This window comes from Dietzia sp. ANT_WB102 (assembly GCF_008369165.1).
GTDB lineage: Bacteria > Actinomycetota > Actinomycetes > Mycobacteriales > Mycobacteriaceae > Dietzia.
This window is the reverse complement of sequence record NZ_VOBA01000002.1, coordinates 400,283-457,953: the sequence shown is the minus strand read 5'-3', so window position 1 is coordinate 457,953 and position 57,671 is coordinate 400,283. Positions and strand designations below refer to the sequence as shown.

The 57,671-nt window shown below is 68.5% G+C and carries 49 protein-coding genes and 1 riboswitch (1 of these 50 cut by a window edge); of the genes, 19 read left to right on the top strand and 30 right to left on the bottom strand.

Features of this window, described 5'->3' with window-relative positions; translation table 11 throughout:
* The 14 genes from FQ137_RS13810 to FQ137_RS13745 form a co-directional block, all read right to left on the bottom strand.
* Positions 1-822: the 5' portion of a cell division protein FtsQ/DivIB gene (locus FQ137_RS13810; RefSeq protein WP_149293170.1), read on the bottom strand. Its footprint begins 18 nt before the window's first position; the window shows 822 of its 840 coding nt (coding positions 1-822); the start codon lies at positions 820-822; its stop codon lies beyond the left edge, outside the window.
* A gap of 13 nt (positions 823-835) precedes the next feature.
* Complete coding sequence (gene murC / locus FQ137_RS13805) at positions 836-2,257, bottom strand: UDP-N-acetylmuramate--L-alanine ligase (RefSeq protein ID WP_223146520.1); 1,422 nt, start codon at positions 2,255-2,257, stop codon at positions 836-838.
* 74 nt (positions 2,258-2,331) lie between these two features.
* Positions 2,332-3,477, bottom strand: a complete 1,146-nt coding sequence (murG, locus tag FQ137_RS13800; protein ID WP_149293168.1) for an undecaprenyldiphospho-muramoylpentapeptide beta-N-acetylglucosaminyltransferase — start codon at positions 3,475-3,477, stop codon at positions 2,332-2,334.
* Positions 3,474-5,240, bottom strand: a complete 1,767-nt coding sequence (ftsW, locus tag FQ137_RS13795; RefSeq protein ID WP_149293167.1) for a putative lipid II flippase FtsW — start codon at positions 5,238-5,240, stop codon at positions 3,474-3,476. Before ftsW ends, murG begins: the two co-directional genes overlap by 4 nt.
* A gap of 4 nt (positions 5,241-5,244) precedes the next feature.
* Complete coding sequence (gene murD / locus FQ137_RS13790; RefSeq protein WP_149293166.1) at positions 5,245-6,792, bottom strand: UDP-N-acetylmuramoyl-L-alanine--D-glutamate ligase; 1,548 nt, start codon at positions 6,790-6,792, stop codon at positions 5,245-5,247.
* A 5-nt stretch (positions 6,793-6,797) separates the two neighbouring features.
* On the bottom strand, positions 6,798-7,892 hold the full coding sequence (mraY, locus tag FQ137_RS13785; protein ID WP_149293165.1) for a phospho-N-acetylmuramoyl-pentapeptide-transferase: 1,095 nt from the start codon (positions 7,890-7,892) through the stop codon (positions 6,798-6,800).
* Between the two features lie 3 nt (positions 7,893-7,895).
* The gene (gene murF, locus FQ137_RS13780; protein ID WP_149293164.1) at positions 7,896-9,395 is read right to left on the bottom strand and encodes a UDP-N-acetylmuramoyl-tripeptide--D-alanyl-D-alanine ligase; all 1,500 of its coding nucleotides are present in this window, start codon (positions 9,393-9,395) and stop codon (positions 7,896-7,898) included.
* Complete coding sequence (locus tag FQ137_RS13775) at positions 9,392-10,951, bottom strand: UDP-N-acetylmuramoyl-L-alanyl-D-glutamate--2,6-diaminopimelate ligase (protein ID WP_149293163.1); 1,560 nt, start codon at positions 10,949-10,951, stop codon at positions 9,392-9,394. Before FQ137_RS13775 ends, murF begins: the two co-directional genes overlap by 4 nt.
* Positions 10,952-11,027: 76 nt before the next feature.
* On the bottom strand, positions 11,028-12,932 hold the full coding sequence (locus FQ137_RS13770; RefSeq protein WP_188065040.1) for a penicillin-binding protein 2: 1,905 nt from the start codon (positions 12,930-12,932) through the stop codon (positions 11,028-11,030).
* 29 nt (positions 12,933-12,961) lie between these two features.
* The gene (locus FQ137_RS13765) at positions 12,962-13,765 is read right to left on the bottom strand and encodes a hypothetical protein (RefSeq protein WP_149293162.1); all 804 of its coding nucleotides are present in this window, start codon (positions 13,763-13,765) and stop codon (positions 12,962-12,964) included.
* Complete coding sequence (rsmH, locus tag FQ137_RS13760) at positions 13,762-14,784, bottom strand: 16S rRNA (cytosine(1402)-N(4))-methyltransferase RsmH (RefSeq protein WP_149293161.1); 1,023 nt, start codon at positions 14,782-14,784, stop codon at positions 13,762-13,764. Before rsmH ends, FQ137_RS13765 begins: the two co-directional genes overlap by 4 nt.
* Positions 14,785-14,952: 168 nt before the next feature.
* Positions 14,953-15,429: a division/cell wall cluster transcriptional repressor MraZ gene (mraZ, locus tag FQ137_RS13755; RefSeq protein ID WP_149293160.1), complete on the bottom strand. Its 477-nt coding sequence runs from the start codon at positions 15,427-15,429 to the stop codon at positions 14,953-14,955.
* Positions 15,430-15,876: 447 nt separating this feature from the next.
* A complete protein-coding gene (locus FQ137_RS13750) occupies positions 15,877-16,293 on the bottom strand; it encodes a DUF3040 domain-containing protein (protein ID WP_149293159.1) in 417 nt (138 codons plus the stop codon).
* A 175-nt stretch (positions 16,294-16,468) separates the two neighbouring features.
* Complete coding sequence (locus FQ137_RS13745; protein WP_149293158.1) at positions 16,469-16,873, bottom strand: SAV_6107 family HEPN domain-containing protein; 405 nt, start codon at positions 16,871-16,873, stop codon at positions 16,469-16,471.
* 92 nt (positions 16,874-16,965) lie between these two features.
* On the opposite strand from FQ137_RS13745, the gene FQ137_RS13740 reads away from it, so the two are divergent.
* From FQ137_RS13740 to FQ137_RS13730, 3 genes are read left to right on the top strand one after another with little or no spacing between them, the layout of a single operon-like run.
* Positions 16,966-17,553 (top strand): N-acetyltransferase, encoded by a 588-nt coding sequence (locus FQ137_RS13740; RefSeq protein WP_149293157.1) that lies wholly within the window; start codon positions 16,966-16,968, stop codon positions 17,551-17,553.
* Positions 17,550-19,136 carry an NAD(P)/FAD-dependent oxidoreductase gene (locus FQ137_RS13735; protein ID WP_149293156.1) on the top strand — a complete coding sequence of 529 codons (1,587 nt, stop codon included), beginning with the start codon at positions 17,550-17,552 and terminating at the stop codon, positions 19,134-19,136. The genes FQ137_RS13740 and FQ137_RS13735 overlap by 4 nt, the downstream gene beginning before the upstream one ends.
* Positions 19,133-19,855, top strand: a complete 723-nt coding sequence (locus tag FQ137_RS13730; RefSeq protein WP_149293155.1) for a DUF3153 domain-containing protein — start codon at positions 19,133-19,135, stop codon at positions 19,853-19,855. The genes FQ137_RS13735 and FQ137_RS13730 overlap by 4 nt, the downstream gene beginning before the upstream one ends.
* A gap of 55 nt (positions 19,856-19,910) precedes the next feature.
* On the opposite strand, the gene metF is transcribed toward FQ137_RS13730, so the two are convergent.
* Positions 19,911-20,888: a methylenetetrahydrofolate reductase [NAD(P)H] gene (gene metF, locus FQ137_RS13725; protein ID WP_149293154.1), complete on the bottom strand. Its 978-nt coding sequence runs from the start codon at positions 20,886-20,888 to the stop codon at positions 19,911-19,913.
* A gap of 95 nt (positions 20,889-20,983) precedes the next feature.
* Here metF and FQ137_RS13720 point away from each other — a divergent pair, with 95 nt between their 5' ends.
* Together FQ137_RS13720 and mptB are read left to right on the top strand one after the other, a co-directional pair.
* Positions 20,984-22,063: a polyprenyl synthetase family protein gene (locus FQ137_RS13720; RefSeq protein ID WP_149293315.1), complete on the top strand. Its 1,080-nt coding sequence runs from the start codon at positions 20,984-20,986 to the stop codon at positions 22,061-22,063.
* 105 nt (positions 22,064-22,168) lie between these two features.
* Positions 22,169-23,653, top strand: coding sequence for a polyprenol phosphomannose-dependent alpha 1,6 mannosyltransferase MptB (gene mptB, locus FQ137_RS13715; RefSeq protein ID WP_149293153.1), 1,485 nt, complete (start codon positions 22,169-22,171; stop codon positions 23,651-23,653).
* Here mptB and FQ137_RS13710 read toward each other — a convergent pair.
* On the bottom strand, positions 23,622-23,990 hold the full coding sequence (locus tag FQ137_RS13710; protein ID WP_149293152.1) for an Rv2175c family DNA-binding protein: 369 nt from the start codon (positions 23,988-23,990) through the stop codon (positions 23,622-23,624). The two genes, mptB and FQ137_RS13710, sit on opposite strands and share 32 nt — an antisense overlap.
* Before the next feature lie 107 nt (positions 23,991-24,097).
* Between FQ137_RS13710 and pknB the strand changes: the two genes are divergently transcribed.
* Entirely contained in the window at positions 24,098-26,302 is a 2,205-nt protein-coding gene (gene pknB / locus FQ137_RS13705) for a Stk1 family PASTA domain-containing Ser/Thr kinase (RefSeq protein WP_255584364.1), read from the top strand.
* Between the two features lie 31 nt (positions 26,303-26,333).
* Here pknB and FQ137_RS13700 read toward each other — a convergent pair whose 3' ends face one another.
* From FQ137_RS13700 to FQ137_RS13680, 5 genes are read right to left on the bottom strand one after another with little or no spacing between them, the layout of a single operon-like run.
* Positions 26,334-27,740, bottom strand: a complete 1,407-nt coding sequence (locus FQ137_RS13700; RefSeq protein ID WP_149293150.1) for a class II 3-deoxy-7-phosphoheptulonate synthase — start codon at positions 27,738-27,740, stop codon at positions 26,334-26,336.
* A 36-nt stretch (positions 27,741-27,776) separates the two neighbouring features.
* Positions 27,777-28,274, bottom strand: coding sequence for a polyadenylate-specific 3'-exoribonuclease AS (locus tag FQ137_RS13695; RefSeq protein ID WP_149293149.1), 498 nt, complete (start codon positions 28,272-28,274; stop codon positions 27,777-27,779).
* 4 nt (positions 28,275-28,278) lie between these two features.
* Positions 28,279-29,028 (bottom strand): 1-acyl-sn-glycerol-3-phosphate acyltransferase, encoded by a 750-nt coding sequence (locus FQ137_RS13690; protein ID WP_149293148.1) that lies wholly within the window; start codon positions 29,026-29,028, stop codon positions 28,279-28,281.
* Positions 29,029-29,064: 36 nt separating this feature from the next.
* Positions 29,065-29,952 carry a hypothetical protein gene (locus tag FQ137_RS13685; RefSeq protein ID WP_149293147.1) on the bottom strand — a complete coding sequence of 296 codons (888 nt, stop codon included), beginning with the start codon at positions 29,950-29,952 and terminating at the stop codon, positions 29,065-29,067.
* Complete coding sequence (locus tag FQ137_RS13680; RefSeq protein ID WP_149293146.1) at positions 29,949-30,410, bottom strand: SRPBCC family protein; 462 nt, start codon at positions 30,408-30,410, stop codon at positions 29,949-29,951. Before FQ137_RS13680 ends, FQ137_RS13685 begins: the two co-directional genes overlap by 4 nt.
* A gap of 139 nt (positions 30,411-30,549) precedes the next feature.
* On the opposite strand from FQ137_RS13680, the gene FQ137_RS13675 reads away from it, so the two are divergent.
* Positions 30,550-32,349: a long-chain fatty acid--CoA ligase gene (locus FQ137_RS13675; RefSeq protein WP_149293145.1), complete on the top strand. Its 1,800-nt coding sequence runs from the start codon at positions 30,550-30,552 to the stop codon at positions 32,347-32,349.
* Positions 32,350-32,401: 52 nt separating this feature from the next.
* On the opposite strand, the gene FQ137_RS13670 is transcribed toward FQ137_RS13675, so the two are convergent.
* The 3 genes from FQ137_RS13670 to FQ137_RS13660 form a co-directional block, all read right to left on the bottom strand.
* Entirely contained in the window at positions 32,402-33,535 is a 1,134-nt protein-coding gene (locus tag FQ137_RS13670) for a glycosyltransferase family 4 protein (protein ID WP_149293144.1), read from the bottom strand.
* A gap of 529 nt (positions 33,536-34,064) precedes the next feature.
* Entirely contained in the window at positions 34,065-34,664 is a 600-nt protein-coding gene (locus FQ137_RS13665) for a C40 family peptidase (protein ID WP_149293143.1), read from the bottom strand.
* A 12-nt stretch (positions 34,665-34,676) separates the two neighbouring features.
* A riboswitch (cyclic di-AMP (ydaO/yuaA leader) is annotated at positions 34,677-34,827 on the bottom strand.
* A 79-nt stretch (positions 34,828-34,906) separates the two neighbouring features.
* Complete coding sequence (locus FQ137_RS13660) at positions 34,907-35,125, bottom strand: hypothetical protein (RefSeq protein WP_149293142.1); 219 nt, start codon at positions 35,123-35,125, stop codon at positions 34,907-34,909.
* A gap of 153 nt (positions 35,126-35,278) precedes the next feature.
* On the opposite strand from FQ137_RS13660, the gene FQ137_RS13655 reads away from it, so the two are divergent.
* A complete protein-coding gene (locus FQ137_RS13655) occupies positions 35,279-36,910 on the top strand; it encodes a DEDD exonuclease domain-containing protein (RefSeq protein ID WP_255584363.1) in 1,632 nt (543 codons plus the stop codon).
* Here the strand turns inward: FQ137_RS13655 and trpD are convergent.
* Positions 36,897-37,955, bottom strand: coding sequence for an anthranilate phosphoribosyltransferase (gene trpD / locus FQ137_RS13650; protein WP_149293140.1), 1,059 nt, complete (start codon positions 37,953-37,955; stop codon positions 36,897-36,899). The genes FQ137_RS13655 and trpD overlap by 14 nt on opposite strands.
* Positions 37,956-38,247: 292 nt before the next feature.
* Between trpD and FQ137_RS13645 the strand changes: the two genes are divergently transcribed.
* The 5 genes from FQ137_RS13645 to FQ137_RS13625 all read left to right on the top strand — a co-directional run bounded on the left by FQ137_RS13645 (position 38,248) and on the right by FQ137_RS13625 (position 45,150).
* A complete protein-coding gene (locus FQ137_RS13645; protein ID WP_149293139.1) occupies positions 38,248-38,859 on the top strand; it encodes a heme-copper oxidase subunit III in 612 nt (203 codons plus the stop codon).
* Positions 38,860-38,945: 86 nt separating this feature from the next.
* A complete protein-coding gene (locus FQ137_RS13640; protein WP_255584390.1) occupies positions 38,946-39,800 on the top strand; it encodes a c-type cytochrome in 855 nt (284 codons plus the stop codon).
* Positions 39,797-40,987, top strand: coding sequence for a ubiquinol-cytochrome c reductase iron-sulfur subunit (locus tag FQ137_RS13635; protein ID WP_149293137.1), 1,191 nt, complete (start codon positions 39,797-39,799; stop codon positions 40,985-40,987). The genes FQ137_RS13640 and FQ137_RS13635 overlap by 4 nt, the downstream gene beginning before the upstream one ends.
* Positions 40,984-42,606, top strand: coding sequence for a cytochrome bc complex cytochrome b subunit (locus tag FQ137_RS13630; protein ID WP_149293136.1), 1,623 nt, complete (start codon positions 40,984-40,986; stop codon positions 42,604-42,606). Before FQ137_RS13635 ends, FQ137_RS13630 begins: the two co-directional genes overlap by 4 nt.
* Positions 42,607-42,702: 96 nt before the next feature.
* Complete coding sequence (locus FQ137_RS13625; protein ID WP_188065036.1) at positions 42,703-45,150, top strand: AAA family ATPase; 2,448 nt, start codon at positions 42,703-42,705, stop codon at positions 45,148-45,150.
* Positions 45,151-45,177: 27 nt separating this feature from the next.
* On the opposite strand, the gene FQ137_RS13620 is transcribed toward FQ137_RS13625, so the two are convergent.
* Positions 45,178-46,746 carry an FAD-dependent oxidoreductase gene (locus FQ137_RS13620; RefSeq protein WP_149293135.1) on the bottom strand — a complete coding sequence of 523 codons (1,569 nt, stop codon included), beginning with the start codon at positions 46,744-46,746 and terminating at the stop codon, positions 45,178-45,180.
* Between the two features lie 137 nt (positions 46,747-46,883).
* On the opposite strand from FQ137_RS13620, the gene FQ137_RS13615 reads away from it, so the two are divergent.
* Positions 46,884-47,414: a DUF3253 domain-containing protein gene (locus FQ137_RS13615; RefSeq protein ID WP_149293134.1), complete on the top strand. Its 531-nt coding sequence runs from the start codon at positions 46,884-46,886 to the stop codon at positions 47,412-47,414.
* A 155-nt stretch (positions 47,415-47,569) separates the two neighbouring features.
* The gene (locus FQ137_RS13610) at positions 47,570-48,727 is read left to right on the top strand and encodes an acyl-CoA dehydrogenase family protein (protein ID WP_149293133.1); all 1,158 of its coding nucleotides are present in this window, start codon (positions 47,570-47,572) and stop codon (positions 48,725-48,727) included.
* Between the two features lie 335 nt (positions 48,728-49,062).
* On the opposite strand, the gene FQ137_RS13605 is transcribed toward FQ137_RS13610, so the two are convergent.
* Positions 49,063-49,479 carry a cytochrome c oxidase subunit 4 gene (locus tag FQ137_RS13605; RefSeq protein WP_149293132.1) on the bottom strand — a complete coding sequence of 139 codons (417 nt, stop codon included), beginning with the start codon at positions 49,477-49,479 and terminating at the stop codon, positions 49,063-49,065.
* 36 nt (positions 49,480-49,515) lie between these two features.
* Positions 49,516-50,634, bottom strand: a complete 1,119-nt coding sequence (locus FQ137_RS13600) for a cytochrome c oxidase subunit II (protein WP_188065079.1) — start codon at positions 50,632-50,634, stop codon at positions 49,516-49,518.
* Positions 50,635-50,862: 228 nt separating this feature from the next.
* Between FQ137_RS13600 and asnB the strand changes: the two genes are divergently transcribed.
* Positions 50,863-52,788, top strand: coding sequence for an asparagine synthase (glutamine-hydrolyzing) (asnB, locus tag FQ137_RS13595; protein WP_149293131.1), 1,926 nt, complete (start codon positions 50,863-50,865; stop codon positions 52,786-52,788).
* A gap of 31 nt (positions 52,789-52,819) precedes the next feature.
* Here asnB and FQ137_RS13590 read toward each other — a convergent pair whose 3' ends face one another.
* Together FQ137_RS13590 and FQ137_RS13585 are read right to left on the bottom strand one after the other, a co-directional pair.
* Complete coding sequence (locus FQ137_RS13590) at positions 52,820-53,797, bottom strand: carbohydrate kinase family protein (RefSeq protein ID WP_149293130.1); 978 nt, start codon at positions 53,795-53,797, stop codon at positions 52,820-52,822.
* A 73-nt stretch (positions 53,798-53,870) separates the two neighbouring features.
* A complete protein-coding gene (locus FQ137_RS13585; protein ID WP_149293129.1) occupies positions 53,871-54,218 on the bottom strand; it encodes an iron-sulfur cluster assembly accessory protein in 348 nt (115 codons plus the stop codon).
* A 165-nt stretch (positions 54,219-54,383) separates the two neighbouring features.
* On the opposite strand from FQ137_RS13585, the gene FQ137_RS13580 reads away from it, so the two are divergent.
* Genes FQ137_RS13580 through FQ137_RS13570 form a run of 3 tightly spaced genes read left to right on the top strand, consistent with a single transcriptional unit; the run spans position 54,384 to position 57,660 of the window.
* Positions 54,384-55,067 carry a DUF3043 domain-containing protein gene (locus FQ137_RS13580; RefSeq protein WP_149293128.1) on the top strand — a complete coding sequence of 228 codons (684 nt, stop codon included), beginning with the start codon at positions 54,384-54,386 and terminating at the stop codon, positions 55,065-55,067.
* A 37-nt stretch (positions 55,068-55,104) separates the two neighbouring features.
* Positions 55,105-56,877 (top strand): nicotinate-nucleotide--dimethylbenzimidazole phosphoribosyltransferase, encoded by a 1,773-nt coding sequence (gene cobT, locus FQ137_RS13575; protein ID WP_149293127.1) that lies wholly within the window; start codon positions 55,105-55,107, stop codon positions 56,875-56,877.
* Between the two features lie 6 nt (positions 56,878-56,883).
* Positions 56,884-57,660, top strand: coding sequence for an adenosylcobinamide-GDP ribazoletransferase (locus FQ137_RS13570; RefSeq protein ID WP_149293126.1), 777 nt, complete (start codon positions 56,884-56,886; stop codon positions 57,658-57,660).
* Positions 57,661-57,671: the final 11 nt, after the last annotated feature.

Genomic DNA, 57,671 nt, shown 5'->3' with positions numbered 1-57,671 from the left:
TGCAGGGTTGGACACGTTCCAGATCTGTCCGGGCTGCTCCAGCACCATCTGCAGGGTGACGGCCTTCTCGTGATCGCGCCCCGCGGAGCCCCATTCCACGACCCGGCCGTCGGCGAGCGTCAGCGTGATCGACGCGGGGGTCTCCACCTCGACCGCGCCGATCTCTTGACCCGCCGTCCCGCGGACCTCCGCGAACACCGTCGCCAGATCGCGAACGACCGACGGCAGGTCGGCTCCGGCCGCCTCGCCCACCGTGAGCAGGGGGGTGCCGGGCGGGGGTTCACCCGGACCGAAGTCGATGCCCTGGGCGTCCACGAGATGCTGGGCTCCGTCGACCTCCACCACCACCAGGGCGGTGCGCTCGATCATCTCGATCCGCAGCCCCGAGGGGTAGTCACGCTTGACCGTCACCCGGTCGGCCCGTGGGAGGCCGGCCACGCGCCGCGCGACAGCGTGGGTGTCCACCTGGAGCAGCGGCGTCCCGGGGGCGACGGCGGCGCGCTCGACCACGACCTCCGACGGGATCGTCCGGGTGCCCTCCACACTGACCTCACGGACAGCGAACACCGGCAGGAAATACAGGCCGATGTAGCCGATGAGCAGCACCACCAGCGCCACCCCGAGGCCGGCGTAGATGCGGTTGGTCCGACGGCGACGCCTCCGCAGGCGCGCACGCACTGCCGGGTCGGAGTGCCGGACGCGCTCATCGGAACTGCGGACGGTGGCGGCGGCGAGCCGGCGGTCGGGATCGTCAGTGAACGTGAGCTCCGGATCCTCGCCCGTCGCCGGGCCGTCCGGACGGTCGCCGCGGTCGTCGGTCACCGTACGGACCTCCTCACAGGCCCTCGGCCGCGACGATGCGAGGCCCGAGTGTGGTGATGTCCCCGGCTCCGAGCGTGAACACCACGTCGTGTGGCTCGAGGAGTTCACGCACTGCCGAGAGCGCGGCGTCCAGGTCTGCAACGTGCTGGACGGGGACCGTCACATGCTGCGCGACGGTTCCGCCGTCGATCCCTGGTTCGGGCTGTTCGCGGGCACCGTAGACGTCGATCACGACAACTCGGTCGGCGAGTGAGAGCGCCCGGCCGAACTCCTCGGCGAATATGCGGGTCCGCGAATACAGGTGGGGTTGGAAGACGGCCACGAGTCGGCCGCCGTCCGCTCGGACGATCTCTCGGGCCGCGCCGAGCACAGCTGCGACCTCGGTCGGGTGATGGGCGTAGTCGTCGTAGACCCGCGCGCGCCCGCCCCGGACGATGGCCTCGCCCCTCGGCTCGAAGCGTCGTCCCACTCCCCCGAACCCGGAAAGACCCTCGAGGAAACCGTCGGTGGTGAATCTCGCCAGATCGATCCCCCCGGCTGCGCCGACCTCCCGCGCGGCGAGCAGCGCCGCCAGGGCGTTGAGCGCCATGTGCTCGCCGGGGGTGCCCACGTGGAGCTCTCCGCGGGGCGCGCCGTCAAGTGTGAGGCGAGCACGGGTGCCCGCGGAATCGACGACGATCCCGTCGATTTCGCCCGCCACCGGAAGGTCTGTGGCCGGCCCGTCCGACGTGCGGTAGCCGAGCACGCGCACTCCGGCCGCTGCGGCTCGCCGGGCGCGCTCGGCGGCGCCGTCGTCGTCCAAGCACACGACCAGCGCACCGGTGGCGGGGATGCGGGCGAGGAAAGTGTCGAACACCTCGTAGTAGGCCTCGGCGGTGCCGAAGTGGTCGAGGTGGTCCGGCTCGGCGTTAGTGAGGATCACCACGTCGGGTTCGTAGTGGACGAGCGAGCCGTCGGACTCGTCGGCCTCGGCGACGAACACGGGGTCATTACCGCCGCGAGCGTTGGTACCGAACTGAAGAACGGTGCCGCCCACCGCGAACGACGGATCAGATCCGGCGGCGAGCATGCCGGCGATGAGCATGGACGTCGTCGAGGTTTTGCCGTGCGTCCCGCAGACCATGATGGAACGGCCCGCCCGTGCCAGGTGCCCTAACACTTGCGACCGCGTGACGACGGGGATCCCCGCCGTCCGCGCCGCGATCAGCTCCGGGTTGTCTGCGGGGATGGCCGCCTTGGAGACGACGACGATTTCGGGGGGTGCACCGAGCGCCTCGAGTGCATCCGCGTGGTGACCCACGCGCACGATCGCGCCCCGGTCGGCGAGTGCACGCAGATCAGACGAGTCGCGCGCGTCGCTCCCCGAGACCGCTACCCCGTGGTCGAGCAGGATCCGGGCCACGCCGGACATGCCTGATCCTCCGATACCGATCATGTGGACACGGGTGAGTGTGGCGGGCACGGCGTCGGCGGATGCCGTGGTGCGTAGGTCCGGAGTGATGTGGTCGGTCAACGAGGGGCCTTTCCGGCGGCGGCATCGAGCGCGATCTGCGCCACGACCTCAGCCGCGTCTCGGGAGCCGCCGCTAACGGCGGCGGTGGACATGGAGTCCAGACGGTCGCGGTCCAGCAGGAGCGGCAGGATCTCGGTGCGCAGGTAGTCAGAGGTGAGTGCGTCGTCCTCCACGATCACTGCGGCGCCACCGGCGACCAGGTCGCGGGCATTGAGGGCCTGTTCACCATTGCCGTGTGGCAGCGGAACGAACACCGCAGGCAGCCCCACCGCGGAGACCTCGGCGACGGTGATGGCCCCCGACCTGCACAGGATGAGGTCCGCCGCCGAGTACGCCAGGTCCATCCGGTCGAGGTAGGGCACGGTCACGTACGGGACGCCGTCGCCGGACACGCGGGGCGCGTCGGCGACGTTCTTCGGCCCCACCGCGTGGAGGACGCCGACACCTGCGCGGGAGAGCTCCTCGGCGACGCCGGCCATCGCGGTGTTGAGCGAACGCGCGCCCTGGGACCCGCCCACCACGAGCAAAGTGGGCGCGTCGGGGTCGAGTCCGAAGGTGGCGCGTGCCTCGGCGCGCAGTGCGGTTCGGTCGAGTCCGGCCACCGAGCGCTTGACGGGATTTCCCACGACACGGGCATCGAGACCGGAACCGGAGACGGCGGCGAGGGTGGCCACGGCGAACCTGGCGCCGAGCTTGTTAGCGATACCGGCACGGGCGTTGGCCTCGTGCACGACGATCGGCACCCGACGACGCCCGCTCGGGCCCCGACGACCGAGGGGGGTCGCTGCAGCGAGATATACGGGCACGCAGGCGTAGCCGCCGAAGCCCACCACGACGTCGGCCTCGGTGCGCCGCAGCATCTCGCGTGCTCCCCGCACTGCCCTGATAAGCCTTGTGGGCAAGCGGAACAGGTCGCCGCCGATGCTGCGCGGCAACGGGACTGGGTCCACCAGTTCGAGAGGGACACCCCGGCGCGGGACCAGTTCGGTTTCGAGTCCGCGTGGGGTCCCCACCGCGGTGACCCGGGCTGTGGGGTCGAGTGCGATGACCGCCTCGCCGACGGCGAGCGCCGGCTCGATGTGGCCGGCGGTGCCGCCACCGACCACCAGAACCGAGGGCCCGCCGGACCGTGCGGCGCTCATCGCTCCCTCCCCCGGTGGATCGAGCTGGGCCGTCCGGTGCTGGGGGCTTGCCTCGTGCCGGGGACCTGTCGGGTTCCGGGGTCGGGGGCCGGACGACCCGGCTGGCGACGCTCGGCCTCCCGTCCGCGCACGGGCCGGGCGGTGCGCCCGGTCATAGCGGTCGCGCCCCGTCGTTGATCTCGTCCGGCGTCCGCAGGGATAGGCATCGTCTCGTAGGCCGGCGGCCTCGGGGTCCCCCGGGGTGGGCGCGGAACGGGGGCGGGCTGGGCTGCGCCTCGGGTGCCCGCCGACCGGTCGCGCGCCGCGGGGCCGGCGGTCCGGGGAGGCTGCTGCCGGATCACCGGTTCGCCGTACCGTCTGGTGCCGGCGCTGGAACGCCCAGGCGTGGCCGACGCCGCGACCGGTCGTTCCGGAGTGTAGGGACGCGGGTCGGGCAGCGAGAACCAGCGGCGATTGCGTCGTGACGGGGAGCTGAGGATCGCGGAGATCGCCTCCGGCTCGTGCCGGGCGCAGTTGGCGAGCAGTCCCAGCGAGGTCAGGGTCACGACCGCCGAGGTGCCGCCGTTGGAGATCAACGGCAGTTGCAGGCCCGTCACCGGCAGCAGGCCCACGACGTAGCCGATGTTGATGAAGGCCTGGATGACGATCGTCGCGGAGATAGTGCCGGCGAGCAGGCGACGGAACGGGTCGACCGACCGCATCGCGACGCGCATGCCGACCCAGCCGAGCGTGAGGTAGAGCGACACCACGACCGCGGCACCGAACCAGCCCAGCTCTTCGCCGATGATCGCGAAGATGAAATCGTTTGTCGCCTCGGGCAGGTAGAACCACTTGGCGCTCGATTGCCCCAGCCCCACACCGAACAGCCCGCCGTCTGCGAGCGAGAGCATGCCCTGGTACGACTGGTACGCCGCGCCCTGGGGGTTGGAGAAATCGCCCCGGAAGGTGTCGACGTAGGTCCGGATCCGCTCGAAGCGGTAGGCGAATGCCACGGCGAGGACGCCGAACACCACGGCACCGACCGCGATCACCCACACGAAGTGCCGGGTCGGGTAGCCGGAGAACCAGAGCACGCACAGGAACGCGATGGTCACCGCAGTGGCCATGCCGAGGTCGGGGGCGACGACGACGAGGAACGCCACGGCGAGGTAACCGACGACGGCCGGGAAGAGCAGGTCGAGCCAATAACCCGTCCGCATCCGCTTGGCGACCACCGAGGACGCCCAGATGATAAACGCGAACTTGGCGATCTCCGCGGGCTGGATGGAGAACAGGCCCAGGTTGATCCAGCCGCGCGAGCCGTTGATCTCGGATCCGACGCCGGGGATCAGGACTGCCACGAGCAGCCCGATCGACAACAGGAGCATCGGGAAGGCCGCCGCGCGGAGCAATTCGATCCGCATCCGCAGGGCGAGGACAAAGCCGATCCAGCCTATGAGGACGAAGAGTGCCTGGCGGAGGAAGATGTCGAACGGCGTGCCGCCGCCGGAGAAGGCGAGCACGTTGGAACTGGACAACACCATCCCCAGCCCGATCACGGTGAGCAGCGCCGTGACCACCATGACCACGTGGTACGAGGTCAGGGGGGCGCGGCTGATGGCGGCCAGGGGTGCGGCGATGCGCCCGAGCAGGTCCGGGCGCGCGTCGGCGTCCGTACGGTCGGACTGTGCTTGTCCGTGCGGAGCTTGTCCGTGCCGTGTCCTGTCGTGCCGTGTCCTGTCGTGCCGTGTCTTTTCTTGCGCTGCCTTGTCGTGGGTTGCCATTGCCCTACCTCCCGGCCACGCGGCCCACGGCGCGGACGAAGCTTCGCCCGCGGTGGCCGTAGTCGGTGAACATGTCCATCGACGCGGCCGCGGGGGCGAGCAACACGGTGTCGCCGCCGGTGGCCATCCGTGCGGCCTCGGCGACCGCCCGGTCCATCGTCTGCTGCGGCTCGTCGGGACCCGCAACAACGCCATCGTCTCCCGAGGCCAGGTCCACGACGGGCACCGCCGGCGCGTGTCGGGCCAATGCCTCGGCGATCCGACCCCGGTCGCGGCCGATGAGGACGACGCCGCGAAGCACGTCCGCTACCTCCACGACCAGAGGCTCCACGTCCGCGCCCTTGAGCAGGCCGCCGGCGATCCACACCATCTTTCCGCCGGCGAGTAGTGAGGTCCGGGCGGCGTGCGGGTTGGTGGCCTTCGAGTCGTCCACATAGGTGACCCCGCCGACGACGTCGACCGGCTCTGCGCGATGCGCGCCCACAGTGAAGCCACGCAGGGCCGCGGCGACGTGCTCGGGCCGCGCACCCACGGACAGTGCGACAGCCGCAGCGGCGAGTGCGTCGAGGACGCCCGCAGGGCCAGTCGGGCGGACGTCCTCGGCGGGCAGCAGCGCGACCTCGCTGTCGTCGTCGTTGGGATTGCCGTCGCCGTTGTCTCCGCTGTAGTGACCATGGTCGATCCGCGCGGTGAGCACCCCGTCGACTACGCCGCACTCCCCCGGCCCGGGTGCACCGAGGCGCACCCCGATCGTGGTCGCGGCCGGTGCCGCCGCGAGCAGACTCGCGGCGATCCCGTCCTCGGCGCCGGCGACGGCCACCCGGCCGGTCAGGACGCGGGCCTTGGCGTCGGCGTAGGCCTGCATGGATCCGTGCCAGTCGAGGTGGTCCTCGGCGACGTTGAGCACCACTCCCACGTCCGGGCGGCAACTCGGCGCCCAGTGCAGCTGGAAGCTCGACAGCTCGGCCGCGAGCACGTCGACCCGCGGCTCGGTCAGCAGCACGTCCGTCACGGGTAACCCGATGTTCCCGCAGGCACGCGCGGCCATTCCCGCCTCCATGCAGATGGCCTCGAGCATCGAGGTGGTGGTGGTCTTGCCGTTGGTGCCGGTGACCGCGAGCCAGGTCCGACGCGGGCCGAACAACTCGGCGGAGTCGGCCCGCCAGGCCAGTTCGACGTCACCCCACACCGGCACTCCGGCGTCGGCGGCGGCCAGCAGCAGCGGCGAGTCCGGCCGCCAGCCGGGGCTGGTGATCACCAGGTCGACACGGTCCGGTCCGCCGGCCCCGTCGAGGAGTTCGGCTGCGCGGTCGAGGTCGACGCCTGCACACTTGACGTCGTCCGGCAACGCCTCGCGCAACCGGGAGATTGCCTCCGGGCGAGAGTCGGCGACGACCGGCTCCGCTCCCAGCGCGTCGAGGATGCGTACCGCGCCCGGGCCGGACACGCCCGCGCCGAGCACCAGCACACGCAAGCCCGCCAACTCACGCACGTCGGGACCCGACCGGGATCCCGCCTCGGTGGAGCTGTGGGTGTGGGTCGTGTCTGTCATCTCGGTCATCCCGTCGAGCTCGCGAGCCAGTCGCCGTAGAAGAGGGCGATCGCCAGGCCACAGGAGATCGCGACAAGCAGCCAGAACCGGATGGTCACGGTGGTCTCGGCCCAGCCCCCGTTCTCGAAGTGGTGGTGGATGGGGGTCATCCGGAACGGTCTACGCCCGGTGGTCCGGAATGCGGCCACCTGGATGAGCACCGAGACGAACTCGATGACGAACACCGCACCCACGACCACCATGAGCAGTTCGGTACGGGAGACCACGGACACGCCCGCGACGATTCCGCCGAGGAACATAGACCCGGTGTCCCCCATGAAGATCTTGGCCGGGGCAGCGTTCCACCACAGGAATCCGAGGCAGGCTCCGAGCGCGGCCGAACACAACACCGCGATGTCGAGTGGGTCGCGGACCTGGTAGCACCCCGACAGGTCGACGCCCTCGGCGGTGGAGAAGCAGGAGTAACGGAACTGCCAGAAGGTGAACACCACGTAGGTGCCCATCACCATGGCCATGGACCCGGCGGCGAGGCCGTCGAGACCGTCGGTGAAGTTGACCGCGTTGGACCAGCCGTAGACGAGGATGACGATGAAGATGAGGAAGACAACGACGGGGAAGGTCACGGCGACGAAGTCCCGAACATAGCTCAGCGACCGACTGGCCGGGGTGAGCCCGTCCGGGTTACGGAACTGCAGCACAAGGATGCCGAACGCGAGGGCGGCGAGGACCTGTCCGATCGTCTTGGACAGGATGCCCAGCCCCTTGTTCTGGCGCTTGAACACCTTGGAACCGTCGTCGATCATCCCGACCACGGCCAAGGCTGTGGCCAGGCCGAGCACGAGCAGGCCCGAGGCGGTGAACCCGCCCCCGCCGACGGTCGCCTGCCCGATCACCCCGGCGACGATGTATCCGAGCCACACGGCGGCGAGAATTGCGAGGCCGCCCATGTTGGGGGTGCCGCGCTTGCTCATGTGGGACTGCGGTCCCTCGAGCCGGATCTCTTGTCCATACCCGTGCCGACGGAAGTAGATGATGAGCACCGGTGTGAGGAAGATGCTCACGACGAAGGCGACGATGCCTGCGATCATGATCTGGGTCATTGACTACTTCTCCTCACCACGCGTCGCGAGCATATGCTCCGCGACGCTCCACAGACCGACCGCCGCCGACGCCTTGACCAGGACGATGTCGCCCGGCTCCACACGTTCGTCCAGGATCGCCATGGCCTCCTCGGCAGTGGCGACATGCTCCGCCTCGGAGCCCCACGATCCCTCCTGGATCGCGCCCTGGAACATCGCTCGTTGGGGTCGGCCGAGGCCGACGACCACGAGTTGGGACACGTCCAGCCGAACGAGAAAACGCCCCAGCAAGTCGTGCTCGGTGATCGAGTCGTCGCCGAGTTCGGCCATCTCCCCCAGCACCGCCCATGTCCGCCGGTGGCCGCCGGCGGAGCGGGCCATCACGGCAAGGGACTTCAGCGCGGCCCGCATCGAATCGGGGTTGGCGTTGTACGAGTCATTGATGACCGTGACTCCGTCGTCGGTCATCCGTACGTCCATCCGGCGGGCGGAAGCGGCTTCGGCGGTACCCAAGGCTGCGGCGACCTGCCCGACGTCCATCCCACACGCGAGTCCCACCGCGGCCGCCGACAAGGCGTTGCCCACCTGATGTTCGCCGTGCACTCGGAGCGCCACCTCGGCGTCACCCCGCGGGGTGACCAGACGGAAGGAGGCGCGGGCCTCGTCGTCGAGTCGGACCTGCTCCGCGCGGACATCCGCGGCCCCGCCCAGCCCCACGGTGACTACCTCGGCGGCGGTACGTCCGGCCATGGCCGTGACCCGCTCGTCGTCGGCGTTGAGGACCGCGACCCCGCCGTCGGCCGTGGCCGGGAGGGCCTCGACGAGCTCGCCCTTGGTGGCCGCGATGACCTCGCGTGACCCGAACTCACCGAGATGGGCGGTGCCGACGTTGAGTACGACCCCGATGCGTGGCGGCGCCAGTGCCGCGAGCTCGCGGATGTTCCCGGGCGCACGGGCACTGAGCTCCAGAACGAGGAAATCGGTGTTTTCATCGGCCCGCAACGCCGTCCAGGGGTGCCCGATTTCGTTGTTGAACGACCCGGGCGGCGCGACGACCGTGCCCGCCGCGGACAGCACCGCGGCGATGAGGTCCTTGGTACTGGTCTTACCGGACGAGCCGGTCACCCCCACCACGACAAGGCCGTGGTCGGCGACCAACCGGTCGACGCTGGCTCGGGCGAGGGCGCCGAGCGCGGCGAGCACCGACGCGCCGGAGCCGTCGGCGTCGGCGGCCAGCGCCATCGCGTTGGTCTGCCTCCGGTCGACAGCCGGGACCACGATCTGCGCGCCGCCCACCCCGTCGACCTCGTGCGCGACGAGCGCTGCGGCAGCCCCGGCGTGGAGGGCGCGGCCGACAAAGTCGTGTCCGTCGACGCGCTCGCCGGGCAGGGCGAAGAACAGCCCTCCCTCCTGGATCCGGCGGGAGTCGAACTCCACGGAACCGGTGACGGCCGACGCGGGGTCACCACCGACCAACCGACCGCCGACTATCCCGGCGATCTCGCCGAGGGTGAGGTCGATCATTGTGTGCTGTCCTCCGTCTCGCCCGAAGGGGCGGCATATCCGAGTCGTCTGGTGAGTTCTTCGGCGGCTCTGGCGCGGTCGTCGAACGGGAACACGGCACCGTTGATCTCCTGACCGGTCTCGTGCCCCTTGCCGGCGATCACTACGACATCCCCGGTGCGGGCCCAGTCGATCGCGGTGGCGATGGCGACGCCACGGTCCCCGACCTCCTCGATCCGGGTGCCCTCACCGGCGGCCGCCTCGGCGCCAGCCAGGACTGCCGCACGGATCGTTGCCGGATCCTCGCTGCGTGGGTTGTCGTCGGTCACCACGATCATGTCGGCGATCTCGGCGGCGGCAGCGCCCATGAGCTCGCGTTTCCCGGGATCGCGATCGCCTCCGGCGCCGAGCACCACGGCGATGCGGCCGTCGGTCTGCGCGCGGACGGAGTGGAGCACCGCCGCCACCGCCCCGGGCTTGTGGGCGTAGTCCACGAGCACCCGGAAGTCCTGGCCCCGGACCACAGGCTCAAGACGCCCGGGGACGCGGACGCGAGCGAGCCCGGCCGCGGCATCAGCGACGTCCGCGCCGAGAGCATCGACGATAGCCAGCGCTACCAGTGCGTTGGTCACGTTGAACCGGCCGAGCAGTGGCAGTTCCACATCGACACTCAGCCCGCGCGGTCCGTGCGCGGTGAAAATCTGGGTAGCGCGTTCGGTGGCCGTGGACTGCCCTGCCGTCCAGTCCGCAGCGGCGGAGGGTTCGCTCGAGACGGTGACCGCGTCCGGGCGAATCCCCAGCAGCCGCCGGCCCCACTCGTCCTCGACCACGACGACCGCGCGCTCCGCAGGGCGGACCGCCGACCCCGGGTCGACGTCGGCGTCGAACAACCGACACTTGGCCCGAAAGTAGTCGTCCATGCTCGGATGGAAGTCCAGGTGATCCTGCGACAGGTTGAGAAAGGCGCCGACGGCGAACCGAGTGCCGTCGACCCGCCCGAGGCGCAGTGCGTGACTGGAAACTTCGGCCGCAACCGCGCGGGCGCCCTCGTCCCGCATCCGGGCCAGGAGCGCCTGGAACTCGGGGGCCTCGGGGGTCGTGAGGCGGCTGGGCAGAGCCCGCCCGTCGATTCGGCTGCCGGTCGTGCCGATGAGGCCGGCCACATGACCACAGCCCTCGAGGGCCGCCTCGACGAGATAGGAGGTGGTGGTCTTGCCGGACGTCCCCGTGATCCCCACGACATCCAGGGCAGCGGAGGGGTCCCCGGTCACCTCTGCGGACACTGTGCCGAGGACCGACCGGGGGTCGGGGTGCACCAGGACTGGAAGGCGGTCGGCCACGGCAGCCATCAGCTCAAGCCCCTCGGGATCGGTGAGCACCGCCCCGGCCCCCGCCTCGACCGCGGTGGCGCCGAACTCGGCCCCGTGTACCCGGTTGCCGGGTAATGCTGCGAAGAGAATTCCGGGGCCGCAGTCCTGTGCCCGGATCGTTGCTCCGGTGATCTCGCTCCCGCCCTGGGAGATCTCGCCGAGAAGGGTGGCCCGCACCGCGTCTGCCAGCCGTCGCGCTGTCGTCATCGCCTGTCCTCCCCCCAGCCTTCCTTGCTCGCTACCCTCCCGTGAACCCGCTACACGCTACCCTGCCGGGCGCCGGTCACTGCGCCTGCAGGACCAGTTCAGGGGCGGGGGCCGACGGCGGGATGTTGTCCCGGTTGACCAGCCACGAGGCGATGTCGTGGAAGAGCGGGGCGGCGGATGCCCCGAGCGTGCCCCGCGAGGGTGCGTCGAGCATGATCGCGATCACGTACCGCGGATCATCGGCGGGCAATATGCCGGCGAAGGTGATCCAGTAGCGCGAGTTGGAGTAGCAGGAGCACCCGGGGTCGATCTGCTGTGCGGTGCCGGTCTTACCACTGATCTGGTATCCGGCGACCGCGGCCTGGGGGCCGGTGCCCGTCTGCGCGCCCGGGCCCGACTGTACGACGGCGCGGAACATGTCCCGCACCGTGCGAGCGGTTTCCGTGCTGACCACACGCTCACCCTCGGGGCGCTCAGCCTGCTGGCTCTCACCGTCCGGACTGACACGCTCGGCGACAAGCCGCGGCGGCACCCGGACGCCGTCGTTGGCGATGGTCTGATAAATGCCGGCCATCTGCAGGGTGGTCATGGACAAACCCTGTCCGATGGGCAAGTTGGCGAAGGTGCCGCCCTGCCAGTTCTGCAGGTCGGGCACGAGCCCCTCGGACTCGCCAGCGAGCTCGATCCCCGACCGTTGGCCCAGTCCGAACTTGTGCAGGTATTCGGAGAACGACTGCTTACCCACTCGCTGGGCCAGCATGAGTGTGCCAACGTTGGAGGACTTTCCGAAGATGCCCGTGGTGGTGTACGGAGTGGGACCATGCTGCCACGCGTCGGAGACCGTGACGCCTTCCATCCGGATGCTGCCATCCACGGAGTGGATTTCGTTCGGATCGGTCAGTCCCGATTCGATCGCGGCGGCGGCAGTGATGATCTTCTGTACGGAGCCGGGTTCGAACGGCGATGTGATGGCCGGGTTTCCCAGGTCCGCTCCGCGCTCGAGTTCGGCCCCGACACCGACAGCGGGGTTGAAGGTGTTGTCGTTGGCCATCGCGCGTACCTCACCGGTGTGGGCGTCCAGCACAACAGCGGAGGCGGACTCGGCCCCGGAGGAGTCCTTGGCGGACTGGATAGCCTTCTGCACGTGCCACTGCAGGTCGGCGTCGAGCGTGAGACGGATGGTGTCCCCGTCACGGGGTTCGGTCACGTTGCGAAGCGTGCCCGGGATGACGGTGTTGTCCTGGGCACGGTCAAACGTCTGACGCCCTTCCTCTCCGTCGAGCTCGTCGTTGAAGTGCGCCTCGATGCCCTGCAGTCCGATCAGTTTGCCGGCATCGCTCTTGGTCGTCGCACCGACGACGTTGGCGGCGAGTGCGCCTCCCGGGTATTCGCGGATGTCGACGCGCTCCGCGCCGATCATGGGGAACTTGCGGGTGATCGCGTTGGCGAGGGTGACGTCGACGTTGCGGACGAGGTAGGTGAAGCCGCCCCCCGATGAGAGTTTGGCCTTTATCTCGTCACGGTCGACTGCGTCACCGAGAACGGTGCCGAATTCATCGGCCATCTCGGCGACCAGCTCGTCCCAGGTGGGTTTGGTGCTGTCGAGTTCCCGGCGGGCTTCGGCGTTGCGCTGCTCGACCAGTGGCTGGATCGACAGATCGCGGGCCTCACGGGTGAACGCGATGGGGTCGCCGTGCAGGTCGATGATTGCCCCCCGGGTAGCGGGGAGGACCTCGTGGACCTGACGTTGGCTCTCGGCGCGGGCCGCGAGCTCGGTGCCTCCGATGGTCTGCACCCAGAAGAGCTTGACCAGGGCAATGACCATAATTATTGCGAAGGCGGAACGCATGAAGGTGAAACGGCGTTCGGTCGCGGAGGCGGTGAGGACCCTCCCGAAGCGGTTCGGTGGACGCCCGCCCCCCGGCGGGGTGCCGTGCGGGGCGCCCCGGGCTCCCGTTCCCGGGCTGCGTCGTTCGGTCATCTCCAGGGGGCCTTTCAGGGTTCGGGTGTCTAGAAGAGCTGTCCGGGCACCGGGGCAAGGGTGGCGATGTCCTCACCGAACGGCGCCGGTGCCGGCGGGACCAGATCGGGCGCGGGCCCAGCCTCCGCGGCGGGGTCCGGTTCGGCGGGCTCAGCCATGGGCGCCGGCGGGGCGACCGGTGACGGAGGGACTACGAGGGGTGGGTAGGGGACGGGGGCGACCCCGCGGGGCGTGCGGTCCTGGGGCGCCTGGGCGGGCGGGGCGTCGAACCCGTCCCGGGCGGACGACCTCGACGGATGGGACGCTACCGGAGCAGGCTGCAACGGCTTGATCGGCGCGCCGAGCTTCGGCTCGGGCTCACCGACGATCTCGATCACGCCGTCCGATCCCCTGGTCAGGATGGGTGCGCTGGCGACGCCTACCATTCCCAGTTTCTCCGCACGCTGGGCCAACACCTCGGCTGATCGCGCGCGTTCATTGGATGCCTGGAGTGCCTCCAGGTGCTCCACCAACTCCACGTTGGCATCGCGGGCGTTCTTGAGGTCGTAGGTGTCCTGGGTGGTCTGGGCAGACAAGAGAAGGGTGCCTCCCACTCCCGCGCCGATGAGAAGGAGGAGGACGACGACGAAGGGGACCCTCGCGGCGACTTCCGCGGGACTCAGGCGTTCCGCGGGAACGACAACGGTCCGGCGGCCACGCACAGACTGGATGACCGGCCTGCGTCGGAGTCCCACCGCCCGTCCTGCGGGCGTGGGCGCGTCGGCACCCGGCCTTTTCGCCGGACGGGTGCCGGGCCCGACGGTGATACCGGGCGTGTCGATCGTGCTCGTCATGGGGTTCTCCCGTCGATACGCCGGACACATCGCACCCGCACCGAGGCCGAGCGCGGGTTGTGGTCGATCTCCTCTTGTGACGCCTTTTCGGCTCCCCTGGTGACCGCCTCGAACTCTGGGCCGTGGCCGGGGAGCTCCACCGGCAGGCCGGCGGGTGTGCGCGATGCGGTTCGTGTCGCGAGTTCGCGCTTGACGATCTTGTCCTCGAGGGAGTGGTAGGACATGAAGACCGCACGACCACCGGTCCTGAGTAGGTCCAGGTACCCCGGTACCGCGTTTTCCACGGCCTCCAATTCGGCGTTGACCTCAATCCGCAGCGCCTGGAAAACGCGCTTGCCTGGATGACCGCCGGTCCGGCGAGCCCCCTGCGGGATCGTGTCGTAGAGCAGTTCGACGAGCTGCGAGCTGGTGAGGACAGGATCGGTGTCCCGGCGGCGGACGATCGCGGCGGCGATTTGACGTGCGAATCGCTCCTCCCCGTACACGCGCAGCACGCGAGCGAGGTCGTCACGGGGGTAGTCGGCCAGGATGTCTGCGGCTGTGGGGCCGGTGGTGGGATCCATCCTCATGTCGAGTGGGGCGTCGACGGAGTACGCGAAACCGCGTTCGGCCACGTCGAGTTGCATGGATGAGACACCGAAGTCGAGGAGGATCCCGTCGACCGCGGGGCCCGCCTCATCCCGTGCCCCGGTGGGCAGCGCCGAGATGACCCGCTCGAAGTCATCGAACCGGGCGTGCACCGGCGTAAATCGGTCGCGGTAAGCGACAAGTCGGCGAGTCGCCATGTCGAGAGCTTCAGGGTCGCGGTCGACCCCGAGGATGTGCAGGTCTCCGAACTCAGCCAGCAGGTGGGAGGAATGCCCCCCGAGCCCGAGGGTGCCGTCCACGATGACCGGGACGCGCCCCTCTTGCTCGGCGGTCTCGACGACGGGCCGGAAGAGTTCGATGGTTCGCTCGAGAAAGACGGGGACGTGCCCAGAGCGCGATTCGGCGCGGTCGGCATCAGACTCTCCTGCCATCTCGCCTCCTCGCGTCCGGAAGTCGTCGGTGCTCCGGTTGTGGTGGAGCCCCCTGGTCCCCGTCCGGTACCCACCTGGCGTTGGGGAAGTACGTCAGGGTGGTGCCGGGCAGGGGCCGGGGGGCTCCGTCCGTCGTGCTCTCGCTTGCTTGTCGTGTCCTCTTCCGGATCAGAACTCGATACCGAGTGAGGTGCCCTCCATCTCGGAGAACACGGGTAGGTTCTCCTCGCTGTAGCGATCCCACGCTTCGGCGTCCCAGACCTCGAGACGCTCCCCGAGGCCGTTGACGACGCAGTCCTTGTCGAGACCCGCGTAGTTCCGCTGACTCGCCGGGATGGAGATCCGTCCCTGCGAATCCAGTTGCTGGACTTCCGCACCGCTCACCAAGAGCCGGAAGAACGCCATGTGCCTCTCGCTGAGGTTGGCGGTCGGCCGGACCTTTCGGACCAGCGCGTCGAACTCGTCTTCAGGGAAAACCGAGAGTGTGTTGGTGAACCACCCACACACCACCACCCCGTCTGCCAGGCCTGGCCTGAATCGGGCGGGGATCGTCAGTCGCCCCTTGTCGTCGAGCTTGGGACGGTGTGTCCCGTACCCGACAAAGGCTCGTTCGCGTCCAGAGTCGACGGGATCGGTGTCGGTCACCCGCCACCTCCTGGCGTCCAAGCCCATCGAGCTCCTTGCGTGCCCCACTCTACCCCACAACGCCCCACAAACAAGGGCTGCGCCCCACTTCGCCCCACCGCGGCTAGTCTTCGCAGGCCACAGGCAGTCCTGTACAGAAAAGCGTTGCCGGCGATCGAGTCCCACCCCTCCAACTCGCTCAATTCTCGCGCCTATTTTGAGGCTCATGTGACTCAGCGAGACTCATGGGGAAGAAGATGCGACTTGGGTGGGGAGTCGTGGGGGGACATGGTGGGACGTGGTGGGGAGGCGTGGCAGCCGGGCAGGGCGGTTCGTCGCTTGCGGCCTAACCGCCGCGCGTATCGCAGACGCCGGAGCGGGCCGCCGCCCGAGCGACGGCGGACAAATGACAGAAGGGGTGAGCGCTGATGCGCTCACCCCTTCTGCGGAGGCCGAGGAACGGGCCGGCTACGGCTCCTGGTCGAAACGACGACGGAAGCGATCCTCCATCCGGGATGAATAGGACCGTCCGTCAGCGGACTTGGTCGACGCCCGTCCGGCACCGGGGACTCGCGCGCCGCCGGGGCGCTTGAGTCCGTGGGTTCTCTGCGCCGGCGTGGAGCGCAGGGCGAGGACGCCCGCTGCGAACATGACGAGGAACCCGACGAGACTCAGTACCGGGAAGCCTCCGGGCTTGAAGTCGAGGGCGAGGCCGCCGATCAGAAGGGCCACTCCGAGGATCGCCAGCGCAACCACCAAGCCCGCAGGACGACGAGCACCGGTCGAACCGGTCTTTCGGACGGACGACGCGAACTTGGGGTCGTCGGCGTAGAGCGCGCTCTCGATTTCCTTGAGCATGCGCTGCTCGTGCTCGGACAGGGGCACTTCGACCTCCTTCAATTGCTCGTGATGACGAGCGCGGCCGGCTCGGTTGGTTCGCACCAACCGTGGATGGGGATCAGCCGGTCAGGGTTCCTCCCATCATACGAGGGCAACGCGGCTGGGACCACCGGGATTCCCCTCGAAGGGCTAGGGAATCCCGCTCCTGGCCGCAGGTGTCTCAGGCCGCGGGGCCCAGGACCCCCAACCGCTCGTCCACCACATCGAGAAACCGGCCCACTGCCCACAGGAAATCATCCGCCATGTGATCCGAGATCGTGCGCGGGAGGCCGTCCTCGACCGCGGCCGCCAGCGCGGAGTACCCACCAAAAGCGGTCGCCCACTGGCCCAGCTCCGGTACCTCTGCCGCGAGCCGGTGCCACACGTCCGCGGGCCCGCGCCGCCGCGGCCCCGGAGCAAGTAGTGCGCTCGCTGCGTACCTCGCGGCGCGGTATGCCTCGAGGAAGCGCTCGGCAGGATCCGCGGCGGCGATCGCGCGTCCACGGTGCAGCTCTGCCCGGCTCGCCCGTCCGAGGATCCCCACGGCTCCCCCGCCAGACATCCGCTGCCTGTTCCAGCTATCCATCTCCACCGCACCTACCCTTCTGCGCGCACGGTATCGCCCAGGTACGACACATCCCGACGCCCCGGATGCCCGCCCGTGATGAAATGGGGTGGATGGACACCGTGATCACCCGGCTCGATGCAGCCGACTTCCGAGACCGACTGCCCGAGGCTCTGGGGGTCTACGTCGACGCCATGGGCTATTCCCCGCAGGTGATCCGTTCTCGGGCCGCAGCGTGGATGGAGCACAGCTACCGGGAGGGCTGGTCCGGGGTCGCCGCGTTCGAGGCTCCGCGTCGGCGTCTGCTCGGTCCGACGCGGGGTCAGCTCGTCGCCATCTGCTACGGCTACCACGGTGCTCCCGGGCAGTGGTGGTACGACCAGGTCTCACGGGGGCTCCGAGACCGTGGCCGAGAACTCCCACCCGACTACGTGGAACTGACGGAGTTGCACGTCGCCCCCGGACTCCAGGGGCGAGGGATCGGCGCGGCTCTCATGCGCACCTTCCTCGACGACCGGCCGGAGAGCACGGTTCTGCTGTCGACGCCCGAGGTCGAGGGCGAGAACAACGGCGCCTGGCGTCTGTACCGGTCGATGGGGTTCACCGATGTGCTCCGTTCCTACCGGTTCCAGGGCGATGCCAGACCGTTCGCCGTCCTGGCCCGGTCCCTGCCCCTTCCAGATGACGGGGATCAGGCGTGAACCCCCGGCATGACGTCGTGGTGATCGGCTCCGGCCACAACGGGCTAGTGTGCGCCGCCTATCTGGCCCGCTCCGGATTCGACGTGCACGTAGTCGAGAAGGACACGGTGATCGGTGGGGCAACGTCGACGGTCGAGCGGTACCCGGGCCACCGCACCGACCGTGGATCCTCGGCACACCTGATGATCCGGCACACCGGCATCATCGAGGAACTCGATCTGGCAGCACACGGGCTGCGTTACATCGACTGCGACCCCTGGGGATTCGCCCCCGCCCCGCCGGGGTCCGATGCCCCACCGATCGTCTTCCACCGCGATCTCGACGCCACGTGCTCCAGCATCGCCTCGGCCTGCGGTGAGGCCGACGCACACGCCTACCGCGAGTTCGTCCGCCGGTGGGATGTCCTCGCGGGCCGGATGATGAAGGGCTTCTCGGTCCGTCCCACCGCCCCGGGCCTCGGATCGGCGTTCCTGGGGGTCGACGACCTTCGCGATCCGTTCGGCACGGTCCAGACCTTCCTGTCGTCCGGTGACGCTCTGTTGGACTCGCTATTCACGTCGGAGCGACTGAAGGCCGCGCTGTCCTGGTTCGGGGCCCAGTCGGGGCCGCCGATGTCGCACCCGGCCACCGCCCCGATGATCGGGTTCGCTGCGCTGATGCACCGGATCCCTCCCGGTCGGGCGATCGGCGGCTCAGGCGCGCTCGCCGACGCCCTCACGTCCGCCGTCCGAGCACACGGGGGTTCGGTCACCGCGGGCGCCGGGGCCGGCGCTATCCGGCGCGCGGGTCCGGGATGGCGTGTCGACACCGAGGACGGACGCTCCCTGTACTGCTCGGCTGTCGTCGCCGCCTGCCACGTCCACACCACCCTGGGGCTCCTCAGCCGTGAGCTTCCGGCGGGGACACTGGACGGCTGGCGACGACGGATCCGACCCGGGTTCGGGCTGGGCATGGCCGTTCGGCTCGGCACCAGCGACCTGCCCACGTATCCCGGCGTCCCCACCAGCATCAGCGCCCACGGTTTGCAGCTACTCGTCACCGACAGGCGTGACCTCGACCGTCGCTACGGGGTCGCCGCGGCAGGTGCCCTTGACGCCGACCCCGCCGTCCTGGCGATGAGCTTCAGTTCTCTCGACCCCTCACTCGCGCCGGAGGGCCGGCACGAGCTGACGCTGTGGTCGCAGTGGCACCCCCGCCACCTCGCCGACGGTCGTGGATGGTCTGAGGAGGGAGGCGCGGAGGCGGACCGGATCGTCGCGGTCGCGGACCGATTCGCTCCGGGCCTGGCCGACTCGATCATCCACCGTCACGTCCAGACCCCTGAGGATCTGGAGATCGAACTGGGACTGATCGGAGGGAACGTCATGCACGTGGAAATGTCGCTGGACCAGATGTTGCCGATGCGCCCCCACCCCGATCTGCGCGGTTACGCCGTGCCCGGGGCTGACGGAGTCTTCCTGGCGGGGGCATCGACGCACCCGGGTGGCGGTGTCATCGGGTCCAGCGGCAGGACTGTGGCACAACTCGTCTCGCGCAGTCTCGGCAGGTCGGCGCGGCGGCGACTGCGGCCCCGGGCACAATGACCGCCGTGACCGTGCACCTCCCGAACGCCCCCGCGCGCAGTGGCCGCTCCCGGCTGCCCCGGCGGTTGGCGGGCATCACCGCCCTGGCCTCTCTCCTGGTGGTCCTCTCCGGCTGTCTCCAGCTCAATGCACAGATGAGCGTGCGCAAGGACGACACCGTCTCCGGCAGAATCCTGGTGGCCGGAGACCAGCCAGCACAGGCGACCGCTCTCGACCGGATCATCACACCGCCCGGGCTCGAGCAGAAGGTCCGGATTACCCCATACTCTGCGGACGGATTCACCGGCCGCGAGATCTACTTCACCCAGCTGACGTTCGCAGAGGTCGACGCGCTCACCCTGGCGATCGACATCGAGGGGGCACGGCCGTACACCCTGGGATTCCGACGCAGCGGAGACACGGTGTCCTTCAGCGGGTCGGTGGACCTGTCGCTGTTGCCCCCCGACCGCTCCGAGACGGCAACCACCCGGGTCGACCTCACTTTTCCCAACCGCATCAGCGAGACGAACGGCACCATCGGGGCCGGTAACTCCGTGAGCTGGACCCCTGCTCCGGGGTCCATCACCCGGATGCAGGCCTCGTCGTCGTACCCGGACCCGGCCGCCCGCGGGTTCGCCGTGTGGATGATCGTGGGGATCGGCGCCGCCCTGTTGGTGGCCATCGGGACCATCCTGGCCGCCCGTACGTCCCGGGCCCGCGCCGACCTGTTGGTCCGCTGACCTGGCCGCGCACGACCGACTCCGGCGTCGAACCGATCCCCCGGCGTAGTTCGGATTAGATCTGGCCGGCCGCCACCCCGGAGGCGGGAGCCATCGATAGGTTAGCGAGCACCTCATGCGTGGCCTTGGAGAAGTTGAGGGTGTTGAAGTGCAGGCACGGCACGCCCTCGGCGATCAACCGATCGCACATGCGGGTGGTGAGGTCGATGCCGACCTCGCGGACCGCAGCGCGGTTCTCCTCCGGCCCGTCCCCCGCCGCGGCCCGGAGACGCTCGGACAGATCGTCGGGCAGTGCGCAGCCCGAAAGCTCAACCATTCGCTTCACCTGGCGCAAGCTCGTGACCGGCATGAGCCCGGGAATGATGGGTTTGGCGCCCTGCTCCGGGTCCGCCGCGACGGCCCGGTCACGCAGACGCAAGTAGTGCTCCACGTCCCAGAACATCTGGGTGATCGAGTACTCAGCCCCCGCACGAAGCTTGTTGACCAGGATCTCGGTGTCGTGGTCGAGGTCACGAGCCCGGTAGTGCCCCTCCGGGAACGATGCGACGCCCACGTGGAAGTCACCCACCTCGTGGATCAACCGGACGAGTTCCTCCGCATAGTGCAAACCCTCCGGGTGAGCCGTCCAGTCCCCCAGCGGATCCCCGGGCGGGTCGCCACGCAGCGCGAGGATATTGGACACCCCGACGTCGCCGTACATCCGGATCATGTCGCTGAGCTCGGCGACCGTGTGATCGACCGCAGTCAGGTGCGCGATCGGCAGCAGGTCGGTTTCGCGGACGAGGCGCTCGACCACCCGGACCGTCCGGTCCCGGGTTGATCCCCCTGCCCCGTAGGTGACTGAGACGAACGCCGCCCCGAGGTCGGAGAATACGGAGGCTGCACGCCAGAGGCGTTCCTCGGCGACTTCGTCACGCGGCGGGTAGAACTCGACGGAGAATGGAACTCTCGGGGTGGTCGACGTCGCGATCCGCTCCACGATGCTCGGGGGCCGGCCGCCGTCCGTCGGGTCGGAGTCGGGTAGCTGGGTCACCCGACTAGGGTAGCCCGGCACTCGCCCGGGCTGGCCGCCGCCCGACGACTAGGATCATCGGCGACGAGGGCGTTCGGACAGTGCGCCCGGAAGGGATGGTGCCCGTGGTCCCGGCGACTCGCCCCGACGACGGAGAACGCGTCCTCGCCGCGCTCCGCCGCCACATCGACGGACGTCGCGTGGTCGTGGCGGGAATCGACGAGCGGGTCGATCGCCTGGTCGGGCTCCTCTCCGACTTCGTGCTCGACGGCGGAAAGCGAATACGACCCCGATTCGCGCTGGCCGGTTGGGCCGCAGCCAGCGACACCGACGCGCCCGCCCCGGACGAGGTCGTGACCGCCTGCGCCGCTCTCGAATTGATCCAGGCGTGCGCCCTGATCCATGACGACATCGTGGACGCCTCCGACACGAGACGCGGGCGCCCCACCGTCCACCGCACGGTCGAGACCTCGCACCGTGACGAGAACTGGGACGGGGACGCGGCGCGTTACGGCGTCTCCCAGGCCATCCTCGTGGGAGACTTGGCCCTGACCTGGGCCGACGAGATGTTCGTGTCGTCAGGCGTCGAGCCGGGCGCGCTGTCCCGGGCGTTGGGGCCGTGGCACGCGATGAAGACCGAGGTCCTGTCAGGACAGATGCTCGACATCCTCGCCGAGGCCTCGGGCGCCACCGACGAGATCACCCCGGCCCGGGTGAACCGCTACAAGACCGCCGCTTACACTGTCGAGCGGCCACTGCACATCGGCGCCGAGCTCGCCGGTGCCGGGGCCAAGACCGTCTCGGCTCTGCGGGAGTTCGGGGTCGCCGTCGGGCAGGCCTTCCAGTTGCGCGACGACATGTTGGGCGTCTTCGGCGACCCCGAGGTCACCGGCAAGCCCTCCGGGGACGATCTGCGCGAGGGCAAGCGCACCCTCCTGCTCGCTCGCGCCACCGCGCTCGCCCCCCGTTCGGACTCGGCGTTCCTCCTGGATATTCTCGGCACAGAGCCCGATGCGGCCACACTCGAACGCGCCCGGGCCATCCTCGTCGAGTCTGGCGCCGTGGCCTCTGTGGAGGCCGAGATCGACGCGTTGACCACCCGCGCTCTGGACGCCATCGCCTCCGACGCCATCAGCGATCACGGGCGGGACACGCTGCGGGCACTGGCGGAGGCCGCGACCCGTAGGCGAGCCTGATCCGTGCCCGACGCGACTGAACCCCTCCCCGACACGGCCGTCTCGCCGTCGTCATCGTTCGCGCCGCGGGGGCCATCGCCGACACCCGCGTCGCGGATCCGCGCGGTGACCACCGCGACGACCGCGTCGGCCCGCGCCGCCCTGACCGGGCCCTCCGGACCTGCCCTCTGGCGAGGCGTCCTCGGTTCTGTTCTGCTCACCGTCTCCGGTTTCGGCGCGGGCGCCCTCCCCGTTGACGGCGGCGCGGCCGTCGCGGTGGGCCTGCCCGGTTTCACGTTCGGCCACGGCGAGATGCTCGCCCTCATCGTGTGCTGGGCGGGCGTCGCCCTCCTGGTCACCTCGTGGCTCGCGCTCGGCCCGCGCGCGATCTCCGGACGGCTACCCACCCGCGACCCCGTCTGGGCCACCGCCCTGTGGTCGGCGCCGATGCTGCTCGCGGTCCCCCTATTCAGCCGCGATGCGTGGTCCTACCTCGCGCAGGGCGCCATGACCGCGGCGGGCGTCGACCCCTACCACCACGGACCAGAGGCCAACCCGGGCCCGTTCACCAACGAGGTCAGCCCGGACTGGCAGTCCACGGCGACCCCCTACGGCCCGTTGCACCTACTTCTCATGCGCGGCATCGTGACCCTGTCTGGCGGACACCCGACGGTGGGGGTCATCATCCTGCGGGTGGCCGTGCTCGCCGCGCTGGCTGCCCTCGTCGCACTCGTGGTGGCTCTGGCCCGCCGCACGGGGGTGGACGCCGGGGCCGCGGCGTGGATGGCGGGCGCCTCCCCACTGTCCGTGATCCACCTGTCGGGCGGGCTACACAACGAGATCTTCCCGCTGGTGGCGTGCCTCGGTGCAGTGGTGCTCACCCTGGACAGGCGCACCGCGCGGGCGGGCGCGGCGATAGGGATCGCGGTGGCGTTCAAAGCCACCGCCGTGATCGTGGCGCCATTCCTGCTGTGGATCGCCGTGGATCTACGCCGGTCCTCCCCCTCGACGCGACGCCCCGTCGCCAGCGCGCTGCTCGACACCGGGATAGCCGCCGGTGCCGCAGTCGTCGCGTTCGTCCTCGCCACGCTGGCCGCGGGCACCGGGTTCGGCTGGGTGGACGCGATCTCCGTCTCCGACCGGGTCATCAACTACCTCAGCGCGCCCACCGCGGTGGCGCACCTGGTCCACGCGGTGTTCGACACCCCCGGCTTCGAGGATGTCCTGGCCGTCGCCCGTCTCGTGGGACGCGTGGTACTCGCGGCGACGCTCGTGGCGGTGTGGTGGCTGCACCGGCGCGACACGAGCGCGGCACTGCGCGGCATCATGGTGGCCCTGCTGGCCTTCGTGGTCCTCAACTCGCTGGCCTGGCCCTGGTACCACGTGTGGGTGGCGGCGTTCTGGATCGTCGCCCGACCCGGCCGACGCGCGACCACCGCAGCCGTGGGAGTGACCGTGTTCCTGGTGATGGCGATCGGGCCCAACGGCTCGACCAGCCTCTACAGCCCGGCGCTCGTCGGGACGGCCGTGGCGGCATCCATCGCCGCGGTCTGGTGGTGGTGGCGCGCGACCATCGAGGTCAGAACGCCATCGCCTGGGCGCGACGCATGACCTCACGCGCGCGGTGACCATGTAGCGCATCGGACGGCCGGCCGGGCAGGGTGTCGTCCTCGGCGAACAGCCAGCGCAGGATCTCCTCGTCCCGATAGCCCCCGTCCCTGAGGACAGCGACCAGCCCGGGCAGGAAGCGCACGACTTCGTCGTCGGAGTCCAGGAACACCGCGGGCACCACCATGATGCCCGCGCGCCGGACGGCGAGAAGTGTCCCGTCGCGCAGCAGATCGTGCACTCGGGTCACGGGGATGCCCAGTCGTTCGGACACCTCGGGCAGGTTGATGGTCTCTACGTCGGCGGGCAGGACGTCGTCGGCGTGCGGAACGGTACTCACCCCACCCAGGTTAGTCCCACGGGCGAACTGAACCCCACCGCCGGGGCTGTGGACCCGGTCCACTCGTGACATACCGCGAACGAGACGGGAGGGGCAGAATGGACGACATGAGCACTCACGACGGGATGCCCCCCGGACCTGGCACCCTGCTCGACGGGCGGTACCGGCTCGACGCCGTGATCGCCCGCGGCGGGATGTCCACCGTCCATCTCGCGACGGACGAGCGGTTGGACCGGCACGTCGCTGTCAAGCTGCTCGACCCGACCCTCGCCGGGGACCGCGCATTCGTCGACCGCTTCACCCTCGAGGCCCGGTCCGCGGCCCGGCTGTCGGATCCCGGCATCGTCCAAGTCTTCGACCAGGGCATCGAGGCAGGCACCGCGTTCCTGGTGATGGAACTCGTGCCCGGCGGGACGCTACGTGAACTGCTCGACGAGCGCGGCCCCATGCCACCGTATGCGGCGGCCGCGGTACTGCGCCCACTGCTCGGCGCCCTTCGTGAGGCGCACCAGGCGGGACTCGTACACCGCGACATCAAGCCGGAGAATGTACTGATCTCCACAAACGGCTCGGTCAAGCTCGCCGACTTCGGGCTGGTCCGCGCGGTGGCCGAATCCCGCGCCACCTCGAGCAGCATCGTCATGGGTACGGCCGCCTATCTCTCCCCAGAGCAGATCTCCGGCACCGACACCGACGCCCGGTCGGACCTGTACTCCCTCGGCGTGCTCGCCTACGAGATGCTCACCGGGGAACCGCCGTTCAGCGGTGACAACAACATCGCCGTGGCCTACCGCCGCCTCGACACGGACGTCCCGGCCCCGTCCGATCAGTCCGACACCGTCGCCGAGGACCTCGACCACCTCATTCTGCGAGCCACCCGACGCAGTCGCGAGGACCGATACGCCGACGCCGGTGAGATGTTGAGGGACCTGGACCAGGCCGCCAAGGACAGCCGGTTCCCGGACTATGTTGTCCCGGCGCCACGGCAGTCCTCGTGGGCGCGTGCTCGGGCTAACGCGGCGCGGGCGACCCCGGGCGGGGAATCAGAGTTCGACGCCGCCGACCGCGAGAGCGGCGAAGCGCTGCGGCGCGGCGACGGGCCCACGCCGACGCGCGTGGAGACCAGGGCTGTCCCCCCTCCGACGGACGCGGGTGTAGCTCCAGCACACTGGCACGGCGCGGGTGCGGGTCCCTACCCTCCCGGTGACCTCGAGGCCGCTCCCGACCGGGACGTCATCCGTCCCCACCGTCAACGCGGGATGTTGTGGCTCATCGTGGTGCTCGCCACCGCCGTCGGCCTCGCGGTGGCCGGGTGGTGGCTGGGGTCGGGACGGTTCGTGGAGGTGCCGTCGGTCCAAGGGATGTCGGTGGGACAGGCGACCGAGGCGGTCAACGCCGTCGGGCTGGCCGCCGCCACGCAGGACGCTTTCAGCAACGACGTCGCCCCGTCCGCGCTGGTGGGCACCGACCCCGGGGCGGGCGAAAGGGTGCCCCGGGGTGACACCGTGCAGGTACTGGTGTCCGTGGGTCGCCCCGTGGTGCCCGAGGTGGGCGCCGACCGATCGGTGGACACGGTGGCCGCAGCACTCCGAGAGAACTCACTGGATCCGGTCCGGGGCGGAGCGGAGCACTCGGACTCGGTGCCCATCGGACAGGTGGTGTCGCTACAGCCGAGCGCGGGCACGACCGTCGACGTGGGTACCCGGGTGGCCATGGTCACAAGCTCCGGTCCCGCACCCGTCGCCGTTCCCGAGGTGGTGGGCCTGGAAGAGGACCAGGCGCGCGCCGCGATTGAGGGCGCGGGCCTGACCGTGTCGCAGGTCAGGAGGGTCTACGACGACGAAGTGGACGGCGGCCTGGCCGTAGGCACCGATCCGGACCCCGGAATCGACGTGTCCCGCGGTGACGGGATCACCCTGCTGGTCTCCAATGCGCTGACCGTTCCGGACATTCGGGACGTCACAATCGACGAGGCGACCGACACCCTCGACAAAGCCGGGTTCACAATTGTCCGAGAGGCACCCGTGACCGATCGTCGGGTGGCCGACGGCCGGGTGGTGCGCACGGATCCGCCCGCTGGGGCCCGGCTCGACCCCGCTAACGCGGTACTGCGGATCGTTCCATCGAATGCGGTGACCGTCCCAGTGGTGCTGGGCTCGCGAGCCTCCGATGCACGTCGGGCGCTACAGGAGGCCGGGCTGCGCTCGAGTATCGACTCGGGAACGTCCCGTGGGATCGTTTTTGGCCAGACCCCGCTGCCCGGCCGGGTGGTGGCCCGGGGAAGCGAAGTCCAGATCGACGCGCTGGGCTGAGACGGGCCGCTGGGGGCGTCTGGCGCCGGTATCAGCTGCGCAGCATCTCCGCCACGAGGTAGGCCAGCTCGAGCGACTGCTGGGTGTTGAGCCGCGGGTCGCAGGCGGTCTCATAGCGGCCCGCGAGATCGAGATCCGAGATGTCCTGGGCGCCGCCGAGACACTCCGTGACGTCCTCACCGGTGAGCTCGATGTGGATGCCGCCCGGGTGTGAACCGAGAGCGTGGTGGACCTCGAAGAAGCCCTGGACCTCGTCGATGATTCGATCGAAGTGGCGGGTCTTGTAGCCGTTCGACGTCGAGTGGGTGTTGCCGTGCATGGGGTCGCACTGCCAGATGACCTTGTGGCCCGTCGCCTCGACCGCCTGGACGATCGGGGGCAGGGCGTCGCGAACCTTGTCGTTACCCATCCGGGAGACGAGGGTCAGGCGACCCGGCCGATTATGGGGGTCGAGCTTCTTTACGTAGTCGACCGCCAGTTCGGGCGTGGTGGAGGGCCCGATCTTCAGACCGATCGGGTTCTGGATCAGTGAGACGAACGCGACGTGGGCGTCGTCGATGCCGCGCGTACGCTCGCCGATCCACAGGAAGTGCGCCGACAGGTCGTACAGCCCCTGCTCGGCGTCTCCGGTCAGTCCGGTGCCATCGTCGGCCAGACGTAGCATGGCCCGCTCATAATCCAAGACCAGTGCCTCGTGGGAGGAGAAGATGTCGGCCGAGCGCAGGTTCGAATCCGACACCCCGCAGGCATCCATGAAACGAAGGCCGCGATCCACCTCGGCGGCGAGGGCCTCGTAGCGGGCGCCCGCCGGCGACCCCGCGACAAACTCCATATTCCACTCGTGGACACGGTGCAGGTCAGCTGTGCCGGAGGCCGTCAGCGCGCGGACCAGGTTCATCGCCGCCGCTGCATTGGCGTACGCGCGGACCAGGCGCGAGGGGTCGTGCTCGCGCGCGGCCTCGTCCGCGTCGAGACTGTTGACCATGTCGCCCCGGTAGGACAGCAGCCCGGCGCCGTCGCGGTCTGCGGAGCGGGGCTTGGCGTATTGACCGGCGATCCGGCCGACCTTGACGACGGGCATCGAGGCACCGTAGGTGAGTACCACCGACATCTGCAGCAGGGTGCGGATAACGCCCTTGATATGCGGCTCGGTATTCGCCTCGAACGTCTCGGCGCAGTCGCCGCCCTGGAGCAGGAACGCACGACCGTGCGCGACGTCAGCGAGGCGGTCGGAGAGGTGCTCGACCTCCGAGGGAACACAGATCGGCGGCACGCTCTCGAGGACCTTACGCATTGCCGCAGCATGACCCGGATCCCAGGAAGGCTGTTGCAGGGCAGGCCTTGAGAGGGCTTCGGCCAACTGCCGATCGAGGTCCGCGGAGAGCGGCGGCAGGTCGGGAAGTTGCGCGATGTCGACGTCGACTGTCCAGTTGCTCACCCCGGCGACGATACGCCACGACCGGTGGAGTGAACCTCAGAGACCCAGGTGGGGAGCCCTCGTTGCGATGGCGCGGAAGCGCATCAGGGCATGACGCGCATCGGCCAGTGCGTCGTGTTCTCCTCCGGGATGCGGGGGCAGATCTGGCTTGCCGGCGAGCTCCCAGAGTTGGCGGACATCCCGCGTGAACCGGGGCATGGCGGCCGGCAGGGTCGTCATGTCACCCCACAGTTGGGACACGGCCACATGGTCGTACGCCCCGATCCAGGCCCACATCTCGACCGTCCCGGTCGGCGGGGCGGTGACAAAGGCGTAGAGCTCGTCACGAATACGGTTCCGCGACATCCACGCCGCCGACGACGGGTTAGGCAGCTTCGGCAGAACGTTGCGCCGCACCCACGGCCCGGCCGCCGACGCGTCGAACTCGGTGGACACAGCGTAGAACTCACGGCCGTCCTCAGCCACGATCCCCACGGAGACCAGCTCTATCGTCGTGCCGTCCTCGATGAACTCGCAGTCGTAGAAGTAGCGCACGAGATCAGCGCTGTCCTTCGATGGGCTGGTCGAGCAGGTTACGCCCGGACTCGCGCGCAGCGTCGTAGCGCTTCTTCATCTCGGCGCCGTAGATGTCATGCACATATTCCTGGCCGGTCAACGCCTGGATCCGACGCATGATCTCGTCGGTGATCTCACGTTCCGCGGCCCGGTCGCCCGCTCGACCGGCCCACGGGGCCAGATCGAGCGGATCGCCGAGCATCACTCTGACCTCGGAGCGACGGCCCAAGCGGAATTTGGCGAGCCGGCGTACATATTCGGAGGTTCCGACAACGCCCACCGGGATGATCGGGGCCCCGGCGCGGAGTGCAAGGCGGGCGGGCCCGGTCTTGCCGCGGTACAGGCGACCGTCCGGCGACCGCGTCCCCTCCGGATAGATGCACAGAATCTCCCCCGACGAGAGGACCTCGAGCCCAGCATCGAGGGCGGCCTGGGCGGCGTCAGCGTTCGTGCGGTCGATCGGATGCTGGCCCGACCCCGCGAAGAACCACCGGCTGAGCATCCCGCGGATACCGGTTCCGGTGAAGTAGTCGCTCTTCGCCAAGAACGTCACCCGGCGGGGCAGGAGCAACGGGGTGAACAGCCAGTCCGCTACCGACTGGTGATTGCCAACCAACAGTGCGGCACCGCGCTCGGGGAAGTGCTCGAGGCCGGTGACGACCGGACGGCTGGTCAGCCGCAGGAACGGGCCGATGAGCACGTATTTGAACAGGTAGTACAGCAACGTGGGCACCGGTCCTCTTGTGATGACTGTCGACGAATGCGCATACTACCCGGCGCAGTCGGCGGATCCGGACGGCACGAGGTTCGGAGGCCACAGATCTGGGTCCGGCAGGAAGTTGATGACCAATCGAGCGGCGTCGGGGTCGTACGCGGATCCGGTGAGCACGCATCGGGACAGCAGTGCGGGCAGGGGCACCACGGTCCGGAACCCGTCGAATTCCAGGCGGAGCCGGTCCCCCTCGATCGACACCGGCGCGGCCGGGCGGGTTGGTGCGGGGTATTCGCAGAGGTATCCGCCCTCGCCATCAGGAGCCACCACCGGGGCGACGGCGCCGCGGGCCAGGGCCGCCATGGCAGCGGTATCGCCGGTCCGTGACCCCGCCACCACGATCTCGACGGGCCCGGCCAGGAAGTCCGCCACGTCACCAGCTAGCCGCGCGAGCCGGTGCGCCTCGCGGAGCCGCGCGTCGGCGCGACCGCCCGCTGCCATAGAAGCGAAGCGCACATTGGCGGGCCAGCGCGATTCTACGAAGGCGGCGAGTTCCCCGGCCGCAGCGAGCCGGCGAATCGCGGTCAGTTCCCCGTCCAGTTCGACCACGACGACGTCCCAGAAGTCGGACATCGCTGCGCGGCGCGCGTACTCCCATCCGAGCACCGCAGCCAGGGGGGTATCGCCCCCAACTGCGAGCGCGGCCAGGACGTCGTCGTCCGGGTTGGCGGCACCGGACCGGTAGGCCTCGAGCCTCGCCCGACTGTCGTCGACGCGAAGCTCCACAGGGCCGTCCGCCGAGACGTCGAGACGGGGATCCATGGCGTCGGGATGACCGGTCAAGACCAGCGCAGTGCACCCCGGGCGCTCAAGAATGTCGGCGGTGGTGCGTGCGCGGTCCTCGGGGCCGCCCCCGAGGACGATGACGACCCGTGTCCTGATCACCGCGACTCCGCCCGGCGCTTCAGTTCACTCAACGCATCGCCGAGGATCCGCCGCTGGGCACGACTCCGCAGACTCCCGATCACCGGGACGGTCAGTTCGATCTCGAGCTCGTAGTCCACCCGCGTACCGCCCTCCACGGGTTCGAGCCGGTAGCTTCCCCGTTGAGCTCTCTGCAACGTAGAGCTCTCGAGACGCCACTCGACGCTCCGGTCATCCGCCGACCAGGAGTAGACGAGGACGTACTCGTCGGCGATCGCGCCCGCCTCGAGCTCGAACCGCACCCGGTCAGGACGGCCGTCGGGACCCTCTGACAGGACTTCGGCGGCGCGGATGGACGCTGACCACCGAGGGTAAGCAGCAAAATCGGAGATGACTGCCATGACGTCCTCCACGGGCGCGTCGACCACTGTGGAGTTTCTGGTCGGCCAGACCTCAGGTGCACCGTCGTGCTCGCTCATACCCTCTAGCTTCACATATCCCGCCTTGTAAAGCGTCTCGCCTGCCACGCCCGGAGGATGGGCGACGTGGCCGCCAGGTCACCCCGGCGATAGTGTGTGGTCACCGACATACATTGAACGTCTCCACCGGGAGGACCCTTTGCGCGAATACGTCGCGGTACCAGCCAACTTCACCGTCCCTGACGACTGGTCCTGCGTTCAGTCGGCATACGACCGAGAGGAACAGACCCCGGAAAACGTGGCGTTCCAGAAACCTGTCGACGGCCGGTGGACTGACGTCACCAACCGCGAGTTCGCCGAGGAGGTCCGGACGATAGCCCGCGGCCTGGTGGCACGGGGTGTCCAGGCGGGCGACCGGGTCGCGCTGTTGAGCTCCACCCGGTACGAGTGGAACGTCATCGACTTCGCGATCTGGGCCGTTGGCGCGGTCACCGTCCCGGTGTACGACAGCTCGAGCGCCGACCAGATCCATTGGATCATGGAGGACTCCGCTGCGCGGCTGATCATAGTCGAGAACGACAAGCACGCCGCCACCGCTCGGCAGGGCGTGGACGGACTGGACGTTGACGACATCCTAGTGATCGACGGTGCCGCCCCAGCCCTGGAGATCCTGACTGCGGAGGGCGCGTCGGTCGACTTCTCGGTTCTCGACGAGCGCCGGGCCTCCGTGCGTGCCGATTCCCCCGCGACGTTGATCTACACCTCTGGCACCACGGGCCGCCCCAAGGGCGTCATGCTCAGCCACCGCAACTTCATGTCCGAAGCCCTGGCTGTTCTGGAGACGCCGTTCAGGGAGTACCTGCGCAACGAGGCGACCACGGTGATGTTCCTGCCCCTGGCCCACGTGCTTGCGCGCGCCATCACCTACGCCGGTTTCCACGCGGGCGTAAAGATCGCCCACTCGTCGGACCTGTCCAATCTCGTAGGCACGTTCGCCGAGATGAAGCCGCACTACATCCTGGCCGTGCCGCGCGTCTTCCAAAAGGTCTTCAACACGGCCCAGGCCACCGCGCAGGACGGCGGCACGGTCAAGGCCTGGATGTTCGACAAGGCCGCCGACACGGCGGTCGCGTACTCCAAGGCCAATCGGGGTGAGGGCCGGGTGGGTCCGCTCCTCAAGCTCCGCCACGCAATCTTCTCCAAGCTGGTCTACGCAAAGCTGGTCGGTGCACTTGGTGGGCGTTGCGAGGTCGCAATCTCCGGCGGTGCGGCGCTGGGTGAGCGCCTCACCCACTTCTTCGACGGCATCGGGGTCAACATTTTCGAGGGTTATGGCCTGACTGAGACCTGTGCCGCGATCGCGGTCAACACGCCCGGCCACATGCGGATCGGCAGTGTCGGGCAGCCGCTGCCCGGCTGCGCGATCCGGATCGCGCAGGACGGGGAGGTCGAGGTCAGCGGGCCCGTCGTGGCCTCGGGCTACTGGCAGAACGAGAAGGCGACCTCCGAGGCCTTCATCGACGGGTGGTTCCGTACCGGTGACCTCGGTTCGCTGGACGAGGAGGGCTACCTGACGATCACCGGCCGAAAGAAGGAGATCATCGTCACGGCCGGAGGAAAGAACGTTTCGCCCAGCCAGCTCGAGGACGCGCTGCGCGCGGATCCGCTCGTAGCCGAGGCGGTGTGCGTTGGCGACGGGAAACCGTTCGTCTCCGTGCTGCTGACCCTCGACCCCGAGGCGGTCGAGCGGTGGAAGAGACACAACGACAAGTCTGGTTCGTTGTACGAGCTACTCAAGGATGCCGACATGATCGAGCACCTCGATAAAGCCCTGGCGCGGGCCAACCGGACCGTCTCGCACTCCGAGTCGATCAAGAAGTACCACGTGCTGCCAGACCAGTTCACCGAGGAGACCGGTGAACTCACCGCGTCGCTGAAGGTCAAGCGCAATGTCGTGCACCAGAAGTACGCCCGCCAGATCGAGTCGTTCTACTCCTGATCCACCTGCGCGGCCTGATCCACCTGCGCGGCGGAACGCGTGCTCTCGAGGGTTACTCCCCCGAGAGCACGCGTTCCATGTTTTTGGCCAGGTCTTCCCAGCGCCAATTCTCCAGGACCCAGGTGCGGCCGCGCACTCCCATGGCGGAGGCTCTAGGCCGGTCCTCGAGTAGACCGGCGACAGCGTCCGCGACCTCCCCGTCCGAGGTTCCGTTCACGATCAACCCAGTCCGCCCGTCTCGGACGGTCTCCGGAGCGCCGCCGCTCCGGCCTGCCACGACTGGAACCCCGCACGCGGACGCCTCAAGGTAGACGATCCCCAGCCCCTCGACGTCCAACCCTCCCCCGCGGGTCCTGCACGGCATGGCGAAGACGTCTGCCAGTCGGTGGTGGTCGACGATCTCGTCCGCCGGAACTCGTCCGGTGAAGATGACCCGGTCCGCCACTCCCAGGCGGCGGGCCATTGCCTCCAGTGTGCGCCGGTATGGCCCCCCGCCGACGACGACGAGGACCGCTCCGGGCACTCGTCTCGCGATCTCCGGCATCGCCCGGATGAGCGCGTCCTGTCCCTTCCGCGGCACGAGTCGGGAAAGACACACGATGACGTCGCGGTCGGCGACTCCGTACCGGTCACGGATCGCCCTACGCCGGGCCGGATCCGGCCGGAACCTCTCCGTATCGACCCCGCCCGGCTGATGTATGAGACGCGCGCGGGGGCCGAACGCGGCCGCGAACCGCCTCCGCGTGTAGTCGCTCACGTAGGTGACCGCGTCGGTGGACTCCCCGATCAGTCGGAGGACCTGGCGGGATCCCGGGAGCATGGACCAGCCGACCTCGTGGCCGTGCGTGCTCGCGACTATGCGGTCCACGGGGCCCTCCCGCAGCACTGGCGCCATGGCTGCGAGGGGGGCGGCGGCCCCGAACCAGATTGTGGTCGCGCCGAAGTCCGAGGCGAGTCTCCTCGCGCGCGCCGCGAGGTCCGGTGTCGGGAGCAATATCTCGGTTGGCACCCTCTCCACCAGGTAAGGCTTGCCGGCGTCGTACTGCGCTGATTCACCACCCCGGAACGTCGAGGCGAGCACTGCGACATCCGTTGGGTCCAGGTAGCTCAGATACGTCTCCAGGTACGACTGGATCCCACCCGGCCGTGGCGGGTAGTCGTTGGTGATCAACAGCGTTTTGGTCATCGACTCCGAGCCTGCCACAGAATCGGATGCGCCCCTGCCCCGCCCGGTGCCACGGAGCCGCCGCGGCCGCCGCTCGTGCGACATGTCTGAGGGGTGACGCGTCCACCGACGCCGCCTGGAGGAATCCAGCGCACCGGTAGTAGCCCCAGACAGTTGGCGGAGAGCGTCGAGCCTGTGAACCAGGTCGCTGGGGCTCGTCGCGAGGACAGCAGCGCGGGTCGCCCCAGATTCCCCGCCCCGGGATCATCGAGGTAGTAGATGCCGTGGTCTGGGCTCCCGGCCACTGCGACGTCGAGGATCAACGAGGTGGCAGCGGCCGCGGCGATCGCAACCGCGCTGGGGTAACGGCGCATCTGGTGTTGTCGAACCCTTGGATTGGGATCGTGGGCCTCACGGGTGTCAACGTCATGTCGACGCCTACCGTGAAATTGGGTAACCGAGTGGGATGTTGCAGACGACGGACCCCGCCGGTGACCGGTTCATCACCGGACGCCGACGGGGTCTGCGAAGCTCTGGGAGTCGGACCGACTCAGTAGTATCGGGTCGCGCCGTAGAACGGCATGGAGTCCAACGGGGCGTAGCTCACCGAGGTGCCCGAGTACGGGGCGTGGACGACCTGGCCGTTGCCAGCGTAGATCCCCACATGGCTGGCGCCGCTGTAGAAGGCGACAATGTCACCGGGCTGCAGGTCGGCCTTGGACACCTGCGTGCCCCCACCGATCTGGGCCTGGCTGGTACGCGGGATGGAGATACCCGCCTCCTTGTAGGCCCACGAGGTCAGACCTGAGCAGTCGAACGAACTCGGGCCGGTTGCGCCCCAGACGTAGGGCGAACCGACGCGGGTGCTGGCTGCGTCAAGGATGCGCTGACCGGTCGAGACGACCGGCGCGGGGGCGGCGAACTCAACGGGGGCCGCCTGGGCGAGACCGGCCGGGAGTTCGATGCCCTCCGGGAGGTCGAAGCTGACCTGGGTCGGCACACCGGGCAGGTGCAATTCGACGGGGACGTCGACGGTGACGGGCGCGGCGGCGGCGGTCCCAGAGCCGGCGACAGCCGCTCCGGCTGCGAGCAGGCCGGCGGCGGCGACACGACGGCCGGTCGAGCTGGTCTTGATGCTGTGGGCTCCCACGAAGACTGTTCCTCTTTCTTCCTGCGACACCGACCGGGTTAGCTGACGGGTTCGGACACGGAAGTCTGTCCTACGCTCTTCGGGCCAGTTGGCCCTCGTGCGATTCACCCCAGTGGATCTTGGTTCCCCGGTGCACCCTTCGGCGCTTAGGCGTGACCCCGGCTCCCCACCGGCGGGCGGGCGATGACTTCCGAGGTCTCGAAAAGGTTACGAAACCGTCTCTTCGAAGTCCAGTTCATCGCTCACGCGGCGGCCTCAACATCCAGAATCTCGATCGCCGAGACCATTCCGAGCCCCCTCAGCACGTCGATAGCGTCACGAACCTCTGGGTCCAGAACGTAGCCACACGACTCCGGCGAAAGCTCGTCCACCTGCACATTTCCGCCATCAAGCACGGACAGGATGCACCCATCACAAACATCGGGCCGAGCCGGGCAACTGCCGCAATCGATCGAGAACATGATCTACCTCACACTTCGTCCTGGGCGTGTTGCCCGTTCGTTACCGAGCCGCTATCCGGTCCGGAGGGGTCGTTGCGCATCGCACCCTAGAAAGGAGGTCCGACAAGCACTGCGAGGACGGACTTGTCGGAGGGCGCCGCTACCGTCGCCGGCATGTCCCGATCCCCCTCCCCCGTGACAACCGGGGTGCAGGTCGCGTTCGACGAGCTCGAACCACTACTCTCCGACGTCACCTTTGTGGTGGTGGATCTGGAGACGACAGGCACAAGGCCCGGTAGCGACGAGATCACCGAGATTGGAGCGGTGCGCGTCCGTGGCGGTGAGGTGCAGGCGGAGTTGTCGACGTTCGTCGCGATCAGCGGAGCTCTTCCCGGCCACATCAGCAGACTGACCGGGATCGCCCCCGGGGACCTGGTTGGCGCACCGGCTCTCGGGGAGGTCATGTCGACTTTCCTCGAGTTCTCGCGCGGCGCCGTCGTGGTGGCACACAACGCGCGGTTCGACCTGGGGTTCCTGCGGGCCGCCGCCGCAACCACAGGGCACCCGTGGCCTGATCCGCCTTCTCTCTGCACACTGTCTCTCGCCAGGCGGGTCTTGCACCGCGGGGAGACTCGGGGGCATCGACTCGGAGTACTCGCCGCCCACTTGGGGGCCACCGTCGAACCCAACCACCGAGCCCTGCAGGATGCGCGCGCCACGGTAGATGTCCTGCACGCACTGATCTCGCGTGTGGGTGACTGCGGTGTCTCGACGCTCTCGGAACTGCGCGCATACGACGGTCGCCTGGCCCCCGAAGTGAGAAGGCGCGCAACCATGACCGAGTCGCTCACCGGCGGGCCGGGCGTCTACGTGTTCCGTGACGAGTCCGGCGGAGCACTGTACGTCGGGTCGTCCGGCGCCGTCCGTAGACGGGCACGCTCCTATTTCTCCGGCGGGGACACGCGCGGACGGATGCGCACCATGGTCGGACTGGCGTCCTCCGTCGACTCGGTGGCCTGTGCCCACCTCCTCGAGGCGTGGACCGTCGAGGAACAGCTCATCGACTCACTGCAGCCGCCGTACAACACGCGCTCGCGCAGCCCTCGGCGCGGCTGGTGGCTCACGCCGCCCACCGGTCGGGCCACCCGACCACGGGTCATCAGGACCCCGGACGACCCGTCAGCCATCGGGCCGTTCCGGCGGGCCGAGGACGCGCGGGTCGCCTGGGAGGATCTCCTCGGTGAGCTCGGTACCGACCCGGGAGCCGATTGCTGGGCGGCATTGGCGGACGGGCGGGACTCCGGCCCGCTCCGTGACCTAGTCGACCGGGTCGCGGCTTTGGCGGCCGAGGGCGCGTTCGAGCGGGCTGCACGGCTCCGGGATCGCACCGCTGCGCTCGTGCGTGTGCTCGCCCGGCGGCAGGAGCTCGCCGCCACGGCTGCGCTTCCCGAGGTCGTGCTCGTGCAACCGGCACCACGCCGCACCTGGGCGGTGGCAGTGGTACGACACGGTCGTCTCGCCGGCTCGGGGGTCGTCCCACCCGGTGCTGCACCCATGCCCGTCATCGACGGACTCCGAGCGGCCGCGACCACCGTGACTGCAGGACCCGGGCCCTTCGCCGGAGCCACCGCCGCCCAAATCCGGAACGTCCACCGATGGATCGATTCGACGCCGACCCGCATCGTCTCAGTCGAGGGGTGCTGGTCGCTCCCCCTGGATGGTGCGCACACACTCGCCGGCTGGGCGGAGCAGGCCGAGAAAGCCGCCGCCGAACATCGCGGACCCGCCGCGTTCAGCTCACGCTGAACGCGGCCCATTTCTCGAGCAGCCGCGCAGCTTCGCCGTCGTCAATCACCGCTGCGGCCCGGTCCACCCCCGCGCGCATGGCGGCGACCAGATCGGCACCACGCTCGAGGCCGTCGAAGGCCACCAGCGCGGCCGCAGAGTTCAGTAACACCGCGTCGCGGACGGGGCCCGGCGCGCCCGCGAGGAGATCGCGCGCGACCCCGGCGTTGTGGACACCGTCCCCGCCGCGCAGTTCCTCGATCGAGCAGGTACTCAACCCGAAATCGCCGGGTTCGATCTGGTCCTCGTCCACGTGGCCACCCGAGACCCGCAGAACCCGAGTGGGGCCGGTCAGGGTGATCTCGTCAAGCCCGTCCGAACCACGTACCACGAGCGCCGACTTCCCGCGCAGCGCGAACACCTCAGCCATCACCGTCATCAGGCTCTCGAACGCGCAGCCGATGAGATTGGCCGCAGGGGCGGCCGGGTTCGTGAGCGGACCGAGGATGTTGAACACGGTCGGAATCCCGATCTCCCGACGGGGAGTCGCGGCGAATCGCAATGCGGGATGAAATACGGGTGCAAAGCAGAAAGCCACACCGACCTCGTCCAGGCACCGCCCCACGTCCTCTGGGCCGAGATCGATCGCCACCCCAAGAGCCTCCAGGACGTCGGCTCCGCCGCTCTTGGAGGATGCCGCCCGGTTCCCGTGTTTGACCACAGGCACTCCGCAGGCGCTCACCACTAGTGCCGACATTGTCGAGATGTTCACCGTGCCCTGCCGGTCCCCGCCCGTCCCGACAATGTCCACGCAGGCGCGATCGGTGGGCACCCGATGCGAATAGTCGAGCATGGTCGACGCGAGCGCGTCGAGCTCCGGACCGGTGACACCTTTCATCTTGAGGGCCACCCCGAACGCGGCGATCTGAGCGTCAGTCGCAACACCCTCCATGATCCGGGCCATGGCCCAGCGGGCATCCGTCGGGTCGAGATCTTTGCCAGCAGTGAGGGTGCCGAGGACCCCGGGCCATGACTGCCCCCCGTCGAACGCTGCCGAACTGCCCACGTGTCCCGACCTCCTCTGGTGTCATGAAAGCGAGCCCACACCGCAGGGGGACCGCGCACACGTGGTCAATCGTGCCACTGGGCCGACCTGACGCGAGCGCGGACTCCCCGCACGCACTCGTGCGAAGAACCGCTCAGGGCGCCTGAGAGCGCCCTGATAGCCCCTGCAAGGGGGACCACTTGCGACCTGTGACGTGGCGAAATCTGAGACGACCTGCAGAAACGCTGAACTGACACGCCGATTTCGGGGGTCCATGCAGACTCATCGCTCTTGAGGGGTCATACTTGGCCTCGTGACGAGCGCAGTAGATAACTCAGGATCGGCCATGGCCCAGCGTGTTCATTCGCTGAATCGGCCGAACATGGTCAGTGTGGGCACCATTGTCTGGCTGTCCCAGGAGCTGATGTTCTTCGCGGGTCTGTTCGCGATGTACTTCGTCTCCAAGGCGAACTCGGGAGGTGACTGGCCCTCCTATCCGGTGCACCTCAACGTGCCGTTCGCCCTGACGATCACCGTCATCCTCGTGGCGTCGTCGTTCACCTGCCAGATGGGCGTATTCGCCGCCGAGCAGGGAGACGTCTTCGGACTCCGCCGCTGGTACGTCATCTCCGCGGTGATGGGCACGGTATTCCTCATCGGGCAGTCGTATGAGTACTTGGCACTGGTCCTTGAGGGCACCACCATCCCCTCGAGCGTGTACGCATCAGTCTTCTTCATCACCACCGGTTTCCACGGCCTCCACGTCGCGGCGGGAGTGATCGCCTTCGTCATCCTCGTCATGAGGACGACGATGTCTCGGTTCACGCCGGCACAGGCCACCGCCGCCATCGTGGTGTCGTACTACTGGCACTTCGTCGACGTGGTCTGGATTGGCCTCTTCGTCACCATCTACTTCATCCAGTAGTCAGCTGGCCGCAGGACGCTGTGTCCAGCAGGTCCCAACTCCAAAGGGAACTCACAATGAACTCACCTCACCCACCCGCTGCGGACATGCCGTCGCCGGACCCGGCGACGTCGCCGACGCGTCCGGCCTCGACCAAGCGGCGCCGTCAGGCGACCGGCGCGCTCGTCATCGCTGCCGGCCTGCTCGGCGCGGGAGCGATCGCCACGGCAGTCGTGCCCGAGCCCCAGGTGGCGACGGCCCAGCAGGACCAGGCCGCCCTCATCGCCGAGGGCAAGTCGATCTACGACGTCGCCTGCATCACCTGCCACGGGCAGAACCTGCAGGGCGTCGAGGACCGCGGCCCCTCACTCGTGGGCGTCGGCGCGGGCTCCGCCTACTTCCAAGTACATTCCGGCCGCATGCCTGCGGCCGACAACAAGGCCCAGGCGGAGCGCAAGAAGCCCCGCTACAGTGAGCACCAGATCATGGCCCTCGCGGCGTATGTCGACCTTCACGGTGGCGGGCCGGGACTGATCACCAATCCGGACGGCACTATCGCCCAGGAGTCGCTCCGCGGAGCGACCGGCGAGAACCGCGCCGAGGACATCGCTCGCGGTTCCGAGCTCTTCCGGCTCAACTGCGCGTCCTGCCACAACTTCACCGGCCGCGGTGGGGCCCTTTCGGCCGGTAAGTTTGCGCCGACTCTCGACCCTGCCAATGAGCAGGAGATCTACCAGGCGATGCTTACCGGCCCGCAGAACATGCCCAGATTCTCGGACCGCCAGCTCACGCCTGACGAGAAGAAGGACATCATCGCCTTCATCAAGGACACGGACAACAAGGTATCGCCGGGAGGCTACGGCCTCGGCGGCCTCGGTCCAGTGACCGAAGGTGTGGCCATGTGGCTTGTCGGCATCGTCGCCCTCATCGGTGCGACCCTGTGGATCGGATCCCGTTCATGAGTGAGACCCCGAAGAACCCGTCACCGGCCGACCTGGACCGGATGAGCGATGCCGAGCTCGTGAAGCTGGGCACCGAGCTAGACGAGGTCGAAGTCCGGCACCGCGAGGAGCGCTGGCCCGACGGAGTCACCACCCGCGCCGAGAAGCGTGCTGCACGGACCGTCACCACCTGGTTCGCGCTGTCGGCACTGTTCGGCCTCGCCTTTGCCGTCGTCTACATCTTCTGGCCGTGGGAGTACCGCGGTGAAGGTGAGGACGGCTACTGGCTCTACCTGGTCTACACGCCGCTCCTCGGCGTCACGATCGGTCTGTCGATCCTGTTCCTCGGCTTCGGCGCAGTGCAGTTCACCAAGAAGTTCATTCCCGAAGAGGTTTCGGTCCAGACTCGCCACGACGGTCCTTCGGATGACCTCGACCGCCGTACATTCGTCGCCGAGCTCAACGACTCGTGGAAGACGTCGACCCTCGGCCGCCGCAAGGTCATGGGCGGTTTCCTCGGTGCGGGTGTCGGACTCATCGGCCTCTCCGCGATCCTGCCCCTCGGTGGCATGATCAAGAACCCGTGGAAGCGCGGCGAGATGAACATCGCCGGAGACGGGACCCTGCACACCACCGGGTGGACGCTGGCGTCCGATAACCGTCCCGATGGCATGCCCGCGGAGAAGGTCTACCTCGGCCGCGACACCGGCAAGGTGTACCCCGATGGCACCCCGCCGGCCGGTGAGGGTCGCCTCGAGCGGATCCGCGTGGACGACCTCTCGGCCGGTGGCTTGGAGTCCGTCTTCCCTCTCCCCGCCAGCGCGTTGGGCAACTTCGAGGAGCAGATGCACTCGATCCACGGGCCGCGCAACTCGGTCATGCTCATCCGCTTCCGCCCCGAGGACGCAGCTCGCGTGACCAAGCGCAAGGGCCAGGAGAACTTCAACTACGGCGACCTGTACGCCTACTCGAAGATCTGCACCCACCTCGGCTGCCCCACCTCGCTGTACGAGCAGCAGACCCATCGATTCCTCTGCCCGTGCCACCAGTCGCAGTTCGATGCGCTCGAGTACGCGAAGCCGATCTTCGGCCCCGCCGCCCGTGCGCTTCCGCAGCTGCCCATCGCCGTCGACAGCGAGGGTTACCTCGTTGCCAACGGTGACTTCATCGAGCCGGTCGGACCTGCCTTCTGGGAGCGTCGTTCATGAGCAACAACACGAAACTCGCGGCACTGGGCGACGGCCTGGACTCGCGATACACCATGTCCAAGGGCTTGCGCCGGCAGATCAACAAGGTCTTCCCGACGCACTGGTCCTTCCTACTGGGCGAGATCGCCCTGTACAGCTTCATCATCCTGCTGATCTCGGGTGTTTACCTCACCCTGTTCTTCGACCCCTCGATGTCGAAGGTGATCTACCAGGGTGCGTACGCGCCGCTCAACGGCATCGAGATCTCCCGCGCCTACGAGACGGCGCTCACCATCTCGTTCGAGGTCCGTGGCGGACTCTTCGTGCGGCAGATCCATCACTGGGCGGCGCTGCTGTTCGTCGCCTCGATGGTCGTGCACATGATCCGCATCTTCTTCACAGGAGCATTCCGCCGCCCACGTGAAGCCAACTGGATCATCGGCTGCGTGCTGCTGCTCCTGGGCATCGTCGAGGGGTTCCTCGGCTACGGCCTGCCTGACGATGTTCTCTCGGGCACCGGTCTCCGGATCACCTCGAGCATCATCGTCGGCCTGCCCGTCATCGGGACATGGATGCACTGGATGATCTTCGGCGGGGACTTCCCCGGTGAACTGATGATCCCGCGCTTCTACGTTCTCCACGTCCTGATCATCCCGGCGATCATCCTCGCGCTGATCGCGGCTCACCTCGCGCTGGTCTGGTACCAGAAGCACACGCAGTTCCCCGGGCCCGGCCGCACCGAGAACAATGTCGTCGGTGTCCGGATCCTCCCGGTGTTCGCCGTCAAGTCCATCGCGTTCGGCGCCATCACGGTCGGCATGCTCATGCTCTTCTCGGGCTTGTTCACCATCAACGCGATATGGAACCTCGGGCCGTACAACCCGTCTCATATCTCGGCGGGCTCGCAGCCTGACTGGTACATGCTGTGGACTGAGGGTGGCGCCCGTGTGATGCCAGCCTGGGAGCTCTACCTTGGCCCGTACACCGTCCCGGCGACCACTTGGGTAGCCGTGATGCTCGGAGCGATGGTCGCCCTGATGTTCGCCTATCCGATGATTGAGGCCAAGGTCACCGGCGACAGGGCGCATCACAACCTGCTCCAGCGTCCGCGCGACGTGCCCGTTCGCACGGCCGCCGGCATGATGGCGATCACGTTCTATGTGATCCTCGTCCTGATGGGTACGAACGACCTCATCGCGTACCACTTCTCGATCTCGCTGAACGCGACGACATGGGCGGGCCGGATCGGCCTGATCGTCCTGCCGCCGCTGGTGTACTTCTTCACCTACCGCCTGTGCCTGGGTCTCCAGCGCGCGGACCGGGATGTGCTGGAGCACGGCATCGAGACCGGCATCATCATGCGGATGCCGCAGGGTGAGTTCATCGAGGTGCACCAGCCGCTCGGCGAGATCGACGAGCACGGCCACGCGGTCCCACTCGAGTACGCCGGCGCCAAGGTGCCTACCAAGATGAACCAGCTTGGTGTTGCGGGGCGTCCGATCCGGGGCGCGCTTACCGCCGACCCGATCGAGGAGGCCCGTCTGCTCGACGACGCCGAGCACGACAAGCACCACCGAGAGAATGCGATGCTCACCACACTGCAGGAAGAGAACCGGGCACGTCGCCACGACGAGCGCTGATTCCCCTCTAGCACCCGACTGCGGGCCGGATCTCCACTTGGAGGTCCGGCCCGCAGTCCTTTCATCCCTGTTCCTCGAGTCCGGAGAGAGGTGGACATGAGCGATCATCGGGCGAACCTGGACCCCGGGTCCGACATCGTGCTCACCGAGGAGTTCGACCGCGCCCTCGAGCTCCTTCACTCGGGACACGACCTCTTCCTCACGGGAAAGGCCGGAACCGGAAAGTCGACTCTCATAAGACGATTTCTCTCAGAGACCGACCAGCCCACGCTCGTCGCCGCGCCCACCGGCATCGCTGCCCTCAACGTGGGCGGGTACACCATTCATCGACTGTTCGGCTTCCATCCCGGCCACACAGTCGAGCACGTGCGCAGCAACGCCTACCGCCCCGGTCGCTTTACCCAGGCACTGGCCGGCGCCCACACCCTCGTCCTCGACGAGGTCTCCATGCTCCGGGCCGATGTGTTCGACATGATCGCGATCGCCCTAGAGCGGTTCGGCCCGGACCCGACGATGCGGTTCGGGGGTGTCCGCCTCATCCTCGTCGGTGATCTCTTCCAACTGCCCCCAGTCGTCACCGCATCGGAGAAATCGTCCTTCGAGGCCACGTACCCGACGCCGTACTTCTTCTCGGCCGAGCATTACGACCCAGCGGACTTCCCCACCGTCGATCTGACCCATGTCTTCCGGCAGTCCGGCGACCCGGAGCTCACCGCGATCCTCAATTCGATTCGGGAAGGCACGCTCGTCGGCGCGGCTCGCGAACGCCTCAACTCCCGGACCGATCCGAGCTTCGCTCCCCCGGACGACGAGTTCTGGTTGACGCTCGCCACCACCAACAACCGGGCGGCGAGACATAATCAGCGGCGCCTCGAGCGTCTGCCCGGGTCGGATCTGGCGTCGGAAGCAACGGTCACCGGAGATCTCACAGGGTTCGAGCTCCCGACCCAGCAGGTGCTGACGTTCAAGATCGGCGCCCAGATCATGATGCTGACCAATGACCCTGCCGACCGGTGGGTCAACGGCTCCATTGGACGGGTGGTCGACGTGACGCTCGGGAGACGCGGCGACCGCGGAGAAAGGGGGCCCGTCGTCGTCGTCGAGTTCACGGGCGGCGAGGTCGCCGACGTTGCGTTGCACACCTGGGACGTCACCAGACCGGATACCGCTGGTGGCGCGTTGCGTCACGAGGTGGTCGGCAGCTTTACCCAACTCCCTTTCACGCTCGCCTGGGCCGTCACCATCCACAAGAGCCAGGGGCAGACCCTGGACAGGGTCGTCGTGGACCTCAGCGGGGGTACATTCGCGGCAGGCCAGCTCTACGTGGCATTGAGCCGATGCCGCTCCCTCGAGGGTCTGGTGCTCACGCGACCGGTGCTGCCCGGGGATCTCAAAACCGACCGTCGGATCATCCGGTTCCTGAGGTCGCCGGGCGGAAGGACCTCCACGCGTCGCTATTGCGCGATCGCAGTGCTGACCGTCGGCGAGGACGGCCCCCGGTCTAAATCGCGCCCCGTGGAACTGGCCGTTGTTTTCCCAGACGGCACTGGGGTGACCACGCTGGTCAACCCGCAGCGCGACCTGGCCCGAGCGCGAACGGAGTGCGGGATCTCCGTCGCCGACGTCCTGCTCGCTCCGACGCTCTTCGAGGCGTGGGCGATGCTCGCGCCGTTGATGGACGGTTACACACCGGTCGGCGTGGACCTCGACGCCACGTTCGGCCAAATGGTCGCCGAATTCGCGCGGCTTGGTCGCGAGGTGTCGATGCCACTCGGTATCGACATCCGGGCCGAGGTCCTCAGCCCTGGTGAGCGGGCCCGGTCCCGTGCCGGGTCAGCCCTCATCCGCGCACGGGCGGCGCTGACAGCCCACGGCCGCCTAGTCCTCGACGACGCGGCGGCCGGGACGTTTGACGCCGACCTCATCGACGAAGCGCCGGTCAGTTACCTGCTCAGTCGTGACACAGACGTTCGACCGCCAACCTCAACGGCGCTCCCCCAGCTGTCGGCGGTCCTCGCGATCAGCGCCGACGTGGGTGCCGCGCTGCTGGACCGTCCGGTCCGCGACGGGCGACCGGGCATCGGCGGCGACGACGACGGGCTCGTCACCCCTGGCGACCGCGATCTCGTCGCCGGGGCGCGCGAGCTCGTCGCCGAGCAGATCCGCCTCGCAGCGCAACGGGTGCCGATGACCGCTGACGTGATCGACCGGCTGCGAATGACCTCGCGGATCGTGGGCACTGACCTGACCCGGGGGCTGGAGGTACCGCCAACGGCCGGACCCGCCGACATACTTCGACCCGGGGCGCGGGTCTGTTTCTCCGGCAGCGCCCTGGATTCCTCCGGAGTCCTCGTCTCGCGAGAGGAGATGGAGGCTCTCGCCGCCCGTCACCACCTGGTCCCCGTGGGCGCTGTAACCAAAAGCCGATGCGATGCCCTGGTGGTCGCCGAAGCCGGCAGCCAATCGGTCAAGGCGCGGGCGGCCCACAAGTGGGGCACCCCGGTCCTCACCGCCGCCGATTTCCTCGACTGGGCCGGACACTGACCCCGGGGGCCAGTGTCCGCCCGCAGCTTACGGAGCGATAGGCAGGGGCTGGCCGGCCATGTCGGCCACCGCCCGGTACGCCATGGCCATCCCGGATCCCAGCGGAACGCCCGGGCCCGGATAGGCCTCCCCCGATACCGACGCCGACGAGTTGCCAGCGGCGTAGAGGCCCGGGATGGGGTGGCCGTCGGCATCGAGCGCGGCGCCGTTCGAGTCGATCACCGCGCCGCCCTTGGTGCCGAGGTCGCCAAGGACGAGCCGGACGGCGTGGAGTCGGTCCCCGCCAACCGGACGCAGGCATTGTTCGGGCGTCGAGGCGCCCAGGAAGAACCGCCCGTAGGGGTCCTCCCCGCGTGCGAAGTCGGAATCCCTGCCCTGCTCGGCGAAGCCGTTGAAGCGATCTACGCTCTCGCGCAGCGCTACCGGGTCGAGCCCGGTGGCGTCGGCCAGCTCCTCGACGGATCCGGCGGTGTGCCATAGACCGGCATTTCGCAGCTCGTCGGGCTCGGGTGCGGGAATGCAGATCGCCGGGTATCCGCCGGCCTCCGCGTCGTCGAACACGAGCCAGAACTCGTCGCCGGCTCCGTCTGCCATGCGGGCCCGCATCTTCCGGCCCATCTGGTCGTACGGCAGGAGTTCGTTGGCGAACCGCTTTCCGGTTCCGTCGACGATCAGCCCGGAACGGAAACCCAGGGTGAAGGCGGCGTGCCCGTTGGGAAACAGGGTGGCGGGGCACCACCAGGACTGGTCGAGCAGGTCCAGCTTGGCCCCGACCTCCTCGAACATGCGGACGGCGTCGCCGGAGCCCGTATCGGGGTGGGACGAGGACCAGTCCGCGGTCGGCATGTCCTGCCAGCGCTGACGAAGGTCGGACGAGCGCTCGAATCCGCCTGCCGCGACCAGTACCCCGCGGCGTGCTCCCAGCACCTGACGGCCGGAGTCGCCATGCACGACCACCCCGACCACGCGCCCCTCGGCGTCGCGGACCAGCTCGTCGGCGGCGGTGTTCAAGCGTGTCTCGGCGGCGTCCAGCGCGTCCAGGGCGAGCACGAGTCGGGCCACCCAGGCCCGTCCGCCCTCAAGCCTGGTGGTGTCCTCGTCCGCACCGAACTGGTCGGCGGGCACCGGGCGTCGAATGTCGGTCACCCGGTCCCCGACCTCCTCGCCTTTGATCGGCTTGGGGTAGATGCTGCGACCTAGTTCCTGGCGACCCGGGGCGTCGAAATAGTCGGGGAACGCCTGAAATCGTGTGGGGATACCCAACTCATCCTGAAGGAAGTCGACGACCAGCGGTCCGGTGTTGAGGAATGCGTCCTGGACATCCGCGGCGGTACGGTCGCCGACCACAGCACGGAAGTACGTGCGCCCGCGTTCCACGGAGTCCTCAACCCCGTCTCGGGCAAGCACGGAGTTGCCGGGAAGCCACACGGCGCCGCCGGAGTACGCGGAGGTCCCGCCGAAGCGGTCGGTCTTCTCGATCAGGCAGGTCGACAGTCCGCGGGCTGCGGCTGACGCGGCGCCGAAAAGGGCGGCCACCCCCGATCCCACGACCACCACGTCGAATTCCTCGTCAAATGTGCTGTCCTGCGCCGTCACGGGAGCCCCTAGTCTTCTGTTGGTCATCTCCAGTGGAACACGTTCCACTTCCCTTAGTGACACTAACACCGCCCCTCGCGGCGGTACCTTCGTTCCCGATCGGTGGGGGCGCGGACGATCGAGTGCAGAATCGAAGAATGACCGATGCCAATGGGGACGCCAGCCGGGGCGGGGACGTGGAGCACACTGAGGACGGCCACTACATCGTGGTCAGAGGACGTCGATGGCGGGCCACGGACCCCTCGATACCGGACAAGTTGCGCTCCGAACTCGTCGCCGCGCTCATGACCGGTCGTCGGTTAGTCAAGATCGAGGGTGACGCCGCGCGCGTCATGGTGAACGACGCCAAGGTCGCACTCGGAGAGCGCGGCACCCCGTGGTGGGAACCGACAGACGAGGGGACTCGCGACCGCATCGCCGCGACGATCAGGACGCTCCTGCGCTCGCGGGGGGATGGCTCAACCTGTCCGTCTGACGCGGCGCGGGCGGTCGGCGGCGCCGAGTGGCGTGACCTCATGCCCACGGCGAGGGAGGTGGCCTTCGAACTCTGCGACGACGGCGTTGTCGCGGTGACGCAGCGCGGTGAGCGGGTCAGCGGATCCGACGTGAGGGGACCGATCCGGATCGTCGCCGACGACGGTTTGGAATTCACTCCCCGGGACCACTAATCCGTCCGCCGGGAAGAATTGCGGATCAGGTGGCATAGCCCACGTTCTTGTATGCTACTGGTCAGTAGAAGTCCACTCACCACGACGTCCCCCTCCCCTCCCCTCCGGCACGGTGGGCCGCTCCGGAGCGGGTCGTCCCAGGGAAAGGCACGCACTTGCTCCGCACTGTGTTCAACGAAGACCACGAAGCCTTCCGCCAGACGCTCCGCGACTTCATCGAGTCCGAGGTGACACCCCACTTCCAAGACTGGTTCGAGGCCGGCATCGTCCCTCGCGAGTTTTACTACAAACTCGCCGATCTCGGCCTTTTCGGCATCAACGTCGACGAGGAGTACGGCGGCGCCGGTATCAACTCCCACAAGTTTGAGGCGATCCAGGCCGAGGAGATCGCCCGGGCTGGCGTGAACTTCGGCGGCTCGAACGTCCACGTCCTTCTCGGACTGCCCTACATCAAGGCCTTGGCAACAGAGGAGCAAAAGCAGCGTTACCTGCCCAAGTTCGTCTCTGGCGAGGAGATGTGGGCACTGGCTATGACCGAGCCTGGCACGGGGTCGGATCTGGCCGGGATGAAGAGCACCGCCAAGCTCTCCGAGGACGGCACGCACTACGTCCTCAACGGGGCCAAGACCTTCATCACCGGCGGCGTGCACGCCGACCGCGTGATCGTGTGCGCCCGCACCGCTCCACCGCGCGAGGACGACCGCCGGTTCGGCATCTCACTGCTCGCAGTCGACACCAAGCTCGAGGGTTACGCGGTGGGTCGCAAGCTCGACAAGGTCGGCCTCAAGACCTCCGACACCGCCGAGTTGTCCTTCACGGACGTGAAGGTGCCGGTCGAGGACCTGCTCGGTGAGGAAAACCGCGGCTTCTACTACCTCGGCCAGAACCTGCCGTCCGAGCGTTGGGGCATCGCCTATGGCGCCTACGCCCAGGCCGCGGCGGCGGTGCGCTTCGCCAAGGAGTACACGCAGCAGCGGACCGTGTTCGGCAAGCAGGTCGCCGAATTCCAGAACACCAAGTTCGAGTTGGCCGCCTGCCAGGCCAAGGTCGATGCCGCGCAGGCAGTCGCCGACCGCGCACTCGAGGCGCTGGACGCCGGCGAACTAACTGCTGCGGAGGCGGCTTCAGCCAAGTTGTTCTGCACCGAAGTCGCCGCCGAGGTCATCGACCGTTGCCTTCAGCTGCACGGCGGCTACGGCTTCATGAACGAATACCCGATCGCCCGGCTGTATTCGGACAACCGTGTCAACCGCATCTACGGTGGCACCAACGAGGTCATGAAGTCCATCATCGCCAAGGACATGGGCTTGTAGCCCCCGCGGTCCCCTGACCAACTCACACGGGCCCCGTCCGCTCCCAGCGGACGGGGCCCGTGTGAGTTGGCGACCGGCTTAACGGCCGAGAAGGTTAGAGTGCCGGACCGTCTTGCTCGCGTTTGCCCTATCCAACACACGATCGAGTGACTGCGGTGGCGGGCGACCGTCCGCAGGCGGGAGGGGGCGGCACTTGGACGCCGAGCGCACCGAACACAGCGGCGACAATGCCGACGCCGGCCGCGCCTTCACGACGCCCCTGGCCCCCGACAACAACGAAAGGGCCCGGCGTCGCGGTGTGCGACGCCGGGCCCTTGCCGAAGGCGATGAGGAGGTCAGTGCTTCTCGCGACCCCAGTGGTATTCGAAGACCAGGCCAGAAGCGCAGATGATGAGGGAGGTGGCGCCACCGATCAGCACCCACCAGTTCCAGAACGCCGCACCGTAGCCGACGATGCACACCGAGAAGGCCACGAGCACCGGCCAGAAGCTGTGCGGGCTAAAGAAGCCCAGCTCACCTGCGCCGTCCGAAACCTCGGCCTCCTCGAAGTCCTCGGGCAGGGTACTGATGCGCCGCGCCACGAACCTGAGGTAACCGCCGATCAGCAGGGCCAGGCCGGACGAGAGGATAAAGGCGGTCGTGCCCACCCACTCGACGCCCGTCCGCGATGTACCGGTGAGGTACGCATACCCGATACCTAGGACACCCAGGAAGATAAACAGGGCGTCGAAAATTCGTACTGTTGCGTTCATCGTTCAGGAATCCTTCGCGTGATACCGGGAGAGCCGTCAGTTGCCCGACGCGGTCTCGATGATGTTGTTCTGGTCACGGGTATCGCTGCGGCCGGTCTTGAACGGTGCAGTCGAGGTCGCGTACGGCTCCTGGCCGATCGACTCCAGCGCCTGAGCGTTGCTCGCAGTCGGGTTGTCCTGACGGAACGCGATGTACGCCGCGAAGTCCTCGGGCGATACAGCACGCAGTTCGAAGTTCATCATCGCGTGGTAGATGCCGCACATCTCGGCACACCGCCCGACGAAAGCGCCCTCGCGCTCGATCTCCTCGATCTGGAACATGCTCAGCTGCTGGTTCCTGGCCGGGTTCGGCATGACGTCAAGCTTGTAGACGAATTCGGGGATCCAGAAGGAATGGACCACGTCGGCAGCCGCGAGTCGGAACTCGATTCGGGTGCCGGTCGGCACCACCAGCACTGGGACCTCTTCGGAGGTTCCGACAGTCTCGATGTTGTTGAAGTGCAGGTACGACTTGTCCTCGGCGAGACGGCCATGGATCGGGCCACCGGCGGCGAGCTCACCCTCGTGCCCGAGGGCCGCCCGCTGCTCGTCGGAGAGCACACCGGCCTCCTCGGCCGCGCGCTGCGCCTCGTAGTTGGTGCCGTCCTCGATGCTGACACCCGCGACGTCGACCTTGTTGTAACCGAACTTCCAGTTCCATTGGAATGCGGTGACGTCGACCTTGACGCCGACCTCCTCCTCCGGACGGAGATCAAGAACCTTGTTCTGCGTGACCACGGTGAAGTAGAAGAGCACGGAGATGATCACGAACGGCACAGCCGTGTAGATCAGCTCCAGCGGCACGTTGTACGCGGTCTGACGCGGGAACTCGCCGTCGTCGTTCTTCCGCTTGCGATGGAAGGCCATCGACCAGAAAATCAGGCCCCACACGAAGACGCCGACGATCAGCGAAGTGACGACGGTGCCCGTCCAGAACTCGCGGATCGCAATGCCCTCCGGGGTGATCCCGTTCGGGAACCCGAAGTTGATCGTCTGGTTCCACCACTTGTTGTCGGTGTGGAGGCTACAACCGGACAACAGCAAGCCCAATGTGCCGAGAGACACCGCGAGTGTCGCTCTGCGCGTCCGACGACGCCCGTCACGCTGTTCCACCATCACGCCTTCCTGATCAGCGGCACCGGCCACGTGGCCGGGACACCTTAAAAGAGTAGACCACGGCTCTCAGAATGGCAGCCGCGGGTCCGGCAATTCACCCGGAAGCCCCCCGCGCCGTCCGCGGGAGGCGGGAGGGCCAGCGCGGACCAGTAGTATTCGATCGCGTCGCGACCCGCGCGGGCGGGTCACCGCTGACGCCCCGACGACGATGGACGAGGTACCCGACGCATGTGTGGCCTGCTTGGTCTGATCACCCCCGACGGCTCCGCCCGTACCCACGAGGCCCGGGTACTGGGCGCCATGGGGTGCCAGCGTCACCGCGGCCCCGACGAGGTGGGCACCTGGGTAGACGGTGACATGGCATTCGGCTTCAATCGGTTGTCGATCATCGACATCGCCCACTCGCACCAGCCCCTGCGCTGGGGCCCGCCCGAGCAACCCGACCGCTATGCGCTGGTCTTCAACGGGGAGATCTACAACTACCTCGAGCTCCGAGAGGAGTTGCAGCGCGAGCACGGCGCCACGTTCGAGACCGAGGGTGACGGCGAACCGATCGTCGTAGCGTTCCATCACTGGGGCCCCACCGCGGTCAGCCGGCTCCGCGGAATGTTCGCCTTCGCGATCTGGGACACCGTCGAACGGTCGCTGTTCGTCGCCCGCGACCCCTTCGGCATCAAGCCCCTATACATGGCGACCGGGCCCGGTGGAACGGTGTTCGCGAGCGAAAAGAAGTCCGTCACCGAATTGCTCGACCTCGTCGTCGTCGACACTTCCCTCGACACCCGCGCCCTCCAGCATTACGTCACTCTCCAGTACGTCCCGGAGGACGAGACTCTCACCCGCGGGGTCCGACGACTTGAATCCGGCTGCCACGCCACCCTCACCCCCGGCACCGCACCGGTGATCGAGCGCTACTTCGAGCCCACTTTTCCCGTGGTGCCCTTCGCCGACGGCGACGCCGAGCGCCGCTACGACGAGATCGCCGCCGCGCTTGAGGACTCCGTCGCCAAGCACATGCGCGCCGACGTCACCGTGGGGTCCTTCCTATCCGGAGGCATCGACTCCACCGCGATCGCCGCACTGGCCCGCCGACACAACGAGAACCTGCTGACATTCACCACTGGTTTCGAGCGCGAGGGGTACTCCGAGATCGACGTCGCTGCCGAGTCGGCCGCCGCGATCGGCGTGGAACACATCGTCAAGGTGGTGTCCCCCGAGGAGTTCGCCGCCGCCATCCCCGAGATCATCTGGTACCTCGACGAGCCCGTCGCGGATCCCGCCCTGGTCCCCCTTTACTTCGTCGCCCGCGAAGCCCGCAAACACGTCAAGGTGGTCCTCTCCGGCGAGGGCGCAGATGAGCTTTTCGGCGGCTACACCATCTACAAGGAGCCGCTGTCGCTGGCGCCGTTCGAGAGAGTGCCGGGCGGGATCCGGCGCGCGCTGGGCCGGGCCAGCACGCTCATCCCCGAGGGCACGCGCGGCAAGAGTCTGCTGCACCGAGGCTCGATGAGTCTCGAGGACCGGTATTACGGCAACGCCCGCTCCTTCTCCGAGAACCAGGTTCGCGCGGTGCTGCGCGACTACCGGCCGGAATGGAGCCACCAGGACGTCACCGCGCCGATCTACGAGCGCTCACGCGGGTGGGACCCGGTCGCCCGCATGCAACACCTGGACCTGTTCACATGGCTGCGCGGCGACATCCTGGTCAAGGCCGACAAGGTCACCATGGCCAACTCTCTCGAGCTGCGCGTGCCGTTCCTCGACCGTGAGGTCTACGAGGTCGCCTCGCGACTCCCCCACACCGAGAAGGTCGCCCATGGCACGACCAAGTACGCCCTGCGCAAAGCGCTCGAGCGGATCGTGCCCGCCCACGTGCTGCACCGTAAAAAGCTGGGCTTTCCCGTGCCGACCCGCCACTGGCTCGCCGGGCCCGAGCTGCACGACTGGGCCCGGGATCACGTGGCGGCGTCCGGCACCGACGAGTACGTGGACAAGGGCGCCGTGATGCGGATGCTCGACGAGCACCGGCGGGGCGAGTCCGACCACAGTCGCCGCATCTGGACCATGCTGTGCTTCATGATCTGGCACGGCATCTTCGTCGAGGGCCGGATCATCCCGGACATCGAGCAGCGCGAGTACCCGGTACGCCTCTAGCGGGGCCCAGTGGGCCCCGCCGGACAGGAAATCACGCGGGCAGAAGCGTGGAGAGTTCCTCGGCGGCCTCGTCGCCATAGGTGTCGACGAGCCGCCGGCGGGCGGCAGCCGGGTCGATGGTCCACTCCTGAGTGCCGGTGGTCTCCAGTACGTGGGTGGCGATGAGGGCCCCGAACTGCGCCGCGCGCTCGAGCGACAGTCCGTCGAGCACACCGGAGAGGAATCCCGCTCGGAACCCGTCGCCGACGCCCGTGGGATCGAGCAAATTCGTCGACGGCACGATCCCGACCTCGATCGGCTCCTCGCCCTGCTCGACTATCACCACGCCGTTCCCGCCGCGGGTGGTCACGCGAGTGCCGACCTTGGAGTCCAGCTCCGCGGCCGTCCACCCGGTCTTGCTGAGCAGCAGTCCGTACTCGTACTCATTAGTGAACAGGTAGCGGGCGCCGTCAACCAACGCGCCGGCCGCGTCCCCGTCGAGGAACGCCAGCTGCTGGGAGGGGTCAGCGGCGAACTCCAGACCGAGCTTGCGGCACTCCACGGTGTGGGAATGCATGGCAGTGGGATCGTTGGCACCGATGAGTACGATCTCGGGCCGACCGATCCGCTCGACCAGTCCGGCCAGAGAGATGGTGGCAGCTTCCCCCATCGCTCCGGGGTAGAAAGACGCGAGCTGCGCCATCTCAGAATCGGTCGTGCACACAAAACGCGCAGTATGCAATGCGGAGCTGATATGGACCGCCGAGCAGTCGACGCCGTGCCGCTCGAGCCAGTCGCGGTAATCGGCGAAGTCCTCGCCCGCGGCCCCGACCAGATGGGGCTGCCGGCCCAGGACGCCGAGCGCGAAGGCGATGTTCCCGCCAACCCCGCCGCGGCGGATCTGTAGCGAGTCCACCAGGAAGCTCAGCGACACGTGCGCGAGCTGATCCGGCAGCAGCTGCTCGGAGAAGCGACCCGAGAAGCTCATGAGGTGGTCGGTGGCGATGGAACCTGTGATGACGACGGACATGACCCAGACAGTAGACGACCCGGACCGATCCCTTACCGGCCCGGGTCGTCAGGTCGTCAACGCGACCACAGAGTCAGTTGAACGAGTCACCGCACGCGCAGGAGCCTGTCGCCTGGGGGTTGTCGATCGTGAAGCCCTGCTTCTCGATGGTGTCGACGAAGTCGATCGAGGCGCCCGTGAGGTACGGCACGCTCATCCGGTCGACGGCGAGCTTGATCCCGCCGAAGTCGTCCACGACGTCACCGTCGAGCGATCGGTCGTCAAAGAAGAGCTGGTAGCGCAGTCCCGCGCATCCACCGGGCTGGACGGCGATGCGCAGCGAGAGGTCGTCACGACCCTCCTGATCGAGCAGGGCCTTGGCCTTGGAGGCGGCGGCGTCCGTGAGCAGTACGCCGGTAGCGGTGTTCTCCGCAGTGGTCATGTCGGTTCTCCTTGCGATCCGAGAGGGCTTCGGGGGCGGTATAAAAGGTCCAACGCCCGCCGGGGAGTCCTCTATTCCCCGGCACCCGTTCCCACGCACACGATACGCCTGCTGCGGCGTACGGGTGAATGTCCGGCGCACGTGTCGATCGCCTAACCTGGGTGTGTGAAGTTGCGCGCATTCGGCTCCAGAGACGACGAGACCAACAAAAGCTCCCCCGAGGTGCGGCCCGAGGCTGCACTTGCATCCGAGCCGTCCGTCGACCCGCGCCGCCCCGCGGGCAAGGGCAAGCCGACGCCCCGGCGCCGCGACCAGGAGCGAGCCCGCGGCATGCGCCAGGGGCCGGTGACCGCACCGGTCACCCGGAAAGAGGCCAGGGAACGCCGCAAGGCCGCGCGGGCCACCATGACCAAGGACGAGCGTCGGGCCGCCAAGGCCGACGATCGTGCGGCCCGCGAGGAGCGCCGGCAGCTCATGATGGAGGGCGACGACCGCTACGTGCTCTCCCGCGATCGAGGCGAGGTCCGTCGCTTCGCCCGCGACTGGGTGGACACCCACCGACGCCTCATCAACTGGTTCATGCCGCTAGCCCTGTTCGTGATCGTGTTCCAGCTCGTCCCGAACCCGGCCCTCATGGCCTACAGTCAAACCCTGTTCCTGGTCCTCATCGCGGTGGTCATCATTGACGGCGTCCTCCTCGGACGGACCGTCAACCGTGCAGTCCGTGAGAGGTTCCCGTCCACCGACGACACCGGTTTCGGCATGGGCTGGTATGCGGTCATGCGCGCGACCCAGCCCCGGATGCTCCGCACCCCACGTCCCCGGGTCCGCCCGGGCGACGCGATCTGACCCGTTCCCGCCGCTGCTCCCGGAAGGGCTTGACCACATGCGCCTGCTCGTCCTCGGTGGTACCCGCTCAGGAAAATCCGCTCACGCCGAGTCCGTGGCCGCCGCCACCGGCGGCGGTGACGTCGTGTACGTGGCCACAGCCAGACGAGACCCCGACGACGACGAGATGTCCGCGCGGATCGAGGCACACCGCGATCGCAGGCCCTCGGACTGGCAGACGGAGGAGACGGAGGACATCGTCCGAGTCCTCGCCGAGCACCCGACCTCGACCGTCCTGGTGGACGATATCGGGGGGTGGCTGACGCGCCGTATGGACGCCACCCTCGGGTGGACCGACGGTGGCGCCGCAGTGGCCGATGACCTCGACACACTCGTCTCCGCTGTTGCCGACCACCCCGGATCCCTCGTCCTGGTCTCTCCCGAGGTCGGCCTGGGTGTCGTCCCGGACACACTCTCGGGTCGGGTCTTCGCCGATGTCATCGGGTCGCTCAACCGGAGGCTCGCCGCGGTGTGTGACTCGGCCGTCCTCGTCGTCGCCGGCCGTGCGCTCCCCCTCGACGCTCCCACCCCGCACCACGGTGCGACCGTGACCACCGGGACCACCGCCGCCGCCGCGGTCACGCAGGCCACGGCCGACGGAGTCGCTGCCGCTCCCGCGGACGCGGTGACCCCACCCGCCGCGACGGTCGCCGCAGAGCGGTACACACCCGGGGACAACGACATCTCCCACGACTTCCCGGGACTGGGTGACGTCGCCTACTACGACGACCCCGTCACCTTCCCGCCGGTCCACCCGCCGTCCCACTCCGTCGCCGAAGAAGCCCGCGCCCGACATCTCACGCTGACCAAACCCGCGAATTCCCTCGGTCGGCTCGAGGAACTGGGCGTGTGGATCTCCTCGTGCCAGGAGGCATGCCCACCCCGGCCGCTCGACCGCGCCAGGGTGGTGGTGTTCGCCGGTGACCACGGGGTCGCTGAACACGGGGTGTCCGCGTTCCCACGCGATGTCACGTTGCAGATGGCCGACAACATCGTGGCCGGCGGGGCGGCAGTGTCCGTCCTCGCGGGCACCGCCGGCGCCACGGTCCGGGTGGCAGACATGGCGATGTCGGCCGAGCGGCCCGGGAGACTCGACGATCACAAGATCCGCCGCTCCAGCGGCTCGATTGATCGGGAGGATGCCCTGAGCCCCGAGGAGGTGCGCGCCGCGATCGCCGCAGGCCGGCGCATCGCCGACGAGGAGGTCGACTCTGGGGCCGACCTGCTCATCGCCGGAGACCTCGGAATCGGTAACACCACGCCGGCCACAGTGTTGACGTGCCTCGTCACCGGGCGCGAGCCGGTTGAGCTGGTCGGGCGCGGGACCGGGATCGACGACGAGGGGTGGATGCGAAAGACCGCCGCGATCCGGGACGCCATGTTCCGGGCGTCCGGCGACCTGCGTGACCCCGTGGCGATGCTACGCAAGGTCGGCGGTGCGGACCTCGCCGCGATGGCCGGGTTCCTGGCCCAAGCCGCGATCCGAAAGACTCCGTGTCTGCTCGACGGTTCCGTGGTCACCGCCGCCGCGCTCATGGCCGAGGCACTGGCCCCCGGTTCCCGCCAGTGGTGGACGGCCGGCCACCGCAGCGCCGAGCCCGCTCACACCGCAGCTCTGACGTACCTCTCACTGGAGCCCATCCTCGAACACTCGATGCGCCTGGGCGAAGGGAGTGGCGCCGTCGCCGCCCTACCCGTCGTCCACAACTCCGTCGCGATCCTCACGCAGATGGCGACGTTCGCCGACGCCGGGGTCAGCGGCAAGGACTGACGGCTCGTGCTCGACGCGGTCCGGCTCGCCCTCTCGTGGATGACGGTGCTGCCCGTGGGCCGACCTGGTGTGCCCGACCCGGCGGCGGCCGGGCGGGCGATGACGGCGATGCCCGTCGTGGGACTCGTGTGCGGCACCGTCGCGACAGCGCTCGCCCACGGCGCACACACCGTGGGAGCGGGGGCACATCTGTCCGGCGTTGTCGGCGTCGCGGCCATGCTGGCATTGACGCGGGGCATGCACGTGGACGCACTGGCGGACGTCGCGGACGGGCTGGGCTCGTATGCCGGGCCGGACCGTGCGCTGGAGATCATGCGATCCGGGTCCATCGGGCCGATGGGCGCCGCCACCCTCGTATTGGTGCTGCTGGCAGAAGTTGCGGCCCTGGGCACCCTGGTCGACTCGGGAGCCTGGCTGGCCCCGGTCGCCGCAGTGGTCCTGTCCCGCTGCCTACCGGTGATCCTTCTGCGCCGTGGCGTCCCCGCAGCCTCGGCGACCGGTTTCGGTGCACTCGTCGCCGGCTCGCAGTCTCGCGGCGTCGTGATGACGACCGGACTAGTCTGTGCGGTCGCCGGCGGCGCACTGGCGGGGTCCGGATGGTCGGACGGAACGTGGTGGGCGCCCGCGGCCGGCGTCGCTGCGGGAATCTTCTCCTATACCGCGGCGGCGGGGTTCGGCCGACACGCCGTCCGTCGATTCGGCGGGATCAACGGCGACGTCCTCGGATCGGTGATCGAGATGGGCACCGCCGCCGCACTGGTGGCGGCGGTGCTCCTGCTCTGATTCTTCTCCTG

Coding starts and splice junctions, on each gene's coding strand:
- murC (WP_223146520.1), bottom strand. CDS start 2,257: ATGATCGGTATCGGAGGATCAGGCATGTCCGGCGTGGCCCGGATCCTG.
- murG (WP_149293168.1), bottom strand. CDS start 3,477: ATGAGCGCCGCACGGTCCGGCGGGCCCTCGGTTCTGGTGGTCGGTGGC.
- ftsW (WP_149293167.1), bottom strand. CDS start 5,240: ATGGCAACCCACGACAAGGCAGCGCAAGAAAAGACACGGCACGACAGG.
- murD (WP_149293166.1), bottom strand. CDS start 6,792: ATGACAGACACGACCCACACCCACAGCTCCACCGAGGCGGGATCCCGG.
- mraY (WP_149293165.1), bottom strand. CDS start 7,892: ATGACCCAGATCATGATCGCAGGCATCGTCGCCTTCGTCGTGAGCATC.
- murF (WP_149293164.1), bottom strand. CDS start 9,395: ATGATCGACCTCACCCTCGGCGAGATCGCCGGGATAGTCGGCGGTCGG.
- FQ137_RS13775 (WP_149293163.1), bottom strand. CDS start 10,951: ATGACGACAGCGCGACGGCTGGCAGACGCGGTGCGGGCCACCCTTCTC.
- FQ137_RS13770 (WP_188065040.1), bottom strand. CDS start 12,932: ATGACCGAACGACGCAGCCCGGGAACGGGAGCCCGGGGCGCCCCGCAC.
- FQ137_RS13765 (WP_149293162.1), bottom strand. CDS start 13,765: ATGACGAGCACGATCGACACGCCCGGTATCACCGTCGGGCCCGGCACC.
- rsmH (WP_149293161.1), bottom strand. CDS start 14,784: ATGGCAGGAGAGTCTGATGCCGACCGCGCCGAATCGCGCTCTGGGCAC.
- FQ137_RS13745 (WP_149293158.1), bottom strand. CDS start 16,873: ATGGATAGCTGGAACAGGCAGCGGATGTCTGGCGGGGGAGCCGTGGGG.
- FQ137_RS13740 (WP_149293157.1), top strand. CDS start 16,966: ATGGACACCGTGATCACCCGGCTCGATGCAGCCGACTTCCGAGACCGA.
- FQ137_RS13730 (WP_149293155.1), top strand. CDS start 19,133: ATGACCGCCGTGACCGTGCACCTCCCGAACGCCCCCGCGCGCAGTGGC.
- FQ137_RS13720 (WP_149293315.1), top strand. CDS start 20,984: ATGGTGCCCGTGGTCCCGGCGACTCGCCCCGACGACGGAGAACGCGTC.
- pknB (WP_255584364.1), top strand. CDS start 24,098: ATGAGCACTCACGACGGGATGCCCCCCGGACCTGGCACCCTGCTCGAC.
- FQ137_RS13680 (WP_149293146.1), bottom strand. CDS start 30,410: ATGAGCGAGCACGACGGTGCACCTGAGGTCTGGCCGACCAGAAACTCC.
- FQ137_RS13670 (WP_149293144.1), bottom strand. CDS start 33,535: ATGACCAAAACGCTGTTGATCACCAACGACTACCCGCCACGGCCGGGT.
- FQ137_RS13660 (WP_149293142.1), bottom strand. CDS start 35,125: ATGTTCTCGATCGATTGCGGCAGTTGCCCGGCTCGGCCCGATGTTTGT.
- FQ137_RS13655 (WP_255584363.1), top strand. CDS start 35,279: ATGTCCCGATCCCCCTCCCCCGTGACAACCGGGGTGCAGGTCGCGTTC.
- FQ137_RS13640 (WP_255584390.1), top strand. CDS start 38,946: ATGCCGTCGCCGGACCCGGCGACGTCGCCGACGCGTCCGGCCTCGACC.
- FQ137_RS13635 (WP_149293137.1), top strand. CDS start 39,797: ATGAGTGAGACCCCGAAGAACCCGTCACCGGCCGACCTGGACCGGATG.
- FQ137_RS13630 (WP_149293136.1), top strand. CDS start 40,984: ATGAGCAACAACACGAAACTCGCGGCACTGGGCGACGGCCTGGACTCG.
- FQ137_RS13625 (WP_188065036.1), top strand. CDS start 42,703: ATGAGCGATCATCGGGCGAACCTGGACCCCGGGTCCGACATCGTGCTC.
- FQ137_RS13615 (WP_149293134.1), top strand. CDS start 46,884: ATGACCGATGCCAATGGGGACGCCAGCCGGGGCGGGGACGTGGAGCAC.
- FQ137_RS13605 (WP_149293132.1), bottom strand. CDS start 49,479: ATGAACGCAACAGTACGAATTTTCGACGCCCTGTTTATCTTCCTGGGT.
- FQ137_RS13600 (WP_188065079.1), bottom strand. CDS start 50,634: ATGGTGGAACAGCGTGACGGGCGTCGTCGGACGCGCAGAGCGACACTC.
- asnB (WP_149293131.1), top strand. CDS start 50,863: ATGTGTGGCCTGCTTGGTCTGATCACCCCCGACGGCTCCGCCCGTACC.
- FQ137_RS13590 (WP_149293130.1), bottom strand. CDS start 53,797: ATGTCCGTCGTCATCACAGGTTCCATCGCCACCGACCACCTCATGAGC.
- FQ137_RS13585 (WP_149293129.1), bottom strand. CDS start 54,218: ATGACCACTGCGGAGAACACCGCTACCGGCGTACTGCTCACGGACGCC.
- cobT (WP_149293127.1), top strand. CDS start 55,105: ATGCGCCTGCTCGTCCTCGGTGGTACCCGCTCAGGAAAATCCGCTCAC.